Annotated in this window: 53 protein-coding genes (1 of these 53 only partly in view); 34 read left to right on the top strand and 19 right to left on the bottom strand. The window is 71.2% G+C overall.

Translation table 11 applies throughout. The features are described 5' to 3' along the window. Window positions 1-309, top strand: partial view of a hypothetical protein gene (locus ACIRR9_RS45010; protein WP_403764767.1) — the final stretch only. Its footprint begins 900 nt before the window's first position; the window shows 309 of its 1209 coding nt (coding positions 901-1209); its start codon lies off the left edge, out of view; it ends in the stop codon at window positions 307-309. 237 nt (window positions 310-546) lie between these two features. Here the strand turns inward: ACIRR9_RS45010 and ACIRR9_RS45005 are convergent, their stop codons facing one another. Next, a complete protein-coding gene (locus ACIRR9_RS45005; protein ID WP_403764765.1) occupies window positions 547-1875 on the bottom strand; it encodes a PH domain-containing protein in 1329 nt (442 codons plus the stop codon). Then, on the bottom strand, window positions 1872-2375 hold the full coding sequence (locus ACIRR9_RS45000; RefSeq protein ID WP_365338605.1) for a PH domain-containing protein: 504 nt from the start codon (window positions 2373-2375) through the stop codon (window positions 1872-1874). The genes ACIRR9_RS45005 and ACIRR9_RS45000 overlap by 4 nt, the downstream gene beginning before the upstream one ends. Window positions 2376-2421: 46 nt before the next feature. Between ACIRR9_RS45000 and ACIRR9_RS44995 the strand changes: the two genes are divergently transcribed. Beyond that, window positions 2422-3573: an NADH-quinone oxidoreductase subunit D gene (locus ACIRR9_RS44995; RefSeq protein WP_365338603.1), complete on the top strand. Its 1152-nt coding sequence runs from the start codon at window positions 2422-2424 to the stop codon at window positions 3571-3573. A gap of 29 nt (window positions 3574-3602) precedes the next feature. Here the strand turns inward: ACIRR9_RS44995 and ACIRR9_RS44990 are convergent, their stop codons facing one another. Further along, window positions 3603-4625, bottom strand: a complete 1023-nt coding sequence (locus tag ACIRR9_RS44990) for an SAM-dependent methyltransferase (protein ID WP_403764762.1) — start codon at window positions 4623-4625, stop codon at window positions 3603-3605. Between the two features lie 118 nt (window positions 4626-4743). On the opposite strand from ACIRR9_RS44990, the gene ACIRR9_RS44985 reads away from it, so the two are divergent. Both ACIRR9_RS44985 and ACIRR9_RS44980 read left to right on the top strand, forming a co-directional pair. Continuing rightward, a complete protein-coding gene (locus ACIRR9_RS44985) occupies window positions 4744-5949 on the top strand; it encodes a sensor histidine kinase (RefSeq protein WP_403764760.1) in 1206 nt (401 codons plus the stop codon). Window positions 5950-6061: 112 nt separating this feature from the next. Further along, window positions 6062-6736: a response regulator transcription factor gene (locus tag ACIRR9_RS44980; RefSeq protein WP_365338597.1), complete on the top strand. Its 675-nt coding sequence runs from the start codon at window positions 6062-6064 to the stop codon at window positions 6734-6736. Window positions 6737-6799: 63 nt separating this feature from the next. Here ACIRR9_RS44980 and ACIRR9_RS44975 read toward each other — a convergent pair whose 3' ends face one another. Together ACIRR9_RS44975 and ACIRR9_RS44970 are read right to left on the bottom strand one after the other, a co-directional pair. Then, a complete protein-coding gene (locus ACIRR9_RS44975) occupies window positions 6800-7900 on the bottom strand; it encodes a DUF5937 family protein (protein WP_403764757.1) in 1101 nt (366 codons plus the stop codon). A 58-nt stretch (window positions 7901-7958) separates the two neighbouring features. After that, the gene (locus tag ACIRR9_RS44970; protein WP_403764755.1) at window positions 7959-9155 is read right to left on the bottom strand and encodes a threonine aldolase family protein; all 1197 of its coding nucleotides are present in this window, start codon (window positions 9153-9155) and stop codon (window positions 7959-7961) included. Between the two features lie 185 nt (window positions 9156-9340). Here ACIRR9_RS44970 and ACIRR9_RS44965 point away from each other — a divergent pair, with 185 nt between their 5' ends. The 10 genes from ACIRR9_RS44965 (at window position 9341) to ACIRR9_RS44920 (ending at window position 17949) form a co-directional block, all read left to right on the top strand. Then, complete coding sequence (locus ACIRR9_RS44965; protein WP_403764753.1) at window positions 9341-10297, top strand: Rossmann-like and DUF2520 domain-containing protein; 957 nt, start codon at window positions 9341-9343, stop codon at window positions 10295-10297. Continuing rightward, entirely contained in the window at window positions 10294-11295 is a 1002-nt protein-coding gene (gene panC, locus ACIRR9_RS44960; RefSeq protein WP_403764751.1) for a pantoate--beta-alanine ligase, read from the top strand. The genes ACIRR9_RS44965 and panC overlap by 4 nt, the downstream gene beginning before the upstream one ends. Continuing rightward, complete coding sequence (locus ACIRR9_RS44955; RefSeq protein ID WP_403764749.1) at window positions 11292-13013, top strand: L-aspartate oxidase; 1722 nt, start codon at window positions 11292-11294, stop codon at window positions 13011-13013. Before panC ends, ACIRR9_RS44955 begins: the two co-directional genes overlap by 4 nt. Before the next feature lie 5 nt (window positions 13014-13018). Continuing rightward, the gene (gene nadC / locus ACIRR9_RS44950; RefSeq protein WP_384556698.1) at window positions 13019-13996 is read left to right on the top strand and encodes a carboxylating nicotinate-nucleotide diphosphorylase; all 978 of its coding nucleotides are present in this window, start codon (window positions 13019-13021) and stop codon (window positions 13994-13996) included. 4 nt (window positions 13997-14000) lie between these two features. Next, window positions 14001-14798, top strand: a complete 798-nt coding sequence (locus ACIRR9_RS44945) for a type III pantothenate kinase (protein WP_089099902.1) — start codon at window positions 14001-14003, stop codon at window positions 14796-14798. 547 nt (window positions 14799-15345) lie between these two features. Continuing rightward, complete coding sequence (locus tag ACIRR9_RS44940; RefSeq protein WP_403764815.1) at window positions 15346-15966, top strand: hypothetical protein; 621 nt, start codon at window positions 15346-15348, stop codon at window positions 15964-15966. 90 nt (window positions 15967-16056) lie between these two features. Then, window positions 16057-16242, top strand: coding sequence for a hypothetical protein (locus ACIRR9_RS44935; RefSeq protein ID WP_123975234.1), 186 nt, complete (start codon window positions 16057-16059; stop codon window positions 16240-16242). Between the two features lie 182 nt (window positions 16243-16424). Then, on the top strand, window positions 16425-16838 hold the full coding sequence (locus tag ACIRR9_RS44930) for a BlaI/MecI/CopY family transcriptional regulator (protein ID WP_403764746.1): 414 nt from the start codon (window positions 16425-16427) through the stop codon (window positions 16836-16838). Window positions 16839-16847: 9 nt separating this feature from the next. Next, a complete protein-coding gene (locus ACIRR9_RS44925; RefSeq protein WP_403764744.1) occupies window positions 16848-17381 on the top strand; it encodes an amino-acid N-acetyltransferase in 534 nt (177 codons plus the stop codon). A 232-nt stretch (window positions 17382-17613) separates the two neighbouring features. Further along, entirely contained in the window at window positions 17614-17949 is a 336-nt protein-coding gene (locus tag ACIRR9_RS44920) for an Lsr2 family protein (RefSeq protein ID WP_123975231.1), read from the top strand. Here the strand turns inward: ACIRR9_RS44920 and ACIRR9_RS44915 are convergent. Next, on the bottom strand, window positions 17928-18620 hold the full coding sequence (locus tag ACIRR9_RS44915; protein WP_403764741.1) for an SCO3374 family protein: 693 nt from the start codon (window positions 18618-18620) through the stop codon (window positions 17928-17930). The two genes, ACIRR9_RS44920 and ACIRR9_RS44915, sit on opposite strands and share 22 nt — an antisense overlap. A gap of 431 nt (window positions 18621-19051) precedes the next feature. Between ACIRR9_RS44915 and ACIRR9_RS44910 the strand changes: the two genes are divergently transcribed. Beyond that, complete coding sequence (locus ACIRR9_RS44910) at window positions 19052-21577, top strand: ATP-dependent Clp protease ATP-binding subunit (RefSeq protein WP_123975229.1); 2526 nt, start codon at window positions 19052-19054, stop codon at window positions 21575-21577. 52 nt (window positions 21578-21629) lie between these two features. Here ACIRR9_RS44910 and ACIRR9_RS44905 read toward each other — a convergent pair whose 3' ends face one another. Next, window positions 21630-24683, bottom strand: coding sequence for an NACHT domain-containing protein (locus tag ACIRR9_RS44905; protein WP_403764739.1), 3054 nt, complete (start codon window positions 24681-24683; stop codon window positions 21630-21632). 46 nt (window positions 24684-24729) lie between these two features. Next, a complete protein-coding gene (locus tag ACIRR9_RS44900) occupies window positions 24730-25332 on the bottom strand; it encodes an HAD family acid phosphatase (protein ID WP_403764737.1) in 603 nt (200 codons plus the stop codon). Between the two features lie 456 nt (window positions 25333-25788). On the opposite strand from ACIRR9_RS44900, the gene ACIRR9_RS44895 reads away from it, so the two are divergent. Next, a complete protein-coding gene (locus ACIRR9_RS44895) occupies window positions 25789-26340 on the top strand; it encodes a M23 family metallopeptidase (RefSeq protein WP_403764735.1) in 552 nt (183 codons plus the stop codon). A gap of 40 nt (window positions 26341-26380) precedes the next feature. On the opposite strand, the gene ACIRR9_RS44890 is transcribed toward ACIRR9_RS44895, so the two are convergent. After that, window positions 26381-26980 carry a TetR/AcrR family transcriptional regulator gene (locus ACIRR9_RS44890; RefSeq protein WP_403764733.1) on the bottom strand — a complete coding sequence of 200 codons (600 nt, stop codon included), beginning with the start codon at window positions 26978-26980 and terminating at the stop codon, window positions 26381-26383. A 169-nt stretch (window positions 26981-27149) separates the two neighbouring features. On the opposite strand from ACIRR9_RS44890, the gene ACIRR9_RS44885 reads away from it, so the two are divergent. From ACIRR9_RS44885 to ACIRR9_RS44870, 4 genes are all read left to right on the top strand, one after another. Further along, complete coding sequence (locus ACIRR9_RS44885; protein ID WP_365338571.1) at window positions 27150-28748, top strand: MDR family MFS transporter; 1599 nt, start codon at window positions 27150-27152, stop codon at window positions 28746-28748. A gap of 131 nt (window positions 28749-28879) precedes the next feature. After that, window positions 28880-29371, top strand: a complete 492-nt coding sequence (locus ACIRR9_RS44880) for a helix-turn-helix transcriptional regulator (protein WP_384556685.1) — start codon at window positions 28880-28882, stop codon at window positions 29369-29371. Next, the gene (locus ACIRR9_RS44875; protein WP_384556683.1) at window positions 29368-29799 is read left to right on the top strand and encodes a VOC family protein; all 432 of its coding nucleotides are present in this window, start codon (window positions 29368-29370) and stop codon (window positions 29797-29799) included. Before ACIRR9_RS44880 ends, ACIRR9_RS44875 begins: the two co-directional genes overlap by 4 nt. Window positions 29800-29801: 2 nt before the next feature. Beyond that, window positions 29802-30653 (top strand): class I SAM-dependent methyltransferase, encoded by an 852-nt coding sequence (locus tag ACIRR9_RS44870; protein ID WP_403764730.1) that lies wholly within the window; start codon window positions 29802-29804, stop codon window positions 30651-30653. 16 nt (window positions 30654-30669) lie between these two features. On the opposite strand, the gene cseC is transcribed toward ACIRR9_RS44870, so the two are convergent. The 5 genes from cseC to ACIRR9_RS44845 form a co-directional block, all read right to left on the bottom strand. Then, complete coding sequence (gene cseC / locus ACIRR9_RS44865; protein ID WP_403764728.1) at window positions 30670-32028, bottom strand: two-component system sensor histidine kinase CseC; 1359 nt, start codon at window positions 32026-32028, stop codon at window positions 30670-30672. A gap of 11 nt (window positions 32029-32039) precedes the next feature. Beyond that, window positions 32040-32750, bottom strand: coding sequence for a two-component system response regulator CseB (gene cseB / locus ACIRR9_RS44860; RefSeq protein WP_360245301.1), 711 nt, complete (start codon window positions 32748-32750; stop codon window positions 32040-32042). Window positions 32751-32779: 29 nt separating this feature from the next. Then, entirely contained in the window at window positions 32780-33454 is a 675-nt protein-coding gene (locus ACIRR9_RS44855; protein WP_403764725.1) for a hypothetical protein, read from the bottom strand. Continuing rightward, on the bottom strand, window positions 33442-33981 hold the full coding sequence (locus ACIRR9_RS44850; protein ID WP_123975218.1) for a SigE family RNA polymerase sigma factor: 540 nt from the start codon (window positions 33979-33981) through the stop codon (window positions 33442-33444). The genes ACIRR9_RS44855 and ACIRR9_RS44850 overlap by 13 nt, the downstream gene beginning before the upstream one ends. 270 nt (window positions 33982-34251) lie before the next feature. Further along, entirely contained in the window at window positions 34252-35127 is an 876-nt protein-coding gene (locus ACIRR9_RS44845) for an A/G-specific adenine glycosylase (protein WP_403764723.1), read from the bottom strand. A 214-nt stretch (window positions 35128-35341) separates the two neighbouring features. Between ACIRR9_RS44845 and ACIRR9_RS44840 the strand changes: the two genes are divergently transcribed. Beyond that, window positions 35342-36178: a hypothetical protein gene (locus tag ACIRR9_RS44840; protein WP_403764721.1), complete on the top strand. Its 837-nt coding sequence runs from the start codon at window positions 35342-35344 to the stop codon at window positions 36176-36178. Between the two features lie 107 nt (window positions 36179-36285). Here ACIRR9_RS44840 and disA read toward each other — a convergent pair whose 3' ends face one another. After that, a complete protein-coding gene (gene disA, locus ACIRR9_RS44835) occupies window positions 36286-37410 on the bottom strand; it encodes a DNA integrity scanning diadenylate cyclase DisA (protein ID WP_365338550.1) in 1125 nt (374 codons plus the stop codon). 80 nt (window positions 37411-37490) lie between these two features. Further along, window positions 37491-38900 (bottom strand): DNA repair protein RadA, encoded by a 1410-nt coding sequence (gene radA / locus ACIRR9_RS44830; protein ID WP_403764719.1) that lies wholly within the window; start codon window positions 38898-38900, stop codon window positions 37491-37493. A gap of 207 nt (window positions 38901-39107) precedes the next feature. Between radA and ACIRR9_RS44825 the strand changes: the two genes are divergently transcribed. Continuing rightward, the gene (locus ACIRR9_RS44825; protein WP_403764717.1) at window positions 39108-40811 is read left to right on the top strand and encodes a hypothetical protein; all 1704 of its coding nucleotides are present in this window, start codon (window positions 39108-39110) and stop codon (window positions 40809-40811) included. 271 nt (window positions 40812-41082) lie between these two features. On the opposite strand, the gene ACIRR9_RS44820 is transcribed toward ACIRR9_RS44825, so the two are convergent. Then, a complete protein-coding gene (locus ACIRR9_RS44820) occupies window positions 41083-41853 on the bottom strand; it encodes a hypothetical protein (protein ID WP_403764814.1) in 771 nt (256 codons plus the stop codon). Between the two features lie 194 nt (window positions 41854-42047). Between ACIRR9_RS44820 and ACIRR9_RS44815 the strand changes: the two genes are divergently transcribed. The 4 genes from ACIRR9_RS44815 (at window position 42048) to ilvD (ending at window position 46594) form a co-directional block, all read left to right on the top strand. Next, window positions 42048-42980 carry a Ppx/GppA family phosphatase gene (locus tag ACIRR9_RS44815; protein WP_403764715.1) on the top strand — a complete coding sequence of 311 codons (933 nt, stop codon included), beginning with the start codon at window positions 42048-42050 and terminating at the stop codon, window positions 42978-42980. 183 nt (window positions 42981-43163) lie between these two features. Then, window positions 43164-43994 (top strand): sugar phosphate isomerase/epimerase, encoded by an 831-nt coding sequence (locus ACIRR9_RS44810; protein WP_123975211.1) that lies wholly within the window; start codon window positions 43164-43166, stop codon window positions 43992-43994. Further along, window positions 43991-44608, top strand: a complete 618-nt coding sequence (locus ACIRR9_RS44805) for a TetR family transcriptional regulator (RefSeq protein WP_403764713.1) — start codon at window positions 43991-43993, stop codon at window positions 44606-44608. Before ACIRR9_RS44810 ends, ACIRR9_RS44805 begins: the two co-directional genes overlap by 4 nt. A gap of 132 nt (window positions 44609-44740) precedes the next feature. Beyond that, on the top strand, window positions 44741-46594 hold the full coding sequence (gene ilvD / locus ACIRR9_RS44800) for a dihydroxy-acid dehydratase (protein WP_403764711.1): 1854 nt from the start codon (window positions 44741-44743) through the stop codon (window positions 46592-46594). Window positions 46595-46659: 65 nt separating this feature from the next. Here ilvD and ACIRR9_RS44795 read toward each other — a convergent pair whose 3' ends face one another. Then, on the bottom strand, window positions 46660-48789 hold the full coding sequence (locus ACIRR9_RS44795) for a PQQ-binding-like beta-propeller repeat protein (protein ID WP_403764709.1): 2130 nt from the start codon (window positions 48787-48789) through the stop codon (window positions 46660-46662). Window positions 48790-48968: 179 nt separating this feature from the next. Here ACIRR9_RS44795 and ACIRR9_RS44790 point away from each other — a divergent pair, with 179 nt between their 5' ends. From ACIRR9_RS44790 to proC, 8 genes are all read left to right on the top strand, one after another. Continuing rightward, the gene (locus ACIRR9_RS44790; RefSeq protein ID WP_403764707.1) at window positions 48969-49289 is read left to right on the top strand and encodes an SH3 domain-containing protein; all 321 of its coding nucleotides are present in this window, start codon (window positions 48969-48971) and stop codon (window positions 49287-49289) included. Between the two features lie 77 nt (window positions 49290-49366). Further along, window positions 49367-49648, top strand: coding sequence for an SH3 domain-containing protein (locus tag ACIRR9_RS44785; RefSeq protein ID WP_403764705.1), 282 nt, complete (start codon window positions 49367-49369; stop codon window positions 49646-49648). Window positions 49649-49676: 28 nt separating this feature from the next. Then, window positions 49677-50015 (top strand): hypothetical protein, encoded by a 339-nt coding sequence (locus ACIRR9_RS44780; RefSeq protein ID WP_403764703.1) that lies wholly within the window; start codon window positions 49677-49679, stop codon window positions 50013-50015. 55 nt (window positions 50016-50070) lie between these two features. Continuing rightward, the gene (locus ACIRR9_RS44775; protein WP_403764701.1) at window positions 50071-50577 is read left to right on the top strand and encodes an EamA/RhaT family transporter; all 507 of its coding nucleotides are present in this window, start codon (window positions 50071-50073) and stop codon (window positions 50575-50577) included. 187 nt (window positions 50578-50764) lie between these two features. Next, the gene (locus tag ACIRR9_RS44770; protein ID WP_403764699.1) at window positions 50765-51562 is read left to right on the top strand and encodes a class I SAM-dependent methyltransferase; all 798 of its coding nucleotides are present in this window, start codon (window positions 50765-50767) and stop codon (window positions 51560-51562) included. Between the two features lie 291 nt (window positions 51563-51853). Then, window positions 51854-52660: an ABC transporter ATP-binding protein gene (locus tag ACIRR9_RS44765; protein WP_403764697.1), complete on the top strand. Its 807-nt coding sequence runs from the start codon at window positions 51854-51856 to the stop codon at window positions 52658-52660. Continuing rightward, window positions 52657-53439, top strand: a complete 783-nt coding sequence (locus tag ACIRR9_RS44760) for an ABC transporter permease (protein ID WP_403764695.1) — start codon at window positions 52657-52659, stop codon at window positions 53437-53439. The genes ACIRR9_RS44765 and ACIRR9_RS44760 overlap by 4 nt, the downstream gene beginning before the upstream one ends. A gap of 72 nt (window positions 53440-53511) precedes the next feature. Further along, entirely contained in the window at window positions 53512-54324 is an 813-nt protein-coding gene (proC, locus tag ACIRR9_RS44755) for a pyrroline-5-carboxylate reductase (RefSeq protein ID WP_365338524.1), read from the top strand. A gap of 64 nt (window positions 54325-54388) precedes the next feature. Here proC and trpS read toward each other — a convergent pair whose 3' ends face one another. Continuing rightward, window positions 54389-55435, bottom strand: a complete 1047-nt coding sequence (gene trpS / locus ACIRR9_RS44750) for a tryptophan--tRNA ligase (protein ID WP_403764693.1) — start codon at window positions 55433-55435, stop codon at window positions 54389-54391. Window positions 55436-56076 lie beyond the last annotated feature (641 nt).

Below are 56076 nucleotides of genomic sequence, written 5' to 3'. Positions count from 1 at the left end.
CACTTCACGGTGCCGACCGCGGTGGCCGTGCTGCCGGCCGCGCCCATCCCGCGTCCGCTGGTCACCGGCGGGTTCGACTTCTTCGGCACGCAGAAGGGCGCTTCGTCCGGCGGCCTGGACTCCATGCACAACGAGGACCTCGCGGACGTCGTCGGCCAGGAGGCGCTCGCGCTCCACAAGGCCGAGTCCGAGTCCGAGTTCAAGCCCGCCGCCCCGGGGTCCCGGGGCATCGGCCAGGTCATCGACCTGACCGCACACGACGAGACCGAGCAGATCAACCTCGGCGGCCTGCGCAGCGCGGCGTCCTGAAGCGGCGGCGCGAGTCTGAAGCAGCGCCGCCCCCTGAACACGCGGCGATCCTGAGCCGGGGCACCTCACGGGTGCCCCGGCTCAGGCCGTTCCGGGGCAGGCGGGTCGTCGTCCGGGCGCGGCCGTGTGGGGGTCGGCCGCGCAGTTCCCCGCGCCGCTGAAGGGGCGCTTCACGCACCGGACCGACGGCCTGGCGGCCCCCCGAACGCGTGGCCGGGGGCGTCGCCGCGTCGGCCGTCAGGCCATCCAGCGGTCCGGCCGTGCCGACCGGCGCCCCGTCCGCGACCGCTCGGCCTGCTCCCGCAGCAGCGCCGCGGCCTCCTCCGCGCCCCGCAGGCGGGCCGTGACGGTCTTGTCGGCCCCCGTGTCCACATGAACGTCGGCGAGCCGCCACAACCGCTCCCAGGGCCCCTGCGTCAGCCGCACGCTCTGGACCTTGGCGTGCGGGACCAGCGACAGCTTCCGGCGCAGCAGCCCGTGCCGCGCGGCGAACACCCCGTCCGTGACCGCGAGCCCGTACCCGCGCCACCACAGCGGCACACACCAGCCGGCCCGCCGCAGCGGTCGCGACAACTCGGCCGGCACGGTCACCCCGGGCAGCACGCGCGCGACGACCGACTCGGCGACCGCGCGCGGGGCGACCGGCACCAGCACGGAGTTCTCGGACCCGGCCACGTCCAGTTCCACCCGCACCCAGCGCAGCGGCCGCCACATCAGCGGCTCCACTATCCGCACGGTCTGCACCCGCCCGGGCGGCACGGTCTCGTGCGTGCGGTCCAGGAGCCCGTGGTCGATGCGCAGCCCGTCCGGGGACTGCGCGAGTGTCCAGTCGTACTCGGCGACGAACCGCCCCACGCTGGTGGTGGCCGCCGCGCCGAGCAGCGGCAGGGCGGTGGCGAGGACCGTCCACACACTGTGGGTGGCCAGCCACAGCACCGGCGGTACGACGAGGGCGGCGGCCAGGGAGCCCCAGGTGGCGCCTGTCAGGACGAGGGAGAGGGCGAGCTTGCTCGGGGGCACGCGCATCAGCTCGTGCGCCGGTGCCTCGCCGACCTCGTGCGCCGTCTCGGGCGCGAAACCGGCGGCGCGCGCGAGCAGCTCCGCGCGAAGCGCCCGCGCCTCGCCCTCGCCCAGGAAGGCGAGTTCGTCCTTCTTGTCGGTGCCGACCACGTCTATGCGCAGCTTGGCGACGCCCGCCACGCGCGCGAGGAGCGGCTGGGTGACGTCGACGGCCTGGATCCGCTCCAGCCGGATGTGCGCGGTACGCCGGAACAACAGGCCGGTGCGTATGCGCAGTTCGCTCTCGGTCACCGAGAAGTGGGTGAACCACCAGGTGAGGAAGCCGTACAGGACGCCCGCGGTGACCAGGACGGCGAGTCCGCCCAGAAGCATCGTGGTGGTCAGCTTCGTCAGCTGTTCCTGGGCCTGGTTCGGGTCGTGGACGGCCCAGCCGGTGATCACCGCGACCGGTGCCCACGCCCGCCGGAACGGCGTGACGGGGTGCAGCCGCCGCTCGGCCATGGCCTTGCCCTCGCGCAGGGCGTCGTCGACGCCAGGCGTGGTCACAGGCCCGCCGATCGGGCCTCGCCGAGCTCGGTGAGCCGGTCGCGCAGCCGTTCCGCCTCGGCCGGGTCGAGGCCGGGGATGGTCGCGTCGGTGGCCGCGGCCGCGGTGTGCAGCTGCACGCTGGCCAGCCCGAAGTGCCGCTCGACGGGCCCCGAGGTCACCTCCACCAGCTGCATCCGCCCGTACGGCACCACGGTCTCCTCGCGCCACAGCACACCGCGGCTGATCAGCAGGTCGTCGGCGCGCTCGGCGTACCGCCAGGACCGCCAGTTACGGCCCAGCAGCACCCAGCCCCAGGCCAGCGCGGCCAGCGGCAGCAGCGCGAACGCCGCCCACACCGGCCCCGCCAGCAGGCCGAGCAGCAAGCCCAGGGCGAGGGCGAGCAGCCCCAGCCACACCACCAGCAGCAGCCGGCGCATCCGCAGCAGTCCGGGCGGCAGCCCCGTCCAGATCGGCTCGGTCCCCGTGGTCTCGGCGCCGGCCGCGCTCCCCGTTTCCATACGGCCAGCGTACGTAGGGCCGGTGCAGGTAGGAGAGACTGTGTCCATGACTCCTACGACGGAGACCACGGTCGGGGTCGGTGGCGCCGCGGAGAGCACCGACATGGTGCTCAACATCGGCCCCCAGCATCCCTCCACGCACGGCGTGCTGCGGCTGAAGCTCGTGCTGGACGGCGAGCGGATCGTCTCGGCGGAGCCGGTGATCGGCTATATGCACCGCGGTGCGGAGAAGCTCTTCGAGGCCCGCGACTACCGGCAGATCATCATGCTCGCCAACCGTCACGACTGGCTGTCGGCCTTCTCGAACGAGCTGGGCGTGGTCCTCGCCGTCGAGCGCATGCTCGGTATGGAGGTGCCCGCCCGCGCGGTGTGGACGCGCACGCTCCTCGCCGAGCTGAACCGGGTGCTCAACCACCTGATGTTCCTCGGCTCCTACCCGCTGGAGCTGGGCGGGATCACCCCGGTCTTCTACGCGTTCCGCGAGCGCGAGGTGCTCCAGAACGTCATGGAGGAGGTCTCCGGCGGGCGCATGCACTACATGTTCAACCGCGTCGGCGGCCTCAAGGAGGACCTCCCGGCCGGCTGGACCGCACGCGCGCGTGCCGCCGTCTCCGCGGTGCGCTCCCGCATGGACGTCTTCGACGACCTGGTCCTCGGCAACGAGATCTTCCGGGGCCGTACCCGGGACGTGGGCGTCCTCGCGCCGGAGGCCGTGCACGCGTACGGCGTCAGCGGGCCCATCGCGCGCGCCTCGGGCGTCGACTTCGACCTGCGCCGCGACGAGCCCTACCTGGCCTACGGCGAGCTCCAGGACACCCTCAAGGTGGTGTCCCGCACCGAGGGCGACTGCCTGGCCCGCTTCGAATGCCTCCTGGAGCAGACGCACAACGCCCTGGACCTGGCCGACGCCTGCCTGGACCGGTTCGCCGACCTGCCGCCGGGACCGATCAACCAGCGGCTCCCCAAGGTCCTCAAGGCACCCGAGGGCCACACCTACGCCTGGACCGAGAACCCCCTCGGCATCAACGGCTACTACCTCGTCAGCAAGGGCGAGAAGACCCCGTACCGGCTGAAGCTGCGCTCGGCGTCGTACAACAACATCCAGGCGCTCACCGAGTTGCTGCCGGGGACGCTGGTGGCGGACATGGTGGCGATCCTGGGGTCGATGTTCTTCGTGGTGGGAGACATCGACAAGTAGGGCGGGCGGGGCGAGCGGGTCGCGTGTGGTCAGAGCAGCGCGTCCTTGACGCCCACCGGCTGGAGCAGCCAGCCGAAGTCGCCGAGGCCGCCGGGGGCGACGAGTTCGGCGGCCTCGCCGGCGGTCGCTAGGGCGCGTACGTAGGCGGCGGGGTGGGTGGAGGCGAGCGTGAGCGGGGGGCGTGCGCTGATCAGGCCCAGAGCGCGCAGAGCGTCGCGCTGTGTGCACAGGAGCGGCTCGGGCAGCCTGAGCGCCGGGTCCAGCGCCGCGCACGCGTCCAGTGCGACATGTGCCGTGATGTCGCACGACCCGTCCGGCACGGGCGCCGTGGCGCGTCCCTCACGGAAGCCGGTGAGCGTCCCGAACGGGGGGCGTGTGTCCATGGTGTGCGCGTAGTCCACGGCCACCGCGAGCCCCCGCTGGATACTGGTGACGGCGGACGCCCAGGCCCGGTCCCGTGGCAGTCCGATCTCCGCGCGCAGCCCCGGCTCGGTGCCCAGCGGCCACCACCGCGCGAGCCACTCGGCGTCCGCGCCCCAGACCCGCTCCCCGAGGAGTTCGGTGCCGTCCCGCAGGACGTGCACCAGGCGGTGCACACCGGCCGGGTCCACCTCGGCGACGTCGACCGGGACGTTGTCGAGCCACTCGTTGGCGAAGAGCAGGCCGGTCACCGTGCGCGGGACCTCGGTCAGCCAGGTGATGCGGTCGGGGAGGCCCGGCGGGCGGTCGGCGAGATCGACGGCGTACGCACGCGCGCGTGCCGCCACGTCGGCGGGCAGCGCGGCCAGCACACCGGTGACCAGCTCGCCCCGGCCGGCGCCCATGTCGACGAAGTCCAGAGTCTCGGGACGCCCCAGGGCCTCGTCGACCCGGCACAGCAGCTCGGCGACGGCCTCGGCGAACAGCCCCGAGGCGTGTACCGACGTACGGAAGTGCCCGGCCGGCCCCTCCGGGCGGCGGTAGAAGCCGCCGGGGCCGTACAGGGCCGCCTCGGTGGCCGTACGCCAGCCACTGGCGCCATCGGCCGTCTCTCGCGTCGCCTCATCCGTCACCGGGCCAGACTAGGCGCACAGGTGATCACCTTCTCCACCTTGCGGAGTACACGTGCGGAACAGGGATCGGCCCTCCGGTTGACCCCTGCACCTATCACGCTTCCCTACGCTGGGTTACGTGCAGCGCCTCTATGACTTCCTCCGCAGGCACCCGACATGGGTCGACAGCTTCTTGGCCGTCGTCCTGTTCGGGATCTCCGGCGTGAGCGCCTGGAGGCTCGACCGGGGCGGGAGCGTGCACGGGTCGACCGCCGCCATGATGGCCGTGTCGGTCGTCATGGGCGTCGTCGTCGCGCTGCGCCGCCGGTTCCCGGAGCCGATGCTGCTGCTGGCCGCGGTCACCGGCCTGGCCCAGTTGGTGCTGGACGTGGAGACGACCGTCGCCAACTTCGCCATGCTCGTGATCGTCTGCACGGTGGCCGCGATCGGCGCCCGCTGGGCGTCCCGGTTCGCCCTCTACGGCGGACTGTGCGCGGCCCCCCTGGCGCAGATCCGGTGGCCGATCGGCGAGGCGGGTTTCGCGGGGCACGTCGCGATCGTCCTGTTCCAGACGGTGCCGTTCGTGCTCGCCTGGGTGCTCGGCGACTCCATGCGCACCCGCCGCGCCTACTTCGCGCAGCTGGAGGAGCGTGCCGCCAGGCTGGAGAAGGAGCGCGAGGCCCAGGCCAAGGTCGCGGTCGCCGCGGAACGCGCCCGGATCGCACGCGAGCTGCACGACGTCGTCGCGCACAACGTGTCGGTGATGGTGGTCCAGGCCGACGGCGCCGCCTATGTTCTCGACGCCGCCCCCGACCAGGCCAAGAAGGCCCTGGAGACGATCTCCTCCACCGGCCGCCAGGCCCTCGCCGAGATGCGCCGCCTGCTGGGCGTGCTGCGCACCGGCGAGCACAAGGAGGTCGGCGAGTACGTTCCGCAGCCCGACGTCGAGCAGATCGACGAGCTCATCGAGCAGTGCCGCACCTCCGGCCTGCCCGTCGACTTCAAGGTCGAGGGAACCCCGCGCCCGCTGCCCAGCGGCGTCGAGCTCACGGCGTACCGGATCGTGCAGGAGGCGCTCACCAACACCCGCAAGCACGGCGGCCCCAACACGGGCGCCAGCGTGCGGCTGGTCTACTTCGACGACGGACTCGGCCTGCTGGTCGAGGACGACGGCAAGGGCGCCCCGCACGAGATGTACGAGGAGGGCGGCGCCGACGGGCAGGGGCACGGCCTGATCGGCATGCGCGAGCGGGTCGGTATGGTCGGCGGCACGCTCGACGCGGGGCCCCGGCCCGGCGGAGGATTCCGCATCAGTGCCCTGCTGCCGCTCAAACCGGCGCACTGACGCAGACGCACGCCCCCGGTTGACACCTGTCACGCCCCCGGAACGGACCGGGACAGGCGAGCGGGACGACCCGCAACAGGCAAACGGACGAACGGAAACGGAAGAGGACCCGATGACGATCCGCGTGATGCTCGTCGACGACCAGGTGCTGCTGCGCACCGGGTTCCGGATGGTGCTCGCGGCACAGCCGGACATGGAGGTCGTCGCGGAGGCGGGCGACGGCGTCGAGGCCCTTCAGGTGCTGAGATCCACCGATGTGGACGTGGTGCTGATGGACGTGCGCATGCCCAAGCTGGACGGTGTGGAGACCACCCGCCGTATCTGCATGGAGCCCGACGCGCCCAAGGTGCTCATCCTGACCACCTTCGACCTCGACGAGTACGCCTTCTCGGGGCTGAAGGCGGGCGCCTCCGGCTTCATGCTCAAGGACGTGCCGCCCGGCGAGCTGCTGGCCGCCATCCGCTCCGTGCACAGCGGCGACGCCGTCGTCGCCCCCTCCACCACCCGGCGGCTGCTCGACCGCTTCGCACCGATGCTGCCCTCGGCCGGCAAGGGGCCCCAGCACCAGGAGCTGGAACGGCTCACCGACCGTGAGCGCGAGGTCATGGTGCTGGTCGCCCAGGGGCTGTCGAACGGCGAGATCGCGAGCCGGCTGGTGCTCTCCGAGGCGACCGTGAAGACCCATGTGGGCCGCATACTCACCAAGCTCGGGCTGCGGGACCGCGTACAGGTGGTCGTGCTGGCCTACGAGACGGGGCTGGTGCGTGCGGGCGGCGGCCACGGCTGACGCACGGCATGCGCGGTATTCACGGCATGTACGGCCGGTGCGGGAGACGACGGCCGGTGGCGGCTAGCGGAGTATCCCCTCCAGGAAGTCGCTGCCCAGCCGGGCGACGACCGTGACGTCCAGCTGGTGCAGTACGTACCGTCCGCGGCGGCGTGTCGTGACCAGGCCCGCCTTCTTGAGCACGCCCAGGTGCCGGGACACCTCGGGCGCCGACAGGCCGTGCGCCTGCGCCAGCTCGCCGGTGGTGTACGCGCTGCGCGCCAGATACCGGCACAGCCGCATCCGGACGGGATGGGACAGCGCCGCCATCCGCAGGGTGAGCTCCTCCACCGACGCGGGTGCGGCGAGCTCCGGCGAGCCGACGGGGTAGTGCAGCACCGGCTGCCAGCCGTACCGGTGCAGCACCATCAGATGCGGCCGGCCGAGGCTCGTGGGCACCATCACGAGGCCGTCGGCGTCGACGACGGCGTGACCGTCGGTGAGCTTGTCCACGGTGATCCGCGCGCCCGCCTCGTCGAGCGTCACGGCCGGCGAGACCGCCGCCAGCGCCTCGGCCAGCCCCTTGTGCCGCAGCAGTTCCGTCTTGTGCCGGGCGTCGGCCGCCAGCTGGTGGCGCAGCCGCGACCAGGCCTCGTCGAAGAACGCCTCCGCGCAGTCCTCCAGGAACCGGCGCAGCCACGCGCGCACGCCCGGCGGATCATCGAGCAGCCGCCGGGCGAACCGGACCTGCTGCGGCCCCCGCGAGACGGCCAGCTCCAGCGCCCGCCGACGCGCGGCCGGGTCCGACAGGAGAGCCGGTGCCTCGGTGCCGTACGACAGCGCGCACGTGAACTCCAGTGCCGCGTCCACGAACTGTTCGTCCGTCAGCTTGTCCAGCTGGTCGAGCTCGTCGGCGAGCGTGCCGCCCGGGACGGCGCCCGGGACGGCCGCGTACGGCAGGAACAGGTCCGAGAACGTCGTCCGCCACAGGAAGTCCGCCTCGCACATCCGGTCGGCCAGATGCGGCTCCAGCCGGGCGGTCACGCCGGTCACCCAGGCCTGGAGCCCCGGATGGTGACCCGGCTCGGACAGCGCGTGCAGCGCCATGCCGAGCTCGGCCAGCGGCGAGGGCACGACGGAGACCCTCTCCGGCCGCAGCCCCGCGATGTCGATACGTACGCTCATGTCCCCATCGTGCACCCCGCCACCGACAACGCCCCCGCCGGTCGGCGGCCGCCGTCGATCAGGACAGAGGCCTCCCGGGCAACCGCGTCACGAAGTCCGCGACCGCCGCCCGCACATCCTCGGCCGTCCACTCCAGGCCCGCCTGTGCCACCGTCACCTCGTGCATGGCCAGGCCCGGGCCCTTCGCCTCCCAGTAGCCGGCGAAAAGGTAGGTGCCGGTCTCCTCGGCCTGGCGTACCGCCGCTTCCGACAGCACCTCGGGGTCGTACGGCAGCCAGACCTGGAACTGGTGGGTGTGCGGCTCCTCGGGGTGCACGCGGGTCCATGGGAGCCCCGCCGCGGCGAAGCCCTCGCGCAGGGCCGCGGCGACCACGCGCGCGTGGCGGACGTAGTCCGGGAGACGGGGCAGTTCGCGCTCCAGGCCGGTCAGGGCCGCCAGGGCCGTCGGGAACTGCTGGAAGACCATGCCGCCGTAGCGGTGGCGCCAGGTCTTGGCCTCCTCGATCAGGTGTTTCGGGCCGGCCAGTGCGGCGCCGCCGAAGCCGTCGAGCGACTTGTAGAACGACACGTAGACGCTGTCCGCGAGGTCCGCGATCTCGTGCAGGGGGCGGCCGAAATGGACGGTGGTCTCCCACAGGCGCGCACCGTCGAAGTGCACCACCGCGTCGCGCTCCCGCGCCGCCTCCACCACCTCCGTCAGCTCCTCCCAGGAGGGCAGTACGAAGCCGGCGTCCCTGAGAGGCAGTTCCAGCATCAGCGCCCCGAAGGGCTCCTCGAAGCCGCGTATCTCCTGGGCGGTGGGGAGCCGGGGCTCACCGGTGACACGGACCGTGCGCAGACCGGCGACCTCGCGGAAGGCGTTGCGTTCGTGCAGCTCGGGGTGGGCGAGGGCGTGCAGGGCGACCGTGGGGTTGCCGGTCCGGGCCGCCCAGCAGCGCAGGGCCACCTGCTGCGCCATCGTGCCGGTCGGGAAGAACGCGGCGGCCTCCGTGCCCAGCAGGGCCGCGACCCGCTCCTCCAGGGACTCGACGATCCCGTTGCCGTAGATGTCCGCGGGTTCGTCCAGGTCGTAGACGTCGGGTGCCGCTTCCTGGAGCCGCGCGAGCCGTTCGCGGAGGGAGGCGCGCATGCCCATGCGCGCGAGGACGCGGTCGGCCTTCCGGTAGGCGGCCGCGCGCCGCTCCCGCATCCGCTGTTCGGCCGACCGGGGTTCGTCCGACTGCTCGTCCTGGGTGGGCCTCGCCGTATCGCTCATGCCGTGGATGATGCCGTGGCGGCGGGGCGGAGGCCTCGCATTTTCCGTTCGGGGCCGTCGCCCTGCGGATGTGACCGGTCACCCACAGCCTGTGGACAACCAACTGGGGCCGAACCCGATAGCGTTAACATGACGAGAAATCGTCCGGTACCCAGAGCGGACTGGAACGGGAAGGCCACCCTCGCGTGAGTACAGTCCAACAGCCAGAACCCGGCGACCGCCCCGCGCGGCTCGCCGTCGGCGTCGTCGGCGCCGGCCGCGTCGGCCCCGCGCTGGCCGCGTCCCTGCAGCTCGCCGGGCACCGCCCGGTGGCCCTCTCCGGGGTCTCCGACACCTCCCGGCGGCGCGCCGAGGCGATGCTCCCCGGCATTCCGCTGGTACCCCCCGCCGAGGTCCTCCAGCGCGCCGACCTGGTCCTGCTGACCGTCCCCGACGACGCCCTGCCCGGCCTGGTCACGGGCCTCGCCGAGACCGGTGCCGTACGGCCGGGCCAGCTGCTCGTGCACACCTCCGGACGGTACGGCGCCAAGGTCCTGGACCCGGCCCTGCGCGCGGGTGCGCTGCCGCTGGCCCTGCACCCGGCGATGACGTTCACCGGGACGCCGGTGGACGTGCAGCGGCTGGCGGGCTGCTCGTTCGGGGTCACCGCGCCCGAGGAGCTGCGGCTGGCCGCCGAGGCGCTCGTCATCGAGATGGGCGGCGAGCCGGAGTGGATCTCCGAGGAGAACCGCCCGCTCTACCACGCGGCCCTCGCCCTCGGCGCCAACCACCTGGTCACCCTGGTCGCCCAGTCCATGGAGCTGCTGCGCACCGCCGGCGTCGAGGCCCCCGACCGGATGCTCGGCCCGCTGCTCGGCGCCGCCCTCGACAACGCCCTGCGCTCCGGCGACGCGGCACTGACCGGGCCGGTCATGCGCGGGGACGCGGGCACCGTCGCCGCGCACGTCACGGAGCTGCGCCGGCACGCCCCGCAGGCCGTCGACGGCTATCTGGCGATGGCCCGCGCGACGGCCGACCGGGCGCTCGCGCACGGCCTGCTGAAGCCGGAACTCGCCGAGGACCTCCTGGGCGTTCTCGCGAACGGCTCCGACGGCTCCGACGGCACCGACGGCACCAACGGCACCGAGGGGAACGCCCGATGACGACCGCCCTGCTGAGCACCGCCGACGAACTGCACGCGCGCGTGCGCCGCGGCCGCCGCGCCGTCGTGATGACCATGGGCGCCCTGCACGAGGGCCACGCCACGCTGATCCGCACCGCGCGCGAGATCGCCGGCCCGGACGGCGAGGTCGTCGTCACGGTCTTCGTCAACCCGCTCCAGTTCGGCGCCGGCGAGGACCTCGACCGCTATCCGCGCACCCTGGAAGCCGACCTGAAGATCGCCGAGCAGGCCGGCGCGGACGCCGTGTTCGCCCCCTCCGCCGACGAGGTCTACCCGGGCGGGCAGCCCCAGGTCCGCGTCACCGCGGGCCCCATGGGCACCCTCCTGGAGGGCGCCTCCCGGCCCGGGCACTTCGACGGCGTCCTCACGGTCGTCGCCAAGCTGCTCCACCTCACCCGCCCCGACGTGGCCCTGTTCGGGCAGAAGGACGCCCAGCAGCTGGCCGTGATCCGGCGCATGGTGCGGGACCTCAACTTCGGCATCGAGATCGTCGGCGTACCGACCGTGCGCGAGACCGACGGGCTCGCGCTGTCCAGCCGCAACCGCTATCTGTCGGCCGACGAGCGGCGTACGGCGCTGGCGCTGTCCCGCGCGCTGTTCGCCGGGCGCGACCGGCACGCGGCACAGGAGGCGCTGCGCGCGCGGGCCCGCGAGGTGCCGTCCACACGGGCGCGCGCCGAGGCGCTCAGCGCCATAGGGGAGTCCCGTGCGGCCGCCGACGCGCACGCCGTCGCCAAGGCCGTGCCGAACGCCGCTGCCGCCGTCCGCGCGGCCGCGCGGACCGTCCTGGACGAGGCCGTCCACTACGACCCGCCGCTCGCGCTGGACTACCTCGTCCTGGTCGACCCCTCCGACTTCACCGAGATCGACGACGACTTCACCGGAGAAGCCGTCCTCGCCGTCGCCGCCCGGGTCGGGACGACCCGGCTGATCGACAACATCCCCCTCACCTTCGCCGCCACCGGAGCCGCCTCGTGACCAGCACAGGCATACGACTGCACGCGCCCGCCCCCGGGTGGTCCATCGCCGCCGACGTGGTGGTCGTCGGCTCCGGCGTGGCCGGGCTGACCGCCGCCCTGCGCTGCGAGGCCGCGGGACTGACCACGGTCGTCGTCACCAAGGCGCTCCTCGACGACGGCTCCACGCGCTGGGCGCAGGGCGGTGTCGCCGCGGCCCTGGGCGAGGGCGACACCCCCGAGCAGCACCTGGACGACACCCTGGTCGCGGGCGCGGGCCTGTGTGACGAGGACGCCGTCCGCATCCTCGTCACCGAGGGGCCGGACGCGGTACGGCGGCTGATCTCGACCGGCGCCCACTTCGACACCGACGCCGACGGCGACATCGAGCTCACGCGCGAGGGCGGCCACCACCGGCGCCGGATCGCGCACGCGGGCGGCGACGCGACCGGCGCGGAGATCTCGCGCGCGCTGGTGGAAGCGGCTCGCGCGCAGGGCGTGCGGATGATCGAGAACGCACTGGTGCTCGACCTGCTCACGGACGCCGAGGGGCGTACGGCGGGTGTGACCCTGCATGTGATGGGCGAGGGCCAGCACGACGGCGTGGGCGCCGTGCACGCCCCCGCGGTCGTCCTCGCGACCGGCGGCATGGGCCAGGTGTTCTCCGCGACCACCAACCCGTCGGTGTCCACCGGAGACGGCGTGGCGCTCGCACTGCGCGCCGGCGCCGAGGTCTCCGACCTCGAGTTCGTCCAGTTCCACCCGACCGTGCTGTTCCTCGGCGCCGACGCGGAGGGACAGCAGCCGCTGGTCTCCGAGGCGGTGCGCGGCGAGGGAGCGCACCTGGTCGACGCCGACGGCGTGCGCTTCATGGTCGGGCAGCACGAGCTGGCCGAGCTCGCGCCCCGGGACATCGTCGCCAAGGGCATCATGCGGCGCATGCAGGAGCAGGACGCCGAGCACATGTTCCTGGACGCCCGGCACTTCGGCGCCGACATGTGGGAACACCGTTTCCCGACCATCCTGGCCGCCTGCCGGGCGCACGGCATCGACCCGGTCACCGAGCCCATCCCGATAGCGCCGGCCGCCCACTACGCCTCCGGGGGCGTGCGCACCGACGCGCGCGGGCGCACCACCGTGCGCGGGCTCTACGCGTGCGGCGAGGTCGCGTGCACCGGCGTGCACGGCGCGAACCGGCTCGCGTCCAACTCCCTCCTGGAGGGCCTGGTCTACGCCGAGCGCATCGTCGCCGACATCGTGGAACGGCACGCGGTGGACCGCCTGCACGCGCGCGTGCCCGAGCCGGTCCCGCACCCCCAGAAGCCCGCGCACCCGTTGCAGGCCGCCGAGGCGCGGTTCGCGATCCAGCGGATCATGACCGAGGGCGCCGGCGTCCTGCGCTCCGACGAGTCCCTCACCAAAGCCGCCGAGCAGCTCCAGCGTCTGCACACCGAGGCCCGCGACGCCCTGGACGAGAATGGCAAGACCGCCGAGCCCGGCGTCGACACCTGGGAGGCCACCAACCTCCTGTGCGTCGCACGCGTGCTCGTCGAGGCGGCCAGGCGGCGCGAGGAGACCCGCGGCTGCCACTGGCGCGAGGACCACGCCGACCGCGACGACGCCACCTGGCGTCGGCACATCGTCGTACGGCTGAATCCGGACCGTTCGCTGGCCGTAGGCACCACCGACACCGCAGACTTCCCCCCTACCCGGCCGCACCAGCCATTCCAGGAGCAGTGACAGACGTGAGCACCAACGACCTTCCCCTCGCCGACGGCGGCGGCTGCGGCGACGGCTGTGCATGTGGCGCCGAGGGCGACGAGGAGTACCTGGAGTGCGGGCTCGACCCCGCGCTCGCCGAACTCCTCGCCGCCGCCGGACTCGACCCCATCGAGGTCGAGGACATCGCCAACGTGTCCGTCCAGGAGGACCTGGCGGGCGGCCTGGACGTGACGACCGTCGCGACGATCCCCGAGGAGGCCGTGGCGACCGCCGACTTCGTCGCGCGCGAGGCGGGCGTCGTCGCGGGGCTCCGGGTCGCCGAGGCCGTGGTCTCCGTGGTCTGCACCGACGAGTTCGAGGTCGAACGGCACGTCGAGGACGGCGACCGGGTCGAGGCCGGGCAGAAGCTGCTGTCGATCACCACGCGCACCCGAGACCTGCTCACCGCCGAGCGCAGCGCGCTGAACATCCTGTGCCGCCTGTCCGGCATCGCGACGGCCACGCGCGCGTGGGCGGACGCGCTGGAGGGCACGCAGGCACGCGTGCGTGACACCCGGAAGACCACCCCGGGGCTGCGTTCCCTGGAGAAGTTCGCCGTGCGCAGCGGCGGCGGCGTCAACCACCGGATGTCGCTCTCCGACGCGGCTCTGGTCAAGGACAACCACGTGGTCGCCGCCGGCGGTGTCGCCCAGGCCTTCAAGGCCGTGCGCGAGGCGTTCCCGGACCTGGCGATCGAGGTCGAGGTCGACACCCTCCACCAGCTGCGCGAGGTCGTCGACGCGGGCGCCGACCTGATCCTGCTGGACAACTTCACGCCCATGGAGTGCGAGGAGGCCGTCGCGATCGTCGACGGTCGCGCGCTCCTGGAGGCGTCCGGGCGGCTCACGCTGGAGAACGCGCGGGCGTACGCCGACACGGGCGTGGACTTCCTGGCCGTCGGCGCCCTGACCCACTCCTCGCCGATCCTGGACATCGGCCTGGATCTGCGCGAGGCGGAGTGAACCCATGCTCCTCACGATCGACGTCGGCAACACACACACCGTCCTCGGCCTCTTCGACGGCGAGGACATCGTCGAGCACTGGCGCATCTCCACGGACGCCCGCCGTACGGCCGACGAGCTGGCGGTGCTCCTCCAGGGCCTGATGGGCATGCACCCGCTCCTGGGCGACGAGCTCGGCGACGGCATCGACGGCATCGCGATCTGCGCGACCGTGCCGTCCGTGCTGCACGAGCTGCGCGAGGTGACGCGGCGCTACTACGGCGATGTCCCGGCGGTACTGGTCGAGCCCGGCGTGAAGACCGGCGTGCCGATCCTGACCGACAACCCCAAGGAGGTCGGCGCGGACCGGATCATCAACGCGGTCGCCGCGGTCGAACTGTTCGGCGGGCCCGCGATCGTCGTCGACTTCGGTACGGCCACCACCTTCGACGCGGTGTCCGCGCGCGGGGAGTACGTCGGCGGTGTGATCGCGCCCGGTATCGAGATCTCCGTGGAGGCACTGGGCGTCAAGGGCGCGCAGCTGCGGAAGATCGAGGTGGCGCGGCCGCGGAGCGTGATCGGGAAGAACACGGTCGAGGCCATGCAGGCGGGCATCGTGTACGGGTTCGCCGGGCAGGTCGACGGGGTGGTCGGCCGGATGGCCCGGGAGCTGGCGGACGATCCGGACGATGTGACGGTGATCGCGACGGGCGGGCTGGCGCCGATGGTGCTGGGGGAGTCCTCGGTGATCGACGAGCACGAGCCGTGGCTGACGCTGGTGGGGCTGCGGCTGGTCTACGAGCGGAACGTGTCCCGGATGTAGGGCCCGGTGGGGGCGGGCGTGGGGGCTTTCTCGCCCCCGCCGCCCCTACCCGTCCCATCACCAGGGGGCCGCGCCCCCCTTCGCCCCCGCCGGGTGGGCCCCGTCCTGGGGGCTGCCGCCCCTGGGGGCTGCCGCCCCCAGCCCCCCCGCTTCGGCCTGAACGGCCTCGTCCTCAAACGCGGGACGGGCTGGAGGGGGTGTGGACCGGCCTTCGTCGTCGAACGCCGGACGGGCTGGGGGATGCGGGTCGGGCCTTCGTCCTTGAACGCCGGACGGGCTGAGGGGTGCGGTCCTGCCTTCGTCGTCGAACGCCGGACGGGTTGGAGGGGGTGTGGTCCGGCCTTCGTCCGCGAACTCCCCCGGAGGGGGTGCCTCAGGACGGGCTGGGTATGGCTGAGCGCCGTTGTCGGTGATCGAGCGGTGGTGGGTGTTCATGGTCGCCGCCAGGTGGGTGGCCCTGTCGCGCCACACTTGACCCCTATGCCGAGTTTGTCTGATTTACGCGTATCTTCGGTCCATGCCCACGCCATACGGATCCCGCGGCGGCATGGCGTTCGGTGCGGAGGAGCTGCGTGTGCTCCGCCGTGCTCTCGCCCTCGCCCTTCACCCCGGTCCCGCCTCCGCCGAGGACGTCAAGGACTGTCATCGGCTCGCCGAGTCGCTCGACGAGGCGATGTGCGAGGGGGCCCGGCTGCGTGCCTTCCTGGTGGCCGATCTCGCCCGGTACCGCGCCGCCCTGCCGGGTACCGTCACCGGTTACCTCACCCTTCTGGAGGAGGCGCTGGGCGCCGGACACCGTCCGGCCCCGGACGATCTCGCGGCGCTGCGCGCGCTGCGGGGCAACCCCGGCGCCGCCGCGCTGCTCGACCGGTGCCAGGATCTCGCCGAGCGCGACGTACGGGCCCGCTTCGCGCAGGGGGCCCGGAAGGTACCGGCGCCCGCCGTTCCGGCCTCCAGGGCCCGCCTGACGGCCCTGCCGGGCGGTGTGGCCGAGGAGCCGGAGAAGAAGCCGAAGGAGAAGCCCGCCGAGCGGCCCGCCCCGCAGCCCGCGGCCCCCGAGCCCGCCGTGCCCAAGCGCCCCATTCCGACCCCGGGGGAGGTCTTCCCCCGGCGCCGCCCCGCCCCGCCGCCCACCGCGCAGCCCCCGCAGCAGCTCGCCGTCGGCTGAGCCGGCCGAGAAGGCACAGCTCGCGGACGTTGCGCGGCGGTTCGCCCACCCCGCCCCTTTCGCCCGATCCCGCATGGCTACTCTGGACACATGGAATACGTCTCCGCGCTCCTGCCTCCAGTCGTCATGGCCGTCTTCTTCATCGGCCTGGTCCGGGTGATCGTGAAGACCCAGGGCGGGGCCGCCAAGGCCAAGGAGGACGCCGCCGTCGACGCCGCCCTCGAGCGCGCGGCCGGCGCCCGCCAGGCCGCCGCCGCCCCCAACGGCGACGCCTGACCGCGAAGAGCGCCGCCACGGGCGTACGACTTGCCGCACGGTCCTGCCCGTGCTTTCCGAGTCGTACGCCCTTTTTGTTCGCCTTTGTTGGCGAAAGCGCACGTCCGGCACGCCATTGGCGGGATCTCCCACTATTGTTCTGAGCTGTGCCTCGCCCATTGGGAGAACTCGAAGACGCGGTCATGACGCGGGTGTGGAAGTGGAACCGCCCGGTGACCGTTCGAGAAGTCCTGGAAGACCTTCAGCAGGAACGGTCCATCGCGTACACCACGGTGATGACCGTTTTGGACAATCTCCATCAGAAGGGCTGGGTGCGGCGGGAGGCCGAAGGGCGCGCCTATCGATATGAGGCCGTCTCCACGAGGGCCGCCTACGCCGCCGCCCTGATGAACGACGCCTGGTCGCAGAGCGACAACCCGGCGGCCGCTCTCGTCGCCTTCTTCGGGATGATGAGCGACGAACAGCGGCAGGCCCTGCGGGACGCCGTACGCATCGTGCAGGGCCCCGATACCGCGGAACGGCACGAAGAACGCGAAGGCCGGGAAGCCCGCCAAGAGGAGAACCCCGGCTCCGTGGCGGACCGCGGCGGGCGATAGCGTCCGCTCATGTCAGCGATGCGCCCCGAAGTCACCGCAAAAGCCATCACCGTCCGGCGGGCCCGGACCGGCGATGTCGCGGCCGTACGCCACCTCCTTGACGCGTACGTCCGTGACCGCATCCTGCTCGACAAAGCCATGGTGACTCTTTACGAGGACATCCAGGAGTTCTGGGTCGCCGAACGCGACGACAACGCCGAGGTGGTCGGCTGCGGTGCGCTGCACGTGATGTGGGAAGACCTCGCGGAAGTGCGCACTCTCGCGGTGAAGCCGGGCCTCAAGGGTGCCGGTGTCGGTCATCAGTTGCTGGAGAAGTTGCTGGAGACCGCGCGTTGGCTTGGTGTTCGCCGCGTTTTCTGTCTGACCTTCGAAGTCGAGTTCTTCGGGAAGCACGGCTTCGTGGAGATCGGCGAGACGCCCGTCGACACCGATGTGTACACGGAGCTGTTGCGCTCCTATGACGAGGGTGTCGCGGAGTTCCTCGGACTCGAACGAGTGAAACCGAACACCTTGGGCAACAGCCGGATGCTTCTGCATCTGTGATCGCCAAGGGGGCCGCTATTCCCGGCGCCCCACCTTGCCCAGGTGCCCTATGTCCGAAACGCGCATGTTTCCGGACGGGAGCGGGCCCCTTGGTCTCTCCCAGGGGTTTGTGTTTTTCCCTCAAAAGCGGTTTGCTTTCCGACGTACTGCAGTACTGCATATAACAGGGGGGCGGCGAAACGGCGGACGCCGCACACCCCCGGCCCTCAAGTTATCGATGAAAGGAAATCCGGTGGCACAGAAGGTTCAGGTCCTTCTTGTCGACGACCTCGACGGCGGCGAGGCGGACGAGACCGTGACGTTCGCGCTGGACGGCAAGACATACGAGATCGACCTCACGACCGCCAATGCGGACAAGCTGCGCGGCCTTCTCGACGCCTACGTCAAGGGCGGTCGTCGTACCGGTGGCCGTGCTTCGGGCGGACGCGGAAAGACCCGTGCGGCTTCCGGCGGCAGCCAGGACACCGCGCAGATTCGCGCGTGGGCCAAGGAGAACGGCTACGAGGTCAATGACCGCGGCCGTGTTCCGGCGACGATTCGCCAGGCCTACGAGGACGCCAACAGCTGACTGTTCTCCGACCCGCGGCCCGCGCGCCGCAGCCGGATGCGGTGGCACTCGGTGGCCACCGTGTCCAGCAGTCGTACGAGATCGGGGGCGCCTCCGACGCCCCCCATGGCCGACAGCGTCGGCAGCGAGGCCTCGACCTCGCACCCCGACGCGGGGGGCCGCAACCAGACGGCGGCCCCCTGCACGGGTTCAGCGCGGCCTTCCGCAGGGCCGGGAGGCGGCCGGACTCCGGTGGAAGCCGGCTCGGGCCGTGCCGGAGCGTCCATCCGGCCCCGATCGCCCAGCGCCCGCAGATCCAGGGCCAGCGCGCCCCACTCCAGCCACTCCAGCAGCCCCGGCAGCTCCTCCGCGCCGCCCGCGGCCACCAGTAGCCGCATCCGGCCGCCCTGAAGGGCCACCGGAGAGCCCGGCCCCAGATGCCTGAGTGCCTTCGCGCCCGCCTCCGCAGGCACGTCCAGCACATCGAAACGCACGCCCGTGACCAGTCGCAACGGCTCTCCGGGCGGCGCGGGCACTGTTGCCCAGCCCAGATCGTTCTCGTACCAGTGCCGGAGTCGGGCCGCCCGCCCGTCCGGCGCCACGGCAGCGCCGGGACCAGCACCGGAACCGGAACCGAGCGGACGACGGGGGTGAGGGACCGTGGGAGCAGTCGGAGGGACTGTGCCAGCCATGCCAAGTCCAACGGTCCCGACCCCGCCCGAGTTACGCTGGGTGCGCGAGGGAATGCGCAGAGTGCCGCGCGAGGGGGTTCCCGGGGGTCCGGAGGGACGCAAGGTTGTTCGCCCGTAGCGGAGGGACCGGGGGCCCACGGCATGGACTGTCAGTCCGAACGGGTAAGACATCCCTAGTGGGAGGGGGGCGACACGCATGCGAGGCCGTCTCACGTTCGCCATCGGCGTACTGGGGGAAGGGGTAACTGCCTGGCCTGCGGGAACATCGTCTCGCACCATCGGGTTGGAGCAGATGTCGGCGTTCGGGGTCAGGAGGCCATCGACGGTGTCGGCAGTTGGAATGAGCGGTCCCCGCTTGCGGGACTAAGCTGCGGAAGGACAGAGAGGGGAAGTTCCCCCCACTGCCTGACCGCTCTGAGGAGCGATTAACGATGTTCGAGAGGTTCACCGACCGCGCGCGGCGGGTTGTCGTCCTGGCTCAGGAAGAAGCCCGGATGCTCAACCACAACTACATCGGCACCGAGCACATCCTCCTGGGCCTGATCCACGAGGGTGAGGGTGTCGCCGCCAAGGCCCTTGAGAGCCTCGGGATTTCGCTCGAGGCGGTCCGCCAGCAGGTGGAGGAGATCATCGGCCAGGGCCAGCAGGCCCCGTCCGGGCACATCCCCTTCACCCCCCGTGCCAAGAAGGTCCTGGAGCTGTCGCTCCGCGAGGCCCTTCAGCTGGGTCACAACTACATCGGCACGGAGCACATCCTGCTCGGCCTGATCCGTGAGGGCGAGGGCGTCGCCGCCCAGGTCCTGGTCAAGCTGGGCGCTGATCTCAACCGGGTGCGGCAGCAGGTCATCCAGCTGCTCTCCGGTTACCAGGGCAAGGAGACCGCCACCGCCGGCGGCCCTGCCGAGGGCACCCCCTCGACGTCCCTGGTCCTCGACCAGTTCGGCCGGAACCTCACCCAGGCCGCTCGTGAGTCCAAGCTCGACCCGGTCATCGGGCGCGAGAAGGAGATCGAGCGGGTCATGCAGGTGCTGTCCCGCCGTACCAAGAACAACCCGGTCCTGATCGGTGAGCCCGGCGTCGGCAAGACCGCCGTCGTCGAGGGCCTCGCCCAGGCCATCGTCAAGGGCGAGGTGCCCGAGACCCTCAAGGACAAGCACCTCTACACCCTGGACCTCGGCGCCCTGGTCGCCGGCTCCCGCTACCGCGGTGACTTCGAGGAGCGCCTGAAGAAGGTGCTCAAGGAGATCCGCACCCGCGGCGACATCATCCTGTTCATCGACGAGCTCCACACGCTGGTCGGTGCGGGTGCCGCCGAGGGCGCCATCGACGCGGCTTCGATCCTGAAGCCGATGCTGGCCCGCGGTGAGCTGCAGACCATCGGTGCCACCACCCTGGACGAGTACCGCAAGCACCTGGAGAAGGACGCGGCCCTGGAGCGCCGCTTCCAGCCCATCCAGGTCGCCGAGCCGTCCCTGCCGCACACGATCGAGATCCTCAAGGGTCTGCGTGACCGGTACGAGGCCCACCACCGGGTCTCCATCACGGACGAGGCACTGGTCCAGGCCGCCACCCTGGCCGACCGCTACATCTCCGACCGCTTCCTGCCGGACAAGGCGATCGACCTGATCGACGAGGCTGGTTCCCGGATGCGCATCCGCCGGATGACCGCTCCGCCGGACCTGCGCGAGTTCGACGAGAAGATCGCCGCCGTCCGCCGGGACAAGGAGTCCGCGATCGACTCGCAGGACTTCGAGAAGGCCGCCTCCCTCCGCGACAAGGAGAAGCAGCTCCTGGCCGCGAAGGCCAAGCGGGAGAAGGAGTGGAAGGCCGGCGACATGGACGTCGTCGCCGAGGTCGACGGCGAGCTGATCGCCGAGGTCCTCGCCACGGCCACCGGCATCCCGGTCTTCAAGCTCACCGAGGAGGAGTCCAGCCGACTCCTCCGTATGGAGGACGAGCTCCACAAGCGGGTCATCGGCCAGGTCGACGCCGTCAAGGCGCTGTCGAAGGCGATCCGCCGTACGCGTGCCGGTCTGAAGGACCCGAAGCGCCCCGGTGGTTCGTTCATCTTCGCCGGCCCGTCCGGTGTCGGTAAGACCGAACTGTCCAAGGCCCTCGCGGAGTTCCTCTTCGGTGACGAGGACGCGCTGATCTCTCTCGACATGTCGGAGTTCAGCGAGAAGCACACGGTCTCCCGTCTCTTCGGTTCGCCCCCCGGCTACGTGGGCTACGAAGAGGGCGGTCAGCTGACCGAGAAGGTCCGCCGCAAGCCGTTCTCCGTCGTCCTGTTCGACGAGGTGGAGAAGGCCCACCCGGACATCTTCAACTCGCTGCTGCAGATCCTGGAGGACGGTCGCCTGACCGACTCCCAGGGCCGGGTCGTGGACTTCAAGAACACGGTCATCATCATGACGACCAACCTCGGCACCCGGGACATCTCCAAGGGCTTCAACCTGGGCTTCGCGGCCTCGGGTGACTCGAAGACCAACTACGAGCGCATGAAGAACAAGGTCCAGGACGAGCTCAAGCAGCACTTCCGGCCCGAGTTCCTCAACCGCGTCGACGACGTGGTCGTCTTCCCGCAGCTGACGCAGGAGGACATCCTGCGGATCGTCGACCTGATGATCGGCAAGGTGGACGAGCGCCTGAAGGACCGGGACATGGGCATCGAGCTCTCCCAGTCCGCCAAGGAGCTGCTGTCCAAGAAGGGTTACGACCCGGTGCTGGGCGCGCGTCCGCTGCGTCGCACGATCCAGCGCGAGGTCGAGGACACGCTCTCGGAGAAGATCCTCTTCGGCGAGCTGCGCCCCGGTCACATCGTGGTCGTCGACACGGAGGGCGAGGGCGACTCCGCGACCTTCACCTTCCGTGGCGAGGAGAAGTCGGCACTCCCCGACGTCCCGCCGATCGAGCAGGCGGCCGGCGGTGCCGGGCCGAACCTGAGCAAGGAGGCGTAAGCCTCACGGCTACGCCTTGAGAAGGGGCCGGTGCTTTCGGGCACCGGCCCCTTCAGCGTTTCACCAGGCTGATGTCCACCCCGGGGAAGTGCTCGGCGAAGCGGGACAGCGGGAAGGTGTGCCCCGGCATGTTCTGCAGCGTCAGTGTGCGCAGCCGCGGCAGCCGGCGGGCCAGTGCGGAGAAGTCCTCGGTGCCGAGCAGCCCGGGGACCCGCAGAGCGCTGACGCCGGAAAGCTCCGGCATGTGATCGATGGAGCGCGGCAGCTCCCGGAGGATCCGCGCGTTCAGATGCAGTTGCTTCAGCTTCGGCAGCGCGACGACCGCCTGCCAGTCGGCCGCCGACAGTTCCCTCGTCAGCGGCCCGAGGCTGAGCTCCGTGAGGCTGGTCCAGTGCTCCAGGCCTCGCAGGCCGGTGCGGTTGGTGCTGTCCCGGCCGAGGAACAGGAATTCCAGTCCCGCCTCGACGGGCAGCAGATCGGTGAGGCTGTCGCCCGGGAGCTCCTGTTCCACGCTGAGCCGGGCCAGCGAGCGCAGCGCCGCGAGGCCGGTGACGTCGGCGATCTGCCCGCAGATGAGCCCGGCCAGGGAGAGCTCCGCGAGGCTGTCCAGGCCGCGTGCCTTCGGGCAGCGCGCCAGCTGCAGCTCCTGCAGGGATCCGAAGGGCAGCAGCGCGCCCAGGTCGGTGAGGAGCGGGTTGTCCCGGAGGTCGAGGAAGGTCAGGGTCCCGGGCTCGGGCACGGCGGCCAGGATCTGCTCGGCGGAGTGCGTGCCCAGAAACGCGAGGCCGTGCCAGGGCCGCATCCCGGCCAGCGCCGCCCGCTGCTCGGCCGACTCGCACCTCACGAAGAGACTCTCGCGATCCAGGTGGTCCAGCACCTCCGACGCGTACACCGCGGTGTCGAAGCGGCTCCAGGTTCCCGCGAGCTGTCGGCGTACCTCCAGATCCGGATGATCGCGGAACCGGCGCAGCACCCCGAGGGCCCCCTCCGGCTCCTCGGTGCCGAGTACCGAGGCGGTGATCGTGACGCCCAGCGCCTCCTCCCGCGTCAGTCCCTCGGGCCCCGGCAGGAGTTCCAGCACCAGGGGGCCCGCCTCCGCCAGCGCCTTCGCGTCCTCCGCGGTCCGCGGCGGGATCAGTTCCGCCGCCCGCCGCTCCACCTCCGCACGCACCCCCGCGTCCAGCGCCGCCGCATGCTCCAGACACGCGAGCGCCAGCAGAGTCAGCCGGGGGACTTCCCCGGCGAGCAACTGCCGGAGCAGAAAGGCCCGTTCCAGGGGCCGCGCATGCGCCACCGCCATACGGATCACGTCCTCCCACTGGGTGTCGGCCGCGTGGCCGACGAGGACGTCCAGGTGGCCCTCCTCCACCGCGTACCGTGCGCCCAGGTAGTCCTGGAAGGTGCGGTGCACGAAGTCCAGGACCCCGGCGACGGGTTGGCGGACCATGCCGCTGCGCAGGAGCAGGGTGCGCAGCACGGTCGGCGCGTTCCAGCCGCCGGGCAGCGCGACGGACGGCAGACAGCGGTCCACGATCGCCTCGGCCGTCTCCAGGTCCATCTCGGTACGGCCGCTCAGCACCAGCGCGTAGGCGAGGCGTTGCAGGAGTTCCAGCTGGGTCTCCTCGCCCAGCTGCACCTCGTCCACGGACCCCATGCCCCGCTCCCGGTCGCGGCGGGCCAGCAGCATCGTGAGGGCGGCCTCGTACAACTCCTTGCGGCCGGTGGGGAGATAGCCGCGCCGCTCCCGGTGCAGGGCGCAGATCAGCCCGCACATCAGGGGGTTGGTGGCGAGCCGGGCGAGGTCGCGTTTGGTGCGGAGGGAGTCGAGGAGCGGGCCCTCGAACTCCGGGGCCCGGGCCGCCGTGTGCCAGCGGCGGACGAAGGTCGCCACGTCGGTGCGGCGCATGGGGGCCAGGGTCAGTTCGCGGAAGCCCTCCGCGGCGAGCCAGTCGGGGCGGACCGCGGAGGGGCGTGAGGTCAGGAGCCAGCGGTTGCCCGGGAAGGCGTGGATGAGGGAGAGCAGCCAGGCGCGGGTGCCGTGGCGGTCGGCGTCGGGGATCTCGTCCAGGCCGTCGACGAGGACCAGGCCGCGGCCCGCCGCCAGGACGCGTTCCGCCCAGCCCTGGGGGGCGGACAGCGGGCAGCTCACCGCGGTCAGGAAGGCCTCGGGGGCGGGGAGGGCGCCGCCGCGGATCAGGGTGCGCAACGGCAGGACGTACGGGATGCGTGCGCCCTCCTGCGCGGCCGTCATCGCGAGCCACTGCACCAGCGTCGTCTTGCCCGAACCCGCGTCGCCGCGCAGCAGGACGCGGTCGTGGGCGTGGAGGGCCTCCTCGGCGGGCAGCCGGAGGGTGGCGGGGGCCGGGCCGGAGTCGTCCCCGGGGAGGGAACGCTCCTCGTCGGCGGTGGCTTCCAGGCTCAGATAGGCGACTTCGAGCGGCCAGTGGTCGGGAGAGTCCCGCAGATCGATGCCGTAGATGGTCAGGTGGTTGTGGTGCTGGGCGACATACGAGCGGTAGCGGCGCTCGAACCCGGTGTCACGTGCGTCGGGGCGCGGTGTACGGGCGAGCAACGCGTCGATCTTGGCGATCAGTTCGGCCTGGGAACGGGTCTGTTCCACCAGGGTGCGGGCCACAAAGGTGGAGCGGCGGGTGAAGAACTCCAGGATCTGGAGGCAGGCCCATTCCGTGGCGGAGTCGAGGAAGTGGCGGGCGTCGAGGGAAAGGCCGGCGGGCGCGGCTGCCGCGTGCGCCAGCTTCGCGGCCAGTTCGCGGTGGCCCAGCCGTACGGCCTGGACGTCGTCCATGTCCAGATCGCCGAGGGCGAGCAGTCTGCGGGCCAGTGCGTCGGCCACGGCGATCTGTTCCCCGGCCCGGAAGGGCGGCTCACCCGGTGAGTCGACCGCCTGCCGGACCAGGTGCTCGGCGAGCTTGTGCACGTCCTTCTCGACCAGTGCGCGTTTCTCGCCGCGGAAGGACACCAGGCTCCTCAGCCGTACCGGCCTGTCCACCAGCCCCGCGCCCGGCCCGTCCGCCACGAAGAGCCTCTTCAGCAGCGGACCCATCAGGCTCGACGCCAGCTTGCCGCCCAGTACCGTCGGCTCCATCCGCCACCCCCGTGATGTCCGCGAACGGATGGAGCCTAGCGGTGAGTTACGACAGTTGGCCGTTGTAGTCCGGCAGCTTGAACGTCTTGTCGGCGTGGCCGCCCGAGAGGTCGGAGGCGCTGTTGCCGATGTTCGCGATGATGTCGTAGCCCTTGTTCTCGATGTCGACGCGCTGGGCGGTCTTGTAGGCGGCGACGTCCTTGAAGAGGTCGAGGAAGCCGCGGACGTACAGGCCGGAGACCTGGTAGCCGTCGTACTCGAGGTTGTACTCGGTGGGCAGGTAGATGATCCCGGGGCGGGCCGTCACGAAGAACAGGGAGACGCCGTGCTCCTGGGCGTACCTGGCCACGTTCAGGACCGGCTTGTTGGCCGGCTGGGGGTAGCTGAAGCCGAAGTCGGTCTCCAGCGTGGTGTTGTCGATGTCGAAGACGATCGCCTGCTTCTCGCCCGGCTTCGCGGCGGCGATCCGGCTCTTCAGGTAGGGCAGGGTCTGGTCCATCACGGACTGGCAGTCCTGCTGCCAGGTGGCGTAGTCGACCGTGGTGGAGCTGCTCTCCGTCGCGGCCTGGGCCGGTGCGGCCGCACCGGCGAGCGCGGCCAGGGCGACGACGGTGACGGATATGCGGCGGGTCCAGGTGCCTGTGGTCATCGGTGGGGGTGTCCTCTCGCGTCCATGGCTATGTCAGGGGCATGGTGAGTGGGGCAGATGGCGCGAGGGGAACCGTAGGGTTACCGGTGGGTAGGTGGCCAGAGGTGTGCGACATATTTCGGTGGGCGCGGATCGCGTGGGCCGGTGACATACCGCACGGGCGAAATGTCCGTTACTAACGGTGATAGTGCGATCTGTCGTCGGAGCAGGAGGGGGCTTTGCCCCCGAAGGCCTCCGCGGCCCGGGGCGCGGTGTCGGTGCCGGGTCGGGTTTGCTCGGCCGTGGGGGCTCTGTGAAAAAAGAGTCAAGTTTCTGCCCGGATACTAGGAAGCGTCGTAGATCGGGGGGTTTGGGCGATTCCTGCTGTTCGGGTTACCAAGGGATGACCCGTTCGGCGGCTGCCGGTGTGAGCCGGTGCCGGGCGGGAGTCCCTGTTGCCCATCCCATGAGGTTCCGATGTCCTTGCGCGCCGCTTTCCGTGCCCCCCGTACGTCCTCGCTCCGCAACCGGGCCGCCGTTCTGGCCGCCGGAGTCGGGGTCGCGGCCGTGGTGGGGTCGGGGGTCGCGTCGGCCACCACCTCCAGTGCGGCCGCCTGGGTCGACCCGGTGAAGAAGTACACGCTCTCCGCGACCTTCGACCAGGCCGGTGGCATGTGGGCCGCCAAGCACAGCGGCCAGGACTTCGCGGTGCCGAGCGGCACCGACGTCGTCGCCGCGCACGACGGCACCGTCGTCAAGGCCGGCGGCAACGGCGCCGGTGACGGTCCCGCGTACGGCAACGCCATCGTCATCAAGCACGCGAGCGGCCAGTACTCGCAGTACGCGCATCTCTCGCGCGTCGACGTCAGGATCGGGCAGACCGTGAAGGCCGGTCAGCACATCGCCCGGTCCGGCAACACCGGCAACTCCACCGGGCCGCACCTGCACTTCGAGATCCGTACGACCCCGAACTACGGCTCCGCCGTCGACCCGGTCGCCTTCCTGCGCGCCAAGGGCCTCAAGGTCTGACCGGAGTCCGGCCGCCGTCCAGCCGGACATCGACCGACGTCTAGCCGGCGGCCGAAGAACCCCTGTGGGCCTGGGTCACCAGGTCCACCGCGACCTCCAGAGCGGCCTCGCGCTTCTTCTGGGGGTCGCCTTCGATGTCCTGCATGATGAACATCCCGGCGTGCAGCGTGAAGATCGCGCTGACGCAGCGGACCTGGTCGGTCAGGGGTGCGTCCGGGTCCATGAGGATGGTCCGCAGGCCGCGCATCCGGTCCTTGAAGGTGTCGCCGATCCTCAGTTCCCGGACCGTCGCCTGGTTCTCCTGCATGAAGCGGAACAGCGGTTCGGCCTCGGTGAGCGCCTGGCTGTAGCGCCGTACGATCTCCTGCTTGGTCTCCAGGGTGTGCGGCTGGCCCTTGCCCCACTCGATGAGGTCCTGGATCGGCTGCGTCAGGTCCTCGAAGACGCTGACCAGGATCTCTTCCTTGGTCTTGAAGTGGTAGTACAGGGCGGCCTTGGTCACGTCGAGGCGCTCGGCGATCTCCCGCAGGGAGGTCTTCTCGTAGCCCTGCTCGGCGAAGAGTTCGAGGGCCACGTCCTGGATGCGCTGGCGGGTGTTGCCGCGGCGCTGCTGCTTGGTGCCGTCCATGATGACGCCCATCCTCTTACTCCTCGCACTCCCGCGAAAACTCGCCTGCCGACCGGCCGGCGGACCCGGACGCCCGGCTCCGTAACTTACTTGACGACCGGCTAGTGACAGGTCTACCTTCCTAGTGTAACGAACTAGCCGGGCGGCAAGTAAGTAGCTGTCGCCAGGGGGAGTGGGAGAGATGGCGGACACCCAGGCGGCCGGCACCGGCCAGGAGCAGCCACAGGACACGGCGGACCAGCCGGAGAAACAGCCCAAGAGCGTACGGGTCGTGCTGCTGGCCCTCATGATCGCGATGATGCTCGCCATGCTCGACAACATGATCGTGGGCACCGCGATGCCGACGATCGTGGGCGAACTGGGCGGCCTCGAACACCTGTCGTGGGTCGTGACCGGCTACACCCTGGCGACCGCCGCGTCGACTCCGCTCTGGGGCAAGATCGGCGACATGTACGGGCGCAAGGGCGCCTTCATGACCTCCATAGTCATCTTCCTGATCGGCTCCGCGCTCAGCGGCATGGCCCAGAACATGGGCGAGCTGATCGGGTTCCGGGCCGTTCAGGGGCTCGGCGCCGGTGGTCTGATGGTCGGCGTCATGGCGATCATCGGTGACCTGATCCCGCCCCGCGAGCGCGGCAAGTACCAGGGCATGATGGCCGGCGTCATGGCGCTGGCGATGATCGGCGGCCCGCTGGTCGGCGGCACCATCACCGACAACTGGGGCTGGCGCTGGGCCTTCTACATCAACCTGCCGCTCGGCGTCGTCGCGCTGATCGCCATCAGCGCCGTACTGCACCTGCCGAAGAAGCGGAACAAGGCCCGTATCGACTACCTCGGCGCCGGCCTGCTGACCCTCGGCATCACCTCGATCGTGCTGGTCACCACCTGGGGCGGTTCCGAGTACGCCTGGACGTCCGCGCGGATCATGGAACTGATCGCCATCGGTGTCGCCGCCCTCGTCGGGTTCGTCTTCTGGCAGACCAAGGCCGCCGAACCGGTCCTGCCGCTGCACATCTTCCGCAGCCGCAACTTCACCCTGATGTCGATCATCGGCTTCATCGTGGGCTTCGTGATGTTCGGCGCCACGCTGTTCCTGCCGCTGTACCAGCAGTCCGTGCAGGGCGCGTCCGCGACCAACTCCGGTCTGCTGCTCCTTCCGATGCTCGGCGCGATGCTGGTGACCTCGATGGTCGCCGGGCGGGTCACCACCAACAGCGGCCGCTACAAGGTCTTCCCGATCGCCGGCGGTGTGCTGCTGGCCGTCGGGATGTACCTGCTGTCCACCATGGACACGAACACCTCCCGCCTGACCTCCGGCGTGTTCATGGCCGTCGTCGGTCTCGGCATGGGCTGCCTGATGCAGATCACCATGCTGGTCGCGCAGAACAGCGTGGAGATGAAGGACATGGGCGTCGCGTCCTCCTCGACCACCCTGTTCCGTACCCTCGGCTCCTCCTTCGGTGTCGCCATCATGGGCGCGATCTTCAACAACCGGGTCAAGGACGTCATGGCCGAGCGGGCCGGTTCGATCGGCTCCAAGATCACCGAGCAGTCGGCGCAGCTGGACGCGAAGAGCCTGGCGAAGCTGCCGGCGGCGGCGCGCGAGGCGTACCAGCACGCGGTGTCGGCCGGTACGCACTCGGCGTTCCTGCTCGGCGCCGGGATCGCCGTGGCGGTGCTGGTGGCGGCGGTGTTCGTCAAGGAGGTCCCGCTGAAGGGCGGGGCCCAGAAGGCGGGCTCCGACGAAGCGGCGCCGATGCCGGTCGTCGAGGCCGTCTGAGCAACGAGCCAGCAGCGGGTGGTTCCGGGGACCGCATCCCCCGAACCACCCGCTTTCTGTTGTCCCGCGGCTGTCCCGCGGCTGTGCCGAGGCGGCCGGCGTTGTCAGTGCCGCGTGTCACCATCGGCCTCATGGACAAACTGCGTCAGCTACGGCGTGCCAAGGACGCCATGGACCGGGACTGGGCCGACCCGGACCTGGACCTCGACGCGGTCGCCGCGCACGCCGGGTACTCGCGGTACCACTTCCTCCGCGCCTTCAAGGAGGCGTACGGCGAGACGCCCGGCCAGTATCTGACGCACCGCAGGATCGAGCGGGCGGAGGAGCTGCTGCGGAGCGCGGACCTCACCGTCACCGAGATCTGCCACCTGGTCGGCTTCAGCAGCCTCGGCACCTTCTCGGCGAGGTTCAAGACCCGTACGGGGCTCAGCCCCACCGAGTACCGGACCGCGCACGTCGGCCGCGGCGCCTCCCTCATCCCCGGCTGCTACGCCCTGCTCTGGGCCGGCGGCTTCCCCGGCAGGAGCGCAACTTCCGAGAAGCGCGGCCCGGACCGGCCTGCCTACCGTGACGGACAGGAACAGCGACCTTCCGTCCAGAGAAGCAGGAGAGCAGAGCCATGATCCAGGGCCTGGCCATCACCACCGTGTGGACCTTCGACCAGCAGCGCACCAAGGCCTTCTTCACCGAGAAACTCGGCTTCGAGGTGCGCGACGACATCGCGATGGGGGACATGCGCTGGGTCACCGTCGGCGCCAAGGGCCAGCCGGACGTCCGGCTCACCCTGATGCGCCTGGACGGACCCGGCCTCGACCCCGAGTCCGCGGAGGCGCTGCGCAAGCTGGTCGCCAAGGGGGTGATGGGCGCGGGGGCGTTCAGCACCGACGACTGCCGGGGGGACTACGAGACCTTCAGCGCCCGGGGCGTCGAGTTCGTCCAGGAGCCCAAGGAGCGGCCGTACGGCATCGAGGCGATCTTCCGCGACGACAACGGCAACTGGTACTCGCTGACCCAGCGCAGCGAGGAGCTCGACTTCTCCAAGGAGTTCTGAGCATGACCACGCGGACAGGGCCCGACCACACCGCCGTCCGCACCGCCCTGTGGCGGGCGCTGCATCTGCACGCCGACGCACCGCCCCATGTCATCGAGGACGAGGTGGGGCTACGGCTGTCCGGCGCCGGCGACGACTGGCGGGCCCGGCCGGACATGGACGTCGAGGCCACCCGGCGGACCCGGGCGTCCATCGTGGCCCGGGCCCGGTTCGTCGAGGACCTGGTGGAGGCGGAGGCCGGGCGCGGGGTGGACCAGTACCTCGTCCTCGGGGCCGGGCTCGACACGTTCGCGCAGCGCCGTGCGGCCGCCGCGGAGGCCGCGGGACTGCGGGTGTTCGAGGCCGACCGCGCCGGGGCGGTGGAGTGGAAGCGGGGGCGGCTGGCCGAGCTGGGGTACGGCATACCCGGCTGGCTGCGGCTGGTGCCGGTGGAGTTCGAGGGGGACTGGTGGGGACAGCTGGCGGCCGCCGGGTTCGATCCGGGGCGGCCGGCCGTGGTCGCCTCCGCCGGGGTCACCATGTACCTCACCGAGGACGCCGTCGCCGCCACCCTCCGGCACATCGCCGAGCTGGCCCCCGGGTCGACGCTGGTCACGACGTTCCTGCGGCCGATCGAGGACGTCGAGCCCGACCAGCAGGAGCAGTTGAGGGTGGCAGAGCGGGGCGCCCGGGCCTCCGGCACGCCCTTCCTGAGCTTCTACTCGCCCGAGCGGATGGCGGCCCTGGCCGCGGCGGCCGGCTTCCGTGAGACCCGGCATGTGTCCGCCGGGGAACTCGCCGGCCGTTACTTCACCGGGCGCACGGACGGTCTGCTCCCGTCACGGGGTGAGGAGATCCTCGTGGCCGTCACCTGACGGCCACGACCGCTCCTCAGCGGCTTCCGGCCTGCGCCGGTCCCGGCAGCACCGGGTAGCTCCCGGTGGCCGTCGGCGCGTGCTCGGGCAGCCACAGCACCGCCACCGCGCCCTCCGCCGGGATGTGGTCGGGTGCGCCCGCCGGACGGATGTTGCGGAAGGTCAGCCGGGCGCCCAGCACCCGGGCCTGCCCGGCCGCGATGGTCAGCCCCAGGCCGTGGCCCTGGCCCGCGCGGTCGGCGCTGCCGGTGCGGAACCGGCTCGGGCCCTCGACGAGCAGTTCCTCGGGGAAGCCGGGGCCGTGGTCGCGGACCCGGATGACCCGGCCCTCGACGGTCACCTCGATGGGCGGCTTGCCGTGCCGGGCCGCGTTGGCGAGCAGGTTGAACAGCACCCGCTCCAGACGGCGCGGGTCGGTGGTGACCTCCGACTCGTGCACCACCCGCACCTCGATCCCGGGGTCCTTCGCGGCCACCCTCCGGGCGACGAACTCGCCCAGCATGATGTCCTGCAGCTCGGCACGCTCGGAGGCGCTGTCGAGGCGGGCCACCTCCAGGACGTCCTCGACGAGGGTGCGCATCGCCTTCGCCCGGTCCAGGACCAGTTCGGTCGGACGGCCGGGCGGAAGGAGTTCGGCCGCCGTGAGCAGCCCTGTCACCGGCGTCCGCAGCTCGTGCGCGATGTCGGCGGTCACCCGCCGCTCGGCCTCCAGCCGCTGCTGCAGCGCGTCCGCCATGGCGTCCACCGCGCGCGCCAGGTCGTCGGTCTCGTCCCGGACGACCCCGCCGATCGCCTCCCGCACCCGTACGTCCGGCTCGCCCTGGGCGACCTGGTTGGCCGCGGCCGCCGCCTTGCGCAGCCGGCGCGAGAGCTGTCCGCCGATCAGCACGCCGAGCGCGCTGCCGCCGAGCACCACCGCGATGGAGCCGATGACCAGGGCCTGGTCGAGGTCCTTCAGTACGTTGCTGCTGCGGTTCGGGAAGGTGCCGTGCAGGGACAGCACCCGCCCGTCCTTGGCCTGCACCGCCGCCCAGATGTCCGGCGCGCCGCTGCCGTGGTCGATGACGTCGGTCGCCCGGCGGCCCGCGTCGACCCGGTCGCGCAGGGCGTCCGGCAGCTGCGGGTCGTTGACCTTGACGTCCGGGAAGTTCGCCCGTCCGTACGACTCGTAGTTGCGCTGGCCGATCTGGAGCCGCTGGTTGGCCAGCTCACGGGCGTTGTCCAGCATCGAGACCCGGGCGGCGTTGTGCACCACCAGGCTCAGTGCGATCGCGACCAGCGCGCCGACCACCGCGATCGCCGCGCTCAGCTTCCACCGGAGCCCGGTGCGCAGACCCGGACCCCGGTACCGGACGAATCTCGTGATCCCCCGCATGACCGCCCCGCTCAGGCCTTCAACTTGTAGCCGAAACCGCGGACCGTCTCGATCCGGTCCTGGCCGATCTTGGTGCGCAACCGCTGCACATGGACGTCGACGACCCGGGTGTCCCCGCCCCAGCCGTAGTCCCAGACGCGTTCGAGCAGCTTGTCACGGGAGAGTACGGTCCCCGGTGCCGAGGAGAACTCCAGGAGCAGCCGCATCTCGGTGGGCGTCAGCGCGACCGGCTGCCCGGCCCGGCGCACCTCCATGCCCTCGGTGTCGATCTCCAGCTCGCCGTCGCCGAAGACCAACGGGCCGCCGTTCACCGACGGGGCGGGGTCCTCGGCGTGGGCGCCGCCGCTCGCGTGCCCGAAGCGCCGCAGCACCGCCCGGATCCGGGCGACCAGCACGGCGCCGTCGAACGGCTTGGTGACGTAGTCGTCGGCGCCCGCCTCCAGGCCCAGCACCACGTCGATCGAGTCGGCGCGCGCCGACAGCATGATCACGGGCACGGTGGACTCGTCGCGGATGCGCCGGCACAGGCTCACCCCGTCCAGACCCGGGACCATCACGTCCAGCAGGGCGATGTCGGGCCGGTCGGCGCGGAAGGCCTCCAGTCCGGACAGCCCGTCGGGCATGGCGGTGACCGCGAAGCCGTCCCGCTCCAGGGCGAGCTGGGTGGCCTCGCGGATGACATCGTCGTCCTCGACGAACAGGACGTGGGTCTGGTCTGCCATCCCGGCTCTCTCGTGTTGTCGGTGGGCGGTCAGCTGGTGCCGGAGGGGTCCTCGGTGTCGCCGCCGGCCACGTTGCCGTAGTCGGTGTGGTGGAAGTCCTGCTGGACGAAGTGTCCCGCGGCCCAGCTGTACGTGATCACGTTCTCGCCGGAAGGGCTCGACACCGGGTCGCCCTTCTCGTACACCTGCTTGGTCACGCTCAGGTCGCCCTTGTCGATCTCCGCGTAGACCGGGGACTCCTCCGCCTTGAAGACATTCAAGTACGCGCCGCTCTCGTTGCGGTACACATACGCCCCGACTCCGAAACCCGGACCGCCCGCGTCCCCACAGGTCAGCACGTTGACGACCACGTCGTCCACCGTGCCGCCGGTCAGATTGCCGTATGTCACGTCGACCGGGTACTCGTTTCCCGAGCACGGCTTCAGGTCCCGCTTCACCGTGGCTGAGACCGCCGGGTCGGCCTTCACCAGGGCGACCGCGTTGACCTTGTCGTAGGACTGCGACGGATTGGGCGAGGGAACCTTGGCGGCCGGGGCGTTCCCGACCGAGTCGGCGTGTGCCGGGCCCTCGTCACGGGCGCCGGTGCCGCCGGTGCCGCAGGCGACGGCGAAAAGGGCGAGGGCGGCGAGCACGGCCGCCGCCGTGATCACCGCCTGTGCACTCGCCGGGCCCCGGCTGGGGCCGGCGTCGGTCAGGCCGCGCAACGCTCCCGCTCCTCACGCTCCAGCGCGCGTGCGTCGAGGTCGCGTGCCTCCAGCTCCTCGCGGAGCCGGGCGAGCGCCCGGTGCAGCGTGCTCTTGACCGTTCCGGCCGACATGCCGAGGGCGGCGGCCGTCTCCTCCGTGGACATCTGCTCCCAGTGTCGCAGCACCACGACACTGCGCTGCTTCGGAGCCAGAACCTTCATGATGTCCATAAGGAGCGCGCGGTCCGCGTGCTGCTCGGTGGAGTCCTCCACGCAGGCGTCGGGCAGCTGCTCGGTGGGGACCTCCTCCAGCTTGCGGGCCCGCCACCACTCGGTCCGCGTGTTGATCATGACCCGGCGAAGGTAGGCGTCCGCGAGCTTCTTGTCGGCGATGCCGTCCCAGCGGCCGTACGTCCGTACCAGCGCGGTCTGGAGCAGGTCCTGGGCGTCCGTCGGGTCCGGGACCAGCCGGCGGGCGCTGCGCAGCAGCGCGTCCTGCCGGGTGCGGACGTACTCCTCGAATTCGAGCACCTCGCCCTGCGCCATGATCAACCGCCTCCCGATCCCCGTTTTCCCCGGCCCTCGGCCCTGAGTTCCTGCTGTCCCGCCCGGTCGTGGCGGGCACAGAAACGAAGCTACGGACTCGTTGTCACGGGGCTGTGCGGAGCAGCCTTCGGGTAGCAATCGGCTGTCCGTCGGTTGTGTAACGGAGATGAGTTCGGGGTAAGCGGTCGCGGCCTTATGCCTGATTATGGATGCATTTGTCGTGTGGTCAGGGCTGTAACACGGCCTCGTCCACTGTGATGTGGCTGTGTGTCAGCCCAGCGGAAGCCGGTACAGACCGCCGGCGAGCGGTTCCACCAGCCCGTCCGAGACCAGCCCGTCCAGTGCGCGTGCGCGTTGCACCGGCTCGTGCCACACCCGGTCGAGCGCCGCCTGCGGCACGGGGGCGTGCGCCTCGCGCAGCACGGCGAGCAGCTTGCCCCGCACCTGCCGGTCCGTACCGGCGTACGTCTGCCCGCGCCGGGGCGGCCCCTCGTGCTCCGGCTTGCCGGCCAGCCGCCAGGCGCACTCCCCGGCGATCGGGCACCGCACGCACGTCTCGTTCTTCGCCGTGCACACCAGCGCGCCCAGCTCCATGGAGGCGGCGGCCCAGCGGGCGGCGGTCCTGTCGTCCTCGGGGAGCAGTTCGCGGGCGAGCTTGCGCTCGGCGGCGGTGGTGGCGTTCGGCGGGTACCGCACACCGGTCACGGCCCGCGCGAACACCCGTCGCACATTGGTGTCGAGCACGGCGTGCCGCTGCCCGTAGGCGAAGGAGGCGACGGCCGCGGCCGTGTACTCCCCGATACCCGGCAGCGCGAGCAACTGCGCGTGGTCCGTCGGTACGTCCCCGTCGTGCCGTTCCGTTATGGCGACCGCGGCGCCGTGCAGCCGCAGGGCGCGGCGCGGGTAGCCGAGCCGGCCCCAGGCGCGGACCGCCTCGCCGGGCGCCTCCGCGGCCAGGTCGGCGGGGCGCGGCCAGCGGGCCAGCCACTGCTCGTAGACGGGCAGCACCCGGCTCACCGGCGTCTGCTGCAGCATGAACTCGCTGACCATCACCCCCCATGGGCCCGCCTCCGGGCGGCGCCAGGGGAGGTCACGGGCATGGGCGTCGAACCAGGCGATCACGGGGGCGTGGAGCTTCTCAGTCATGGCCCTTCCGATCCTGCCACGTCCTGCGACGGGTGGGGTGGACGTGGTTCGCGGCGGGGCCGGGGTTGACGCCGACGGACGGCCCGTCTTCCGGTCCTGGCACACGAAGAGGGGCCGCGCCGACGGGAGTTGCCGGAATGATGATCCGGAAAAGTTGAGGTTTGGGCGGCGGGTGGGGCGAGGAAGTGCACGGATCTCTCGTACAGTTTGCGCCGTGGGATCTCTGCGCAATCCGGTCGGGCCGCTTCCCTCCTCCATCTACTGGCGACGGAGGGTCATCATCGTGTCCGTGGTCGCCGTGCTGGCGCTGCTGATCACCTGGATCGTGACGTCGGGCGGCGGGGGCGGAAAGAAGACCGCCGGCGGGGCGGACGGCAAGGGTCCCGTGTCCACGATCACCCCGGGGCCCTCCGGCAGCGGGCCGGCGATCAGCCAGGCGCCCGGCGGGCGGGACGAGTCCAGCGGGGGCGGTTCGGGATCCACTTCCGGTTCGGGGTCCACTTCCGGTTCGGACGACGGGAGTTCGGACGGCTCGGACGGATCGAACGGTGACTCGTCGTCCGGTTCCGGCGGTTCCTCGTCGGGCGGGGGAGACGTCGTCTCCGGCTCCGGCGGTACGGTCGCCTCGCTGCCCGGCACGTCCTCCCTCCCCAACTGCACGGCCGGAGCCGTGGCGTTGAGCCTGAAGAGCCTGCACAACTCCTACTCGCCGGAGCAGACGCCGACCTTCGAACTCACCGCGAAGAACACGTCGTCCAGCGACTGCAAGGTCGACCTCGGGCCGAAGAGCGCGGTGTTGACGATCACGGCGGCCAACGCGGACGACAGCTACTGGTCGTCGGCGGACTGCCCGAAGACGCCGGGAAGCCAGTGGTACCGGGTGCCGGCCGGGAGCAGCATCACGTACACGCTCAAGTGGGACCGCAAGCCCAGCGCGGCGAACTGCGCGACGCCCCCGGCGGGTTCGGCCGCAACGGGCACGTACCTGCTGCAGGCACAGGCCCCGGGCTTCACGAAGACACAGGCGTCGTTCGTACTGTCGGCGGACTGAAACGCCCTGTAGGGGAAGCGCCCCGAAGGGGCGCGGGGAACTGCGCGATCAACCCCCACCGGGCCGCGCTCGCCGAACAGTGCACCCCGCCGAGCTATTAGGCGAAATCAGACATACCGCTCAAGAATCGAAGACTCGGCCAGCCGCGACAGCCCCTCGCGCACACTCCGCGCCCGAGCCTCGCCGACCCCGTCAACCGTCTGCAGATCGTCCACGCTCGCGGCGAGCAGCTTCTGCAGACCGCCGAAATGCTCCACCAGCCGGTCGATGATCGCCCCCGGCAGCCGCGGCACCTTCGCCAGCAGCCGGAAGCCGCGCGGCGACACCGCCGAGTCCAGCGCCTCCGGCGAACCCGTGTACCCGAGCGCCCGGGCCACCGTCGGCAGTTCGAGCAGCTCGGCGTGGCTCAGCGCGTCCAGCTCGGCGAGCGCCTCGTCGACCGTGCGGGAACGCTTCGCCGTGGGCTCCGGCACATAGTCCCGTACGACCAGTTCCCGCTCGGGCTCGACGCCGGCGATCAACTCGTCGAGCTGGAGCGCGAGCAGCCGCCCGTCGGTGCCCAGCTCGACGACGTACTCGGCGATCTCCGTGGCGATCCGGCGCACCATCTCCAGTCGCTGGGCGACGGCCGACACATCGCGGACCGTCACCAGGTCCTCGATCTCCAGCGCCGACAACGTTCCCGCGACCTCGTCCAGCCGGAGCTTGTAACGCTCCAGGGTCGCGAGCGCCTGGTTCGCGCGGGACAGGATCGCCGCGGAGTCCTCCAGGACGCGGCGCTGACCGCCGACGTACAGCGCGATCAGCCGCATCGACTGGGAGACCGAGACCACCGAGTACCCGACCTGCTTGGAGATACGGTCCGCCGTCCGGTGCCGGGTGCCCGTCTCCTCCGTCGGGATCGTCGCGTCCGGTACGAACTGGACACCCGCCCGGAGGATCTTGGACAGATCGGACGAGATCACGATGCCGCCGTCGAGCTTGCACAGCTCACGCAGCCGGGTCGCCGTGAACTCGACGTCCAGCACGAAACCGCCCGTGCACATCGTCTCGACCGACTTGTCGAAGCCGAGGACGATGAGTCCGCCCGTGTTGCCGCGGAGGACCCGCTCCAGGCCGTCCCGCATGGACGTGCCCGGAGCCACGGCGCTCAGCGAGGCGCGCATCAGGCCATCCGAACCGGCACTCCCACCGGACTTTCCGGGAGCCGATGCCCGGTCGTTGGCTGCCACTGCATTCCTCCGGTCGCAGGTTCTGAGGCGCTCCCGCACCCGCACTCGGTTCGTACGGACGGGCGAGACCAGGGCAAAGTCTACCGGCGCTCCTCCGCCTCCTGTGGGGCCTCTCGACGACGGGAGCGCGGCAGCACCCGCAGGGCGTCCCCCATGTCCGCGACTTCCAGGACCTTCATGCCCGGCGGGATCTTGCCCGGATCGCCCGGTACGAGCGCGTGTGTGAAGCCGAGACGGTGCGCCTCCGAAAGCCTGCGCTGGACGCCGGTGACCCGTCTGACCTCGCCCGCGAGGCCGACCTCGCCGATCGCGACCAGGTTCTTCGGGAGGGGGGTGTCGCTGGCCGCGGAGGCCAGGGCGAGGGCGATGGCCAGGTCGGCGGCGGGCTCGGAGAGCTTCACCCCGCCGACCGTCGCGGAGTAGATGTCCCGCTTGCCGAGCGCGCTGATGCGCCCCCGCTGCTCCAGCACCGCCAGCATCATCGACACCCGGGAGGTCTCCAGGCCCGAGGTGGTCCGGCGGGGGGAGGGGATCTGGGAGTCCACGGTCAGCGCCTGGACCTCGGCGACCAGCGGGCGGCGGCCCTCCAGGGTCACCGTCAGGCAGGTACCCGGGACCGGTTCGTCGCGCCGCGTCAGGAAGAGTCCGCTCGGGTCGGCGAGACCGGTGATGCCCTCGTCGTGCAGCTCGAAGCAGCCGACCTCGTCGGTGGCGCCGTAGCGGTTCTTCACGCCCCGGACCAGACGGAGGCGGGCATGCCGGTCGCCCTCGAAGTGGAGGACGACATCCACGAGGTGTTCGAGGAGCCGCGGGCCGGCGATCGCGCCGTCCTTGGTGACATGGCCCACGAGGAGCGTCGACATGCCCCGCTCCTTGGAGGCCCGGATGAGCGCCCCGGCCACCTCCCTGACCTGGGCCATGCCGCCCGGCGCACCGTCGATCTCGGGGGAGGCGACGGTCTGCACCGAGTCGAGGATGAGCAGCGACGGCTTCACCGCGTCCAAGTGGCCGAGGACGGCGGACAGGTCGGTCTCGGCGGCGAGATAGAGGTTGTCGTCGAGGGCGCCGATCCGGTCGGCGCGCAGCCGGACCTGGCTCGCGGACTCCTCGCCGGTGACATAGAGGGTGCGGTGCTCGTCGCTGGCCGACTTGGCCGCCACGTCGAGCAGGAGGGTGGACTTGCCGACGCCGGGCTCGCCCGCGAGCAGCACGACCGCGCCGGGGACGAGGCCGCCGCCGAGGACCCGGTCCAGCTCGGGCACGCCGGTCGTGCGCGCGGTGGCCTGGCGGCCGTCGACCTGCCCGATGGGCACCGCGGACGTGGTGACACGGCCGGGTGCCGTCGTACGGACCGCGGGCGTGCCGTACTCCTCGACGGTCCCCCAGGCCTGGCACTCGGCGCAGCGGCCGAGCCACTTGGCCGTCTGCCAGCCGCACTCGGTGCAGCGGTACGACGGTCGGTCCTTGGCGGTCTTGGTACGGGTGGCCATGCGGAAACCGTAGTCCCCGCCACCGACAACGGGACCACGGTGGCCCCCGTGACGGGTGTGGGCGGACCGGTCTCGGCCACGGGATACGAGGGACGAGCCGCGGAACAACGGGTTCCTGTCCCCTTATGAGGGATCGTTTCACCCGTACGGATTAAAAGTGCTCAAGCCGCAAGAAGGGGCGATACGCCGCCGCCTACGGTCGCACGGGTGATGAGCAGCACTCCGGAGACCTCGACCCGCATGACCGGCGCACACCGGGCGCACCGGGAGGCGCGCGCGGCGCGCGATCGCACCGCGGCGCGCACGCTGGCGCAGCGGACGCCGGCGCGCTACGAGCCGTACCTGGACGGCCTGTTCACCTACTGCCTGTCGGTGCTGTGCGACCACGACGCGGCCACCGCCGCCCTCGGGGACGTCATCGCACTCGCCGAGCGGCGTGGCCAGCGCGTCCCGGAGGCGGCCGACGACCGCCGCGCCTGGCTGTACGCGCTGGCCCGCTGGGCCTGTCTGCGCGGCTTGGTCCAGGCCAAGCAGAAACGTCAGGCCACCCACGCGGCGGGCCGCCACATCGACCCGGACCCGCTGGTCGCCACCGAGATCGAGGAGCAGCGGCGCGGTGAACTCGCCCTGCTCGCCTGGCCCGAGGCCGCCGGCACCACCCCCGAGCAGCGCGAGGCGCTCGAACTCGCCGTGCGCCACCACCTCGCCGCCCACGAGGTCGCCGCCGTCCTCGGCATGGACCTGGCCGCCGCCCGTGAACTGCTCTCCTCCGCCGCCTGTGAGGTCGAGCGCACCCGGGCGGCCCTCGCCGTCGTCGAGACCGGCGGCTGCCCGAGCGTGTCCCACCTCACCGGGGACAGCCAGCTGGTGCTCAGCAGCGCCCTGCGCCGCGAGCTGGTCCGGCACGTCGACGACTGCCCGCGCTGCCGCCGTACCGCCGAACGCGTGGCCCCCGGGCGATGGCCCGGCGCGATGACCACGCCCGCCGAGCTGCCCGTCCTGGAGGCGCCCCGCGCGGCCCTGCACATGGTGCTGGCGCACCAGCCACGCGCGCGTGGCGCCGCCGTGCCGCGCTTCGACCGGCGTGGTTTCCCGATGGACCCCAAGGACCGCGCGGCCCGGCGCGACCGGCTACGCGCGCGTGCCGTCACGACCACCGTCGTCGCAACGGTGGTGGCGGCGCCGGTGCTCGCCCTGTGGGCCGCGTACCGGGGCTCGCCGGCGGATGCCCACGAGGGTCCGTCCGCGACCGCGCGGGAGGCCGCCGGCCCCGACGCGCTCGACGGCGGCGACGCCCGGGGCTACCAGAACGCCGGCAACGCGGGCAGCGCCGGCACCAGACCGGGCCCGCGCGTCGGCAAGGACGGCAGGGCCGATGTGTCGGTGGAGGTGATCAGCGTGGTCGGGGGCACCGCCAGGGCGGCCGGTGCGGGGCACCTCGCGGTCACCGCCGCCAACGAGGGCGACACGACGTTGATCACACTCGCGGCGTCCGGGGACTCGGCGGTGCGGTGGTCGGTGGCCACGCCGGCGGGCTGGCTGTACTTCTCCCGGTCCACGGGAACGCTCCGGCCGGGCGAGTCGTTCACGATCAAGGTGTACGTCGATCAGCTGCGGGAGCCGGCCGGGCACTGGGGGGCGCGGGTGGCGGTGGCGCCGGCGGGGGCGGTGGTGTCGATCGACGGGTACGGGGCGGCTCCGCCGACGCGCCGGGGACCGAAACCCCCGTCCACGGGGGCGCCCGGGCCGACGGCCACCGAGTCGGCATCCGCAGGACCGACACCGCCGGTCACCGACCCGCCGACGTCGAGCGGGCCGACACCGACCCCCACACCCACCGACTCGGACACCGCCGGCCCGACGGGGCCGGCTTCACCGACGGCGACCGAGAGCGCACCGACGGCTCCGTGAGAGCCGCCTGCGGCTTTTTTGTCGCCGCCGTCCGGCCGTCCCGTTGGTCTCTTCTCTCGCCGGTCCCCATCCTCCCGCCGCGACGGTGCTCGGCCACGACGGTGGAGTTCGGCGGTGCCGGGCTGGCGGTACCCGCCGTGGCTGGTTGCGGTACGTCGACGGGTGCGGCGGCGTCGTGGCTGGTCGCGCAGTTCCTCCCCCAGCCTTCGGCCGGGGGTACCCCCAGCGCCCCTGACGGGGCGCTGTACGAGGCATCCGTCCGGAGGATCTGTCAGTCCGCAGGGTCCGCCGGGTGAGGGGCCAGCAAGGGGAGTTGTGATGCGAGGCGTTCCTCGCACAGCTCCACCAGGCGGTCGTAGCCTGCCTTGCCCATCAGTTCGGTCAGTTCCGGGCGGTACGAGACGTACACCGGGTCGCCCGCGCCGTGTGCCGATGTCGCCGACGTGCACCACCAGTGCAGGTCGTGGCCGCCCGGACCCCAGCCCCTGCGGTCGTACTCGCCGATCGAGACCTGCAGGACGCGCGTGTCGTCGGGGCGGTCGATCCAGTCGTACGTCCGGCGGATCGGGAGCTGCCAGCAGACGTCCGGCTTGGTCTCCAGCGGCTCGCGGCCCTCCTTCAGCGCCAGGATGTGCAGCGAGCAGCCCGCGCCGCCCGCGAAACCGGGGCGGTTCTGGAAGATGCAGGAGCCGTTGAAGGGGCGGGTCTGGCGGGAGCCCTCGTCGTCCTCCGAGATCCAGCCGTGCTCCGTGCCCTCGGCGTGGTGCTGCCAGATCTCCGGCGTGAGCCTCGCCACATGCTCGGCGACCCGCTTCTCGTCGTCCTCGTCGGAGAAGTGCGCGCCCAGCGAGCAGCAGCCGTCGTCCGCGCGGCCCGCCTGGATGCCCTGGCAGCCGCTGCCGAAGATGCAGTTCCAGCGGGAGGTCAGCCAGGTCAGATCGCAGCGGAACACCTGCTCGTCGTCCGCCGGATCAGGGAATTCCACCCATGCCCGCGCGAAGTCGAGGCCCTTCTCGTCCGCTGCCAGGGCCTTCTTCGACATCACGGGCGACTTCGACGGCGATGTCGCCGGCGTCTTCGGTGGCTTCACCGGCGAAGAACCGTCGGCAGATTTGGCGCCCTTGTGGTCCTTCGTCTTTTTCGTCTTTGGCACCCGTCCAGGGTATGACGCCCGAGGCGGCATCGGGGACGGCTCCGAGCACCGGTTATGTCCCAGGTGGCAGTAGCGTTCCGTACATGAGACTCGGTGTCCTCGACGTGGGATCTAACACGGTGCATCTGCTGGTGGTGGATGCACACCCCGGCGCGCGCCCGCTGCCGGCGCACTCGCACAAGGCGGAGTTGCGCCTTGCCGAACTGCTCGACGGCAACGGCGCGATCGGCCCCGACGGGGTCGAGAAACTGGTCGCCGTCGTCCAGGACGCCTTGCAGGCCGCCGAGGACAAGGGCGTCGAGGCTGTGCTGCCGTTCGCCACCTCCGCCGTGCGGGAGGCCAGCAACGCCGACGACGTCCTCGCGCGCGTGAAGGCCGAGACCGGTGTCGAGCTCCAGGTCCTCTCGGGCGCCGAGGAGGCCCGGCTGACCTTCCTCGCGGTACGCCGCTGGTTCGGCTGGTCCGCCGGAAAGCTGCTGGTCCTGGACATCGGCGGCGGTTCCCTGGAGATCGCGTACGGCATCGACGAGGAGCCGGACGCGGCCGTCTCGCTGCCGCTCGGCGCGGGCCGGCTCACCGCGGGCTGGCTGCCCGGCGACCCGCCGACCTCCGACGACATACGGGCGCTGCGCCGCCATGTACGCGCCGAGATCGCCCGTACGGTCGGCGAGTTCAGCCGCTTCGGCGCCCCCGACCACGTGGTGGCCACGTCGAAGACGTTCAAGCAGCTGGCCCGGATCGCCGGCGCGGCCCGCTCCGCCGACGGTCTCTACGTCCAGCGGGAGCTCAAGCGGGGCTCCCTGACGACCTGGGTCCCGAGGCTGGCGGCGATGTCCACGGCCCAGCGCTCCGCGCTCCCGGGAGTGTCGGACGGCCGGGCGGGCCAGCTGGTGGCGGGTGCGCTGGTGGCGGAGGCCGCGATGGACCTCTTCGAGGTGGAGAACCTGGAGGTCTGCCCGTGGGCCCTGCGGGAGGGCGTGATCCTGCGGCGACTCGATCACATGGGCTCGGCCTGAGGCATGCGGGTTGGGCCTGAGGCACGCGGGATGGGCCTGAGGCACGGGGGTCCGGTCCGAGCCGCATGGGTTCGGTCCGAGCCGTATGGGTCCGGTCCGAGCGCCTCCTCCCGACGCGACCCTGGTCACAACGGCGAGTAGGCGCCCCCTGCCCACCCGGTCCCACCCCGTAACCTGTCCCTCGTGGCAGAACCAAGGGACGTCGTCCGCATCCCGGATGCGAAGGTCGCGCTCTCCACGGCCTCCGTGTACCCGGAGTCGACGGCGACGGCCTTCGAGATCGCCGCGCGCCTCGGCTACGACGGGGTCGAGGTCATGGTGTGGACCGACCCGGTCAGCCAGGACATCGAGGCCCTGCGCAGACTGAGCGACTACCACCGCGTCCCGATCCTCGCCGTCCACGCCCCCTGTCTGCTGATCACCCAGCGGGTCTGGTCCACCGACCCCTGGGTCAAGCTCCAGCGGGCCCGGGCCGCCGCCGAGAAGCTGGGCGCGAGCACGGTCGTGGTGCACCCCCCGTTCCGCTGGCAGCGCCAGTACGCCCGCGACTTCGTCGAGGGGATCTGGCGCATGGCGAACGAGACGGACGTGCGGTTCGCGGTGGAGAACATGTACCCCTGGCGCTACCGCGACCGCGAGATGCTCGCGTACGCCCCCGACTGGGACGTCACCAAGGACGACTACCGGCACTTCACGATCGACCTCAGCCACGCCGCGACGTCCCGCACCGACGCCCTCGCCATGGTCGACCGGATGGGCGACCGGCTCGGCCACGTCCACCTCGCCGACGGCCGCGGCTCCGCCAAGGACGAGCACCTGGTGCCCGGCCGCGGCACCCAGCCCTGCGCCGAGCTCCTGGAGCGGCTCGCGCTCACCGGTTTCGACGGGCATGTCGTCATCGAGGTCAACACCCGGCGCGCGATGTCCGGCGCGGAGCGCGAGGCCGACCTCGCGGAGGCCCTCGCCTTCACCCGCCTCCACCTGGCCTCGGCCGTGCGGGTGCCCCGCCGATGACGGACGCCGACCACAGCACCGGCACCCGGCGCCGCGGCCGCCCCCCGCGTACCGAGGCGGCCGACACCCGGGACCGTATCCTCGACGCCGCCCGCGAGGAGTTCTCCGAACGCGGGTACGAGAAGACGTCGGTGCGCGGGATCGCCAAGGCCGCCGGTGTGGACTCGGCCTTGGTCCACCACTACTTCGGCACCAAGGAACAGATCTTCGAGACCGCCATCTCGGTCGCCTTCGCGCCCGCGCTCAACGCGCCCATCGCGATCGCCGAGGGCCCGCTGGACGGCGTGGGCGAGCGCCTGACCCGATTCGTCCTCGGTATCTGGGAGAACACCACCACCCGCAAGCCGTTGATGGCGATCGTCCGCTCCGCCGTCAACAACGACACGGCCGCCGCCGTCTTCCGCCGGCTGATCGCCTCCCAGCTGCTGCGCCGTATCGCCGAACAGCTGGACCTCCCGGACGCGGAGCTGCGCGCCGAGCTGGCGGCCGCGCAGCTGGTGGGCTGCGCGATGCTCCGCTATGTGATCAAGGTGGAGCCGTTGGCGTCGGCGGATCTGGAGCAGATCGTGCGGCGGGTCGCCCCGGTGGTGCAGGGGCATCTGACCGGGCCGTGACCAGCGCCGCTGAGACAGTTCGCCGAGATGTCCGCTGAGATATCCGTCCCGCATTCCGGACGCCTCGTCCCGAGGCCTGAACAACGGGCGTACGCTCGTTAGCAGCCCTACTTGTCTGAAGGAGCGAGCGCGATGCCCGAGCTGAGGTCCCGCACAGTCACCCACGGCCGCAACATGGCGGGCGCCCGCGCCCTTATGCGCGCCTCCGGTGTACCCGGCGCGGACATCGGCCGCAAGCCGATCATCGCGGTCGCCAACAGCTTCACCGAGTTCGTCCCGGGTCACACCCACCTGCAGCCGGTCGGCCGGATCGTCTCCGAGGCGATCAAGGAGGCGGGCGGTATCCCGCGCGAGTTCAACACGATCGCCGTCGACGACGGCATCGCGATGGGCCACGGCGGCATGCTGTACTCCCTGCCCTCCCGCGACCTGATCGCGGACAGCGTGGAGTACATGGTCGAGGCGCACTGCGCCGACGCCCTGGTCTGCATCTCCAACTGCGACAAGATCACCCCGGGCATGCTGATGGCCGCCCTGCGCCTGAACATCCCCACGGTCTTCGTCTCCGGCGGCCCCATGGAGGCCGGCCGCGCGACCCTGGTCGACGGCACGGTCCGCACGCTCGACCTGGTGGACGCGATCTCCGACGCGGTGAACGACAAGATCTCGGACGAGGACATCCTCCGTATCGAGGAGAACGCCTGTCCGACCTGCGGCTCCTGTTCCGGCATGTTCACCGCCAACTCGATGAACTGCCTGACCGAGGCCATCGGCCTCTCGCTCCCCGGCAACGGCTCGGTCCTGGCCACCCACACGGCCCGTAAGCAGCTGTACGTCGACGCGGCCACCACGGTCATGGACATCACCCGCCGCTACTACGAGCAGGACGACGACACGGTCCTGCCCCTCAACATCGCCACCTTCGCCGCGTTCGAGAACGCCATGGCCCTCGACATCGCGATGGGCGGCTCCACGAACACGATCCTGCACCTGCTGGCCGCCGCCCAGGAGGCGGGCGTCCCCTTCGGCCTGGAGCAGATCAACGCGGTGTCCCGCCGCGTGCCCTGCCTGGCGAAGGTCGCCCCGAACGTCGCGAAGACCCGCACGTACTACATGGAGGACGTGCACCGGGCCGGCGGCATCCCCGCGCTCCTCGGCGAGCTGCACCGCGGCGGTCTTCTCAACGAGGACGTCCACTCCGTCCACAGCCCGTCCCTGGCGGACTGGCTGAAGACGTGGGACGTGCGCGGCGGCTCCCCGTCCGCCGAGGCCGTGGAACTCTGGCACGCGGCCCCCGGCTGCGTCCGCTCCGCCGAGGCCTTCTCCCAGTCCGAGCGCTGGGAGGCGCTGGACGAGGACGCGGCGGAAGGCTGCATCCGCAGCGTCGAGCACGCGTACTCCAAGGACGGCGGCCTCGCGGTCCTCAAGGGCAACCTCGCCGTCGACGGCTGCGTGGTGAAGACGGCCGGCGTCGATGAGTCGATCTGGACCTTCGAGGGCCCCGCGGTCGTCTGCGAGTCGCAGGAGGAAGCGGTCGAGAAGATCCTCAACAAGCAGGTCACGGACGGCGATGTCGTCGTGATCCGCTACGAGGGTCCCAAGGGCGGCCCCGGCATGCAGGAGATGCTCTACCCGACGTCCTTCCTCAAGGGCCGCGGCCTCGGCAAGACCTGCGCGCTGATCACCGACGGCCGTTTCTCCGGCGGCACGTCCGGTCTCTCCATCGGCCACGCCTCCCCCGAGGCGGCCTCCGGCGGCACGATCGCCCTGGTCGAGGACGGCGACCGCATCCGCATCGACATCCCGAACCGCACGATCGAGCTCCTCGTCGACGAGGCCGAACTGTCCCGCCGCGAGCAGGCTCTGAACGGCGTGTACGCCCCGAAGAACCGCGAGCGCAAGGTCTCGGCGGCGCTGCGTGCCTACGCCGCGATGGCCACCAGCGCCGACAAGGGCGCGGTCCGCGACGTGACAAAGCTGGGCTGAACCGCGACACCCGCCCAGGGGGCCGCCTCCCTTAGGGGGCGGCCCCTTCGTCTGCCCTTACGACGTCACCAGGCGCCGGGGTCGTCCGCGTCCACGGCGAAGACGGTGCCGTCGGGGGCGGTGGCGTAGATGTGGGTGCCGATGATCAGGGGAGCGGGCACTGAGGAGGCGACTCCGCCCGTGCCCGATCCGAACCGGGACGAGGTCTGTCCTGCTGCCTTTCCTCGGGTCGCGTCAACGGCCATGAGCCGTCCGTCGGCCGCCGAGAAGTACACATGCCGGTTGTCGGCGACGGGTGCCGAGCCTCGACTCACCGAAGTCTCCAGATGCCAGATGCGCTTGCCCGCGTCCATGTCGACGGCATCCAGCGAGCCGGTGGCTGCCAGTACATAGACCACCCCGCCGTGTACGCCGGCCTGCGCGTCCGCACGCGGTACGGGGAGCTTGACCCGGCGAGTCGCCCCGTTCTCCGTCGTGTAGCGGACCACGGCATCTGTGTCGCCGTACTCCGGATCCGTGACCAGCAGGAAGACCGCCCCGTCCTGCGTGCCGACCGGTGTCAGCAGACCCTGCAACCTCGTTTCCCATCGAACGTCCCCGGTGGCCGGATTCACGGCGGTGATCCGGGTGCCGGCCCCGTTGTCGGACGTACTGGTCACATACGCCGATGACGGGTCCGAGGGGAAGAAGCTGATCCGGGGTGTGCTGCGCCCCCCTGTCGGCCGACTCCACTTGATGGTGCCGGTCGCACTGTCCACTCCGGTGACCGTGCCGTCCGCGCGTGCGAGCAGGAGCGTGTCGCCGGCGTACTTCATCCCCACGTTCGCGGGCAGGTTCCGCTGCCATCGGCTCCTGCCCGAGTCCGGATCGAGCGCTGACACATGCCCCTCGTCCGTGACGAGCTGGACGAGGCCGCCGGAGAATGCCGGGGGTCTGCTCCAGTGGGTGTTCGCGACGGAGTGCCGCCAGAGCACGGCACCCGTCACCGGATTCAGGGCGAAGGCCGCGGATGCCTCGGTGCAGAACAACTTCCCGTCGCCGTCCGCGCATTGGGGAGTGGTCACGTCCTTGGCGATCGGGTTCGCCTGCCAGGCGGCGAAGGCAGCGGCCGTTGTCTTCGGGCTGCTCTCCTGCGCCCGCGGGCTGTCCCCCGCGGCCCACAGGGCCAGAGCCGCGACCGTGCCCAACCCGAGCACGACGGCGCCCGTCGCCAGGAGGACCCGTCGGCTGAGGCGTGGCCTGCGCGGTTGCCCCGGCTTCTGCTCCTTCGCCTTCGGTGGATCCGGATCCGGCGTTTCACGGGCGTCACCGGTTTCGTCGGTGACCGTCGTCCGCTGTGCCGGTATGAACGCCTGTGTGTCGTACGACGCCGACAACGACCGCAGCCCACGCATCAGTTCTTCAGGCGTCGGCCGGTCCTCCGGCTCCTTGGCGAGGCACCGCAGCACCAGCGGAGCGAGTTCCTCCGGCACCCCCGTGATGTCCGGCTCGTCATGCACGACCTGATACGCGACGACATAAGGGCTGTCGGAGTCGAACGGCCCCCGTCCCGTCGCTGCGTGCACCAGCACCGACCCCAGCGCGAAGATGTCGGCGGCAGGCCCGACCTCCCGTGGCCGGCGGAACTGCTCGGGCGCCATGAACGGCGGTGTACCGATCAACTTCCCGGTCTCGGTCCGCAGTTCACTGTCCTTCGGCCGGGAAATGCCGAAGTCGATGACCTTCGGACCGTCCTCGGCGAGCAGCACATTGCTCGGCTTGAGGTCCCGGTGCACCACCCCGACCCTGTGAATATCGCCCAGTGCCTCCGCGAGCCCGGCCATCAGCCGGCGCAACTGAGCAGGAGGCATGGGCCCGTTCCGCTTCACGTGCTCGGACAGCGTCGGTCCGGGGATGAAGAGGGTGGCCATCCAAGGCCGTTCGGCCTCGGGATCGGCGTCCACGACAGGGGCGGTGAAGGCGCCGCTGACCTTGCGCGCGGCGGCCACCTCCTGCCGGAAACGCCCCCTGAACTCACGGTCCTTGGCGAACTCGGCGTGCACGACCTTCACGGCGAGCTTCAACCCCGAGGTGCTGCGGGCCAGGTGCACCACACCCATGCCACCCGAACCCAGGCAGGACTCCAGGCGGTAGTGCCCGGCGTACTCGGGAAGTTCCGCTTCCGCGCCCGCTCCGGTGTTGCGCTGTGGCGTCATGGGCTCACCTCCGTGCTTGTTCCGCGGAGCGCGACGCACGGAGCCTAGTCGATGACTCGTGCGATACAGAGGCGGCTTGCTAGCGTCCGCGTGCGAGTTGCGCACATGTGTTTCGTGACTCGATCGCAGGGAATCAACGGGACTCCATGGCACTCATGGGTCCAGTGGGGGAGCACTACATGTCCGTCGAAAACACACAGAGGACCGAGGGCAGCGGCGAGGAGGAGGCCGTCACGACGCTGGCGGCATCCGTGCGCTACTACTCGACAGCCCCGGGCGTCCGCCTGAACGTCCGCAGCGGCCCCGGCACCGGTTACGACATCACCCGCGTCCTCCCCGAGGGCGCCAAGGTCCCGATCTACTGCCAGACGCCGGGTACGACGGTGTCCGGGTATTACGGCACGTCGAACATCTGGGACAACATCAGCAACGGCGAGTTCGTGTCAGACGCCTACGTCAACACCAGCAGCGACGGCTACGTGGCCGACCGCTGCGCCTGACCCGATCCAGGGGGACTCAGATGACACCCGTAAGACGCGCTTCCGTCCTTCTCGCCGGCTCCGCTGGAGCCTTCCTCATGATCCTGGGGTCGGCCTCGGTCGCCTCCGCCGTATCGCTGTACTCGACAGCCCCGGGCGTCCGCCTGAACGTCCGCAGCGGCCCCGGCACCACCTACAGCATCACTCGGACCCTTCCCGAGGGCACCAAGGTCCCGATCTTCTGCCAGACGCCGGGTTCGACGGTGTCCGGGTATTACGGCACGTCGAACATCTGGGACAACATCGACAACGGCGAGTTCGTCTCGGACACCTACGTCAACACCGGCAGCGACGGCTACGTGGCCGATCGCTGCGCCTGACCGCACTCCTGAAAGGACGGCCACAACCATGACCTCGCCGAGGCGCCGGGCGCTGATGCTCGCCGGCACAGCCGCCACGTCCGCCATGATGGTGCTGGGCTGGGCCGCGACGGCGACTGCCGCGAGCTCTTACACCACCGCCCCGGTCGAGCTGAACGTCCGGAGCGGTCCGGGCACCTCCTACAGCATCGTCCGCGTCCTGTCCGCGAGCTCCGTGGTGGAGCTCTTCTGCCAGACGCCGGGTACGACGGTGTCCGGGTATTACGGCACCTCGAACATCTGGGACAACATCGGCGGCAGCGCGTACGTCTCGGACACCTACGTCCACACGGGCAGCGACGGCTACGTCACCGCCCGCTGTTCCTGACCGGTCACACCGGCCCCGCCCCGGAGCCCGCGGCCCCCGGCGCCATAATCGTCCCGTGAGCGACGAACCAGGCACCCCGGACACCCCCGCGGGCTCCGCCGGCGGCCCCCGCCCCGAGCCCCTCCGCTTCTTCGGCACGTCCTGGGTGAACCACGACGACGGCTACACCGCCCGCCGGATCGGCGTGGCCGTGGGCTCGCTCGCCGCCGCCGTCGGCTCCTGCCTGGTCCTCCGCCTCGCCTACGAGGGCGTGCAGCTCGCCGAGACCGGCTCCTTCGTGACCGTCCTCGTCGTCGCGATGTTCGCCATCTGCAGCGCCCTCGCCTTCCGCAACACCTGGGAGTCCTTCGGCAAGCGCCCCGACCCCGAACGCCAGGCCTCCCTGCGCGGCCTCCTCGCCATCGGCTTCGTCGGCTCCCTCCTCGCCTATTTCTTCCGCTCCCTGACGGAGGCTCCCGGCGAGAAACTCCACCGCACCGAGTACGACACCGCGGTCCAGGAACACGAACACCGCACCACGCGCCGCTCGGGCAACCCGGCGAAGAAGAAGCGAAAGAGCTGAGACCACCCGCCGGGGCGGCCGGACCGGCCTGACTGCCGGGAGACGCCGTGTCCTCGGCCGCTTCGGCGACGCGGCGTAGCGGATGCGCCGTCGGTCAGGTCGCCCGGCCTGGTGGTGGCCGGATGAATGCTCTGGGCCCGTGGAAATCCTCTGTCGCCCCCCGCTCCACCCCCGGGACGATGGCCTCATGACCACAAGCCAGTCGCACCCCCCGAACCCCGCCCCCTCCCACGCCGCCCGCGCCCGGTCCTTCAACGCCGCCGCGGCCCAGTACGCCGCGAACCGCCCCTCCTACCCGTCCGCCCTTCTCGACGCGGTCGAGGAGGAGGCCGGCCGCCCCCTCGCCGGCGCCCGGGTGGTCGACGTCGGCGCGGGTACGGGCATCGCGACCGCCCTCCTGCACGCGCGCGGTGCCGACGTGGTCGCGATGGAGCCGGGGGAGGGCATGGCGGCGCAGTTCCACACCACGCTCCCCGACGTCCCCGTCGTCCGCGGCAACGGCAACGCCCTCCCCCTCGCCGACGGAACCGCCGACTTCATCACCTACGCCCAGGCCTGGCACTGGACCGACACCGCCCACTCCGTGCCGGAGGCCCTGCGCGTGCTGCGTCCCGGCGGCGCGCTGGCGCTGTGGTGGAACACCAGCGCCCTCGACATCGAGTGGATCGCCGACGCCTCCGCCCGTATCAGCCGCTTCTTCGGTATCGACGTCGCGACCGAGCAGAGCAAGGGAACCGATCGCACGGACCTCGCCGACCCCAGCGGCCGGCTCCGCTTCGGCCGCCGCGAGGTCCGCTGGAGCCGTCGGGTCCCCCTCGACACCCACCTCGCCAACATCTCCAGCCACTCGGCGTTCCTCGTCACCCCCGAGGACCGCCGCACCGCCTTCCTCGCGGAGGAACGCGGCCACCTCCTGAAGGTCTTTCCGGACGGAGTCGTCGAGGAGACCTACGACGTGCTCCTTCTGGTAGCCCTCAACTCCTGAGGAACCGATACCGGCCCGCTCCAGAGTTCCGGCTGCGGGCCGGTGGGGGGTGATCGCGCAGTTCCTACCCCATCGGCCGGGGGTACCCCCAGCGCCCCTCAGGGTTCGCAGCCGCGCGCACCCTGTAAGCCCCCCGACCGTGGGCAGCCGTGCCTCAGCGGCAGCATCCTGCCGACGCCGGTAGGCAAGACCCCGTCGCGGGCAGTCGCGCCTCGGTGGCGCCCTTCTCTCCACGTCCCCCGACAACACCGGCTCTTGACGGCTATCACCCTCCGGCCCATTATTCATCACATGATGAATTACTCGCCGGAGCCGCCCGCGGCCCCCGGCAACTCAGCCCTGCCGCCCGCCGTCCGGGCCGCCGGACTCACCGCGATCCGCGGCCCCCGCACCGTCCTCCGCGGCCTCGACTTCACCGTCCCCCGCGGTCAGATCACCGGCCTGCTCGGCCCCTCCGGATGCGGCAAGTCGACGCTGATGCGGTCGATCGCCGGCACCCAGGCCAAGGTCTCCGGCACCCTGGACGTCCTCGGCCGCCCCGCCGGCCACCCCTCCCTCCGCACCCGCATCGGCTACGTCACCCAAGCCCCCTCCGTCTACGACGACCTGACCATCCGCCAGAACCTCGACTACTTCGGCTCGATCCTCGACCCCAACCGCCCCACCCCCGACCGCCGCGCCGACGTCGAACGCGTCCTCGGCGAAGTCGACCTCACCAGCCACGCCGACGCCCTCGCCGGCAACCTCTCCGGCGGACAGCGCAGCCGCGTCTCCCTCGCCGTCGCCCTGCTCGGCACCCCCGAGCTCCTCGTCCTCGACGAACCCACCGTCGGCCTCGACCCCGTCCTGCGCCGCGACCTCTGGCACCTCTTCCACGCCATCGCCGCCCGCGGTGCCACCCTTCTCATCTCCTCCCACGTCATGGACGAGGCCGAGCGCTGCCACCGCCTCCTCCTCATGCGCGACGGCGAGATCCTCGCCGACGACACCCCCGAGGCCCTCCGCACCCGCACCGGCTCCGACACGGTCGAAGCCGCCTTCCTCCACCTCGTCGACGAAGCGGCCGCCAACGCCCGCACTAAGGAAACGGCACGATGACCACTCAGCCGGCGACCGCCACGGCCACTCCCGTCCGCGCCCTCAGCCTCTCCCGCACCACCGCCACCGCCGCCCGCGTGCTGCGCCAACTCCGCCACGACCCCCGCACGATCGCGCTGCTGCTCCTCATCCCCTGCCTCATGCTGGTCCTGCTCCGCTACGTCTTCGACGGCAGCCCGCACACCTTCGACAACATCGGCGCCTCGCTCCTCGGGATCTTCCCGCTCATCACGATGTTCCTGGTGACCTCCATCGCCACCCTCCGGGAACGCACCTCCGGCACCCTCGAACGCCTCCTCGCCATGCCCCTCGGCAAGGCCGACCTCATCGCCGGCTACGCCCTCGCCTTCGGCACCCTCGCGATCATCCAGTCGGCCCTCGCCACCGGCCTCGCCGTCTGGTTCCTCGGCCTCGACGTCACCGGCTCCCCCTGGCTGCTGCTCCTGGTCGCCCTGCTCGACGCCCTGCTCGGCACGGCCCTCGGTCTCTTCGTCTCGGCCTTCGCGGCCTCGGAATTCCAGGCGGTCCAGTTCATGCCCGCGGTGATCTTCCCCCAACTCCTCCTCTGCGGCCTGTTCACACCCCGCTCCGAGATGCACCCCGTCCTGGAAGCCATCTCCGACGTCCTGCCCATGTCCTACGCCGTCGACGGCATGAACGAGGTCCTCCACCACACCGACATGACCGCGACCTTCGTCAGGGACATCGCGATCGTCGCCGGCTGCGCACTGCTCGTACTGGCCCTCGGCGCGGCAACCCTGCGGCGACGCACGGCATGACCCGGGCGGGGCCGCGTTCCGGCCGGCGGACAACCACCCCGCCCCCCTCACCCCGGTGCCAGACTGAACCGCATGAGTCAGAAAGTCGCAGTCCTCGGCACCGGCAAGATCGGCGAAGCCCTGCTCAGCGGAATGATCCGCGCCGGCTGGGCCCCCGCCGACCTCCTGGTCACCGCCCGCCGCCCCGAACGCGCCGAAGAACTCCGCACCCGCCACGGAGTCACCCCGGTCACCAACGCCGAGGCAGCGAAGACCGCCGACACCCTGATCCTCACGGTCAAGCCGCAGGACATGGGCACCCTCCTCGACGAACTCGCCCCGTACGTCCCCGCCGACCGCCTCATCATCAGCGGCGCCGCGGGCATCCCCACCTCCTTCTTCGAGGAGCGCCTCGCCGCGGGCACCCCGGTCGTCCGTGTCATGACCAACACCCCCGCCCTCGTCGACGAGGCGATGTCGGTCATCTCCGCCGGCAGCCACGCCACCGCCGCCCACCTCGCCCACGCCGAGGAGATCTTCGGTGCCGTCGGCAAGACCCTCCGGGTCCCCGAGTCCCAGCAGGACGCCTGTACCGCCCTCTCCGGCTCGGGCCCGGCGTACTTCTTCTACCTGGTCGAGGCCATGACCGACGCCGGCATCCTGCTCGGCCTGCCCCGCGACAAGGCCCACGATCTGATCGTCCAGTCCGCGATCGGCGCCGCCGTGATGCTCCGCGACAGCGGCGAGCACCCCGTCAAGCTCCGCGAGAACGTCACCTCGCCCGCCGGCACCACCATCAACGCCATCCGTGAACTGGAGAACCACGGCGTACGGGCCGCCCTCATCGCTGCTCTCGAAGCCGCCCGCGACCGCAGCCGCGAACTCGCCTCGGGCAAGAAGGACTGACGCTCACCCCAAGGGGGCGGTGGCTGAGCCGTCGCACCGCCACCGGCCCCCACGCCTACCCCGCCTACCGCGCCGCGTTCAACGCGGGCTCGGCCGTCACCGACTCCGCGAAGGCGCCCGGCGGCAACAAGCCGATCGCCCTGTAAGCGGTATCGACAATCGGCCGGGCGATCGCCCGAGCCTTCTCCGCTCCATGCCGCAGCACCCCCTCCACATATCCCGGATCGGCACACAACTCCTTGTGCCTGGCCTGCACGGGCCCGAGCACCTCCACCACCGCCTCCGCGGTGGCCTTCTTCAGAGCGCCGTACGAATCGTGAACGGTTGCCAGTGACTCAGGGTTCCCGCCCGTGCACGCAGCGAGAATCTCCAGCAGATTCGCGACCCCGGGCCGCTCCTCCCGGTCGTACACGACCTCGCGCCCGCTGTCGGTCACAGCCCGCATGACCTTCTTCCGGATCACGTCCGGCTCGTCCAGCAGATAGACGATCCCCGGTCCCGAGTCGTCGCTCTTCCCCATCTTCGACGTCGGATCCTGCAGGTTCATCACCCGGGCCGCCACCTTCGGCACGGTCGCCTTCGGCACCACGAACGTGTGCCCGTACCGCTGGTTGAACCGCACCGCCAGATCCCGCGTCAGCTCCACGTGCTGCGCCTGATCGTCCCCGACCGGCACCTCGTCCGCCCCGTAAGCCAGGATGTCCGCCGCCATCAGCGCCGGGTACGTCAGCAAGGACAGTCGCACACCCCGCCCCCGCGCCCCCTCGCTCGCGACCTTCTCCTTGTACTGGATCATGCGCCGCATCTCCCCGTCGGTCGCCACGCACTCCATGACGTACGACAACCGGGTGTGCTCGTCGACATGACTCTGTACGAACACGGTGCACAGCTCGGGATCCAGCCCCGCGGCCAGCAGCAGCGTCGCCGCCTGCCGGGTCAGCCGGCGCAATCGGGCGGGATCGTGGTCCACGGTCATCCCGTGCAGATCGACGATGCAGAACAGCGCCTCGGCCTGGTGCTGGTCCACCGCGGCCCACTGCCGCATGGCGCCCAGATAGTTCCCCAGCGTCAGGTGCCCGGTCGGCTTGATCCCACTGAAGACCCGTGTCATTCCCTCTCCACCTCCTGGTCGGGGCCGCCGTCCCGAGCGGCCGGCCCTCAGGGGTGCTGGAGGGAGATACGCGAACGGCCGCCGAGGTGGCGGCCGTTGAACGCATACGTGAGCGCGGCCGCCGTCAGGCGGCCCACCACTGCTGGGTGCACGTACGCGTAGTCATGCCGTTCACCATACGCCGGTGGGGTGCCGTGCCACCGCGAGTTGACACACCCCAACCCGATACGTAAAGTTCTCCGAGTTGTCCGACGTGAGCGCCGACTCCGGTCGGTCCCCGGACAGCCATTCCGCAAGTACCTACCAGCCATCGGCGATCCGTCGCCGTGCGCTTCGGTGTGCGTATTTGCGAAATGAGGAATCCACGTTCGAAAGGACGCGGCCCCCGATTAGCTCGGAGGCCGGGAATCCGCTAAAGTCTCACTCGTCGGAACGGCCCAACAGCCGGGATGACAACCCCCTCTGACTGGGAATCGGACGCCGAAAGGATCTGATAGAGTCGGAACCGCCGGAAAGGGAAACGCGAAAGCGAGAACCTGGAAAGCGCCGAGGAAATCGGATCGGAAAAAGATCTGATAGAGTCGGAAACACCGAAGGGAAGCCCGGAGGAAAGCCCGAGAGGGTGAGTACAAAGGAAGCGA

This window comes from Streptomyces sp. NPDC101234 (assembly GCF_044767525.1).
Classification (GTDB): Bacteria; Actinomycetota; Actinomycetes; order Streptomycetales; family Streptomycetaceae; genus Streptomyces; species Streptomyces sasae.
This window is presented reverse-complemented; position numbering and strand designations above follow the sequence as displayed.

What these genes read in the sequence shown, in the direction of transcription:
- ACIRR9_RS44795 (WP_403764709.1), bottom strand. Translation starts at nt 48,789, where the DNA reads ATGACGCCACAGCGCAACACCGGAGCGGGCGCGGAAGCGGAACTTCCC.
- ACIRR9_RS44895 (WP_403764735.1), top strand. Translation starts at nt 25,789, where the DNA reads ATGTCCTTGCGCGCCGCTTTCCGTGCCCCCCGTACGTCCTCGCTCCGC.
- ACIRR9_RS44940 (WP_403764815.1), top strand. Translation starts at nt 15,346, where the DNA reads ATGGCGTTCGGTGCGGAGGAGCTGCGTGTGCTCCGCCGTGCTCTCGCC.
- ACIRR9_RS44900 (WP_403764737.1), bottom strand. Translation starts at nt 25,332, where the DNA reads ATGACCACAGGCACCTGGACCCGCCGCATATCCGTCACCGTCGTCGCC.
- ACIRR9_RS44975 (WP_403764757.1), bottom strand. Translation starts at nt 7,900, where the DNA reads ATGAGCGTACGTATCGACATCGCGGGGCTGCGGCCGGAGAGGGTCTCC.
- ACIRR9_RS44790 (WP_403764707.1), top strand. Translation starts at nt 48,969, where the DNA reads ATGTCCGTCGAAAACACACAGAGGACCGAGGGCAGCGGCGAGGAGGAG.
- cseC (WP_403764728.1), bottom strand. Translation starts at nt 32,028, where the DNA reads ATGCGGGGGATCACGAGATTCGTCCGGTACCGGGGTCCGGGTCTGCGC.
- ACIRR9_RS44785 (WP_403764705.1), top strand. Translation starts at nt 49,367, where the DNA reads ATGATCCTGGGGTCGGCCTCGGTCGCCTCCGCCGTATCGCTGTACTCG.
- ACIRR9_RS44780 (WP_403764703.1), top strand. Translation starts at nt 49,677, where the DNA reads ATGACCTCGCCGAGGCGCCGGGCGCTGATGCTCGCCGGCACAGCCGCC.
- ACIRR9_RS44845 (WP_403764723.1), bottom strand. Translation starts at nt 35,127, where the DNA reads ATGACTGAGAAGCTCCACGCCCCCGTGATCGCCTGGTTCGACGCCCAT.
- ACIRR9_RS44765 (WP_403764697.1), top strand. Translation starts at nt 51,854, where the DNA reads ATGATGAATTACTCGCCGGAGCCGCCCGCGGCCCCCGGCAACTCAGCC.
- ACIRR9_RS44880 (WP_384556685.1), top strand. Translation starts at nt 28,880, where the DNA reads ATGGACAAACTGCGTCAGCTACGGCGTGCCAAGGACGCCATGGACCGG.
- ACIRR9_RS44915 (WP_403764741.1), bottom strand. Translation starts at nt 18,620, where the DNA reads ATGGCTGGCACAGTCCCTCCGACTGCTCCCACGGTCCCTCACCCCCGT.
- ACIRR9_RS44905 (WP_403764739.1), bottom strand. Translation starts at nt 24,683, where the DNA reads ATGGAGCCGACGGTACTGGGCGGCAAGCTGGCGTCGAGCCTGATGGGT.
- proC (WP_365338524.1), top strand. Translation starts at nt 53,512, where the DNA reads ATGAGTCAGAAAGTCGCAGTCCTCGGCACCGGCAAGATCGGCGAAGCC.
- ACIRR9_RS44980 (WP_365338597.1), top strand. Translation starts at nt 6,062, where the DNA reads ATGACGATCCGCGTGATGCTCGTCGACGACCAGGTGCTGCTGCGCACC.
- ACIRR9_RS44820 (WP_403764814.1), bottom strand. Translation starts at nt 41,853, where the DNA reads ATGTCGAAGAAGGCCCTGGCAGCGGACGAGAAGGGCCTCGACTTCGCG.
- ACIRR9_RS44970 (WP_403764755.1), bottom strand. Translation starts at nt 9,155, where the DNA reads ATGAGCGATACGGCGAGGCCCACCCAGGACGAGCAGTCGGACGAACCC.
- cseB (WP_360245301.1), bottom strand. Translation starts at nt 32,750, where the DNA reads ATGGCAGACCAGACCCACGTCCTGTTCGTCGAGGACGACGATGTCATC.
- ACIRR9_RS44760 (WP_403764695.1), top strand. Translation starts at nt 52,657, where the DNA reads ATGACCACTCAGCCGGCGACCGCCACGGCCACTCCCGTCCGCGCCCTC.
- ACIRR9_RS44925 (WP_403764744.1), top strand. Translation starts at nt 16,848, where the DNA reads ATGTCAGCGATGCGCCCCGAAGTCACCGCAAAAGCCATCACCGTCCGG.
- ACIRR9_RS44805 (WP_403764713.1), top strand. Translation starts at nt 43,991, where the DNA reads ATGACGGACGCCGACCACAGCACCGGCACCCGGCGCCGCGGCCGCCCC.
- ACIRR9_RS44995 (WP_365338603.1), top strand. Translation starts at nt 2,422, where the DNA reads ATGACTCCTACGACGGAGACCACGGTCGGGGTCGGTGGCGCCGCGGAG.
- ACIRR9_RS44910 (WP_123975229.1), top strand. Translation starts at nt 19,052, where the DNA reads ATGTTCGAGAGGTTCACCGACCGCGCGCGGCGGGTTGTCGTCCTGGCT.
- ACIRR9_RS44850 (WP_123975218.1), bottom strand. Translation starts at nt 33,981, where the DNA reads ATGGCGCAGGGCGAGGTGCTCGAATTCGAGGAGTACGTCCGCACCCGG.
- ACIRR9_RS44815 (WP_403764715.1), top strand. Translation starts at nt 42,048, where the DNA reads ATGAGACTCGGTGTCCTCGACGTGGGATCTAACACGGTGCATCTGCTG.
- ACIRR9_RS44885 (WP_365338571.1), top strand. Translation starts at nt 27,150, where the DNA reads ATGGCGGACACCCAGGCGGCCGGCACCGGCCAGGAGCAGCCACAGGAC.
- panC (WP_403764751.1), top strand. Translation starts at nt 10,294, where the DNA reads ATGACGACCGCCCTGCTGAGCACCGCCGACGAACTGCACGCGCGCGTG.
- ACIRR9_RS44875 (WP_384556683.1), top strand. Translation starts at nt 29,368, where the DNA reads ATGATCCAGGGCCTGGCCATCACCACCGTGTGGACCTTCGACCAGCAG.
- trpS (WP_403764693.1), bottom strand. Translation starts at nt 55,435, where the DNA reads ATGACACGGGTCTTCAGTGGGATCAAGCCGACCGGGCACCTGACGCTG.
- ACIRR9_RS44870 (WP_403764730.1), top strand. Translation starts at nt 29,802, where the DNA reads ATGACCACGCGGACAGGGCCCGACCACACCGCCGTCCGCACCGCCCTG.
- ACIRR9_RS44890 (WP_403764733.1), bottom strand. Translation starts at nt 26,980, where the DNA reads ATGGGCGTCATCATGGACGGCACCAAGCAGCAGCGCCGCGGCAACACC.
- radA (WP_403764719.1), bottom strand. Translation starts at nt 38,900, where the DNA reads ATGGCCACCCGTACCAAGACCGCCAAGGACCGACCGTCGTACCGCTGC.
- ACIRR9_RS44935 (WP_123975234.1), top strand. Translation starts at nt 16,057, where the DNA reads ATGGAATACGTCTCCGCGCTCCTGCCTCCAGTCGTCATGGCCGTCTTC.
- ilvD (WP_403764711.1), top strand. Translation starts at nt 44,741, where the DNA reads ATGCCCGAGCTGAGGTCCCGCACAGTCACCCACGGCCGCAACATGGCG.
- ACIRR9_RS44945 (WP_089099902.1), top strand. Translation starts at nt 14,001, where the DNA reads ATGCTCCTCACGATCGACGTCGGCAACACACACACCGTCCTCGGCCTC.
- ACIRR9_RS44770 (WP_403764699.1), top strand. Translation starts at nt 50,765, where the DNA reads ATGACCACAAGCCAGTCGCACCCCCCGAACCCCGCCCCCTCCCACGCC.
- ACIRR9_RS44930 (WP_403764746.1), top strand. Translation starts at nt 16,425, where the DNA reads ATGACGCGGGTGTGGAAGTGGAACCGCCCGGTGACCGTTCGAGAAGTC.
- ACIRR9_RS45000 (WP_365338605.1), bottom strand. Translation starts at nt 2,375, where the DNA reads ATGGAAACGGGGAGCGCGGCCGGCGCCGAGACCACGGGGACCGAGCCG.